Source organism: Aquabacterium sp. J223 (assembly GCF_024666615.1).
In the GTDB taxonomy this organism is placed as follows: domain Bacteria; phylum Pseudomonadota; class Gammaproteobacteria; order Burkholderiales; family Burkholderiaceae_C; genus J223.
The window spans coordinates 2,512,443-2,569,190 of the sequence record NZ_CP088297.1 but is presented as its reverse complement, the minus strand read 5'-3'; the positions used below and the strand labels follow the sequence as shown (position 1 = coordinate 2,569,190).

The window sequence follows — 56,748 nt, the reverse complement described above, 5'->3', positions numbered from 1 at the left end:
CACCTTGAGGCAGAAGTCCACGTCGTTGAAGGCCACCGCCAGGTGCTCGGCATCGAGGCCGCCGACCGACTGGTACAGCGCCTTGCGCACCAGCAGCGCCGCGCCGGTGACGGCGCTGACGTTGTGCGCGACGCGCAGCCGGCTGAAGTAGCCGTCGGCGCTGCGCGGGAAGTACTTGTGCGAATGCCCGGCCACGCCGCCGATGCCCAGCACCACGCCCGCGTGCTGCACGGTGTCGTCGGGGTAGTACAGCTTGGCGCCCACGCAGCCGACCTCGGGCCGCAGGGCATGACCGACCATCTCTTCCAGCCAGTCGGGGCTGATGACCTCGATGTCGTTGTTGATCAGGCCGACCACCTCGCCGGCGGCCTCGCGCACCGCGGCGTTGTTGATCGCGGAGTAGTTGAAGGGCGCGTCGTAGCGCAGCACGCGCAGGCGGCGTTCGGGGTCGGCATCGCCGCGCCGCCGCAGCTCGTCCAGGTAGGCCAGGGTCTGCGGCTGGCTGGACTGGTTGTCCACCACGATGACCTCGAAGGGGCGGTAGCGGGTGCGTTCCAGGATGGAGTCGATGCACTGGCGCAGCACGTCCAGCCCGTCGCGCGTGGGCACGATCAGGCTGACCAGCGGCGCCGGCTGCGGCAGCGGCCAAAGCTGGCGGTACAGGCCCGGCGCGAGCACGCTGACCTGAACGCCCCGGCCTTCAGCGTCGGCCGCGTCCTGCAGCGCGCGCAGCGCCGCCGCGGTGGCGTAGGGCTTGTGGTCGTGGTCGGCGGCCGAGGAGGCGGCCGACTTGCGCCAGTGGTACAGCACCTGGGGCAGGTGGACGATGTCATCGCGATCGGCCACCCGGGCCGCGCAGCGCAGCAGCAGGTCGTAGTCCTGGCTGCCCTCGTAGCCGAGGCGGAAGCCGCCCACTTGGTCGACCAGCTGGCGGCGGTAGGCGCCGAGGTGGCAGACGTAGTTCTGGCTGCGCAGCAGGTCGGGCGACCAGTCGGGCTTGAAGAAGGGTTCGCAGCGGTTGCCGTCGGCGTCCAGCTTGTCCTCGTCCGAGTACAAGATCTGCGCGCTCGGCCGGCGCTGCAGCGCCTCGGCCAGCGCGAACAGCGCCTGCGGCGCCAGCACGTCGTCGTGGTCGAGCAGCACCACGAAGTCGCCGTCGGCCAGGGCCAGCGCGTCGTTGCTCGCCGCGCAGATGTGGCCGTTGCGCTCGCGCCAGGCAATGCGCAGGCGCGGGTCGGCGGCGGCCTGCCGCGCCAGCAGCGTGCGGACCTCGGGGTCGGTGGAGGCGTCGTCGGCGATGCACAGCTGCCAGTGCGGGTAGTGCTGGGCGCGCACGCTGTCCAGGCAAGCCGCCAGCCAGCGCGGCTCGGGGTTGAACACCGGCAGCACGATGGAGAAGCGCGGCAGCTGCTTCCAGTCGCGCAGGCACTGTTCGCGCGTGGCCGCGGTCGGCAGGGCCGGCTGCTCCACCTTCGCAATCCAGTCTTCGTAGGCCACCGGGCCGGTCGAGTCGGGACGGAACAGGCTGCAGTAGTCGGCCCACAGGACCTCGGTCGTCGCATCGGCCAGCGCCGTCGGCGCCCGGCCGATGGCCGTGGCCAGCTTGCGCCGCATGCGATCCAGCGCGAAGTGCGCGGGCACCCGCTTGAGGCCGCAGCGCTGCAAGGCGAACTCTCCGGGATGGGCCAGCGGATCGAGGCGCAGGCGTGCCGCCATCGGCAGCCATACCAGCCGTTTGGCCAGGCGGCCACTGCGCAGGGGCAGGTCCCAGGCGTGCTGCTCGTTCCAGCCCTCGCCGAAGTCGGCGTAGAGCCGAGCCCTCGCCCGCGCGGCCGGCAGTTTCAGCGCCAGCTCCAGCATGTACCAGCCGCCATGCACCGGCCGGTCGAGGTGGAACTGAGGATCGACACCCAGCGAGCGGAAACGACGCCGCCCCAGCGGTAGCAACCCGACCGCAGGCTGCCAGCCGCCGCCCATCCCCCCACCACCGTGGCACATGGAGTTGGCGGCGCACCGCCTCGGCCCAGCGCTGCCAGAGCGGCGGCTCGCCACGCCTGGCTTCACAGCCGAGGGCCTCCAGCCGCAGCCGACCGGGCCGGTCGACGGGATCGAGCCGCCAGCGGCTGGCGCCGAGCGGGGCCTGCAGCCGGGCGCTCCAGCGGCGGCCCGACGCCGTCTCGTCGACGCAGGTGAACGACGTGGCGCGGCTGCAATGGTCGTAGCCGCGGCCGCGCGCCGGCACGTAGGCGACCGGCGGACCGGCGTCCGCCGCCTCCACGTCGAGCGACAGGTCCAGCCAGCGCTGCCGGCGCGGCGGCAGGGCGTTGAAGCGAAGCTGCGGGTCGTCGCCGGTGGCGAGCAGCGGCCACGCCGGGTCGTCGGTGAGCGACAGCTGGCGGGTCTCGTCAACCTGCCATTGATGCAGCCGCGCGGCGGTGACCTGCGAGACCGGCAACAGCGCGTCCCTGGCCGGCTGCTCGCCACTCCAGTAGCCGGCCACCCACACCCGCGACAGCAGCGGCTCGGGCCCGAGCAGGGCCACCTGTCCCGTCAGCGGCGCGAGGAAGAACCAGCTGCGCCCTTCGTCGTCGCCGCCGGCCTCCACGGGGACCAAGCCGCTCGGCCAGCGGCCGTCCTGCCCATCGACCTGCCAGCACAGCTGCGAGGACGCCCGCCCGCCCAGTTGCACGTGCAGCCAACGTCCGCGGGCATGGCGCAGCAGCGGCCCCTGCAGCAGGCGCACGGTGCGGCCCTCCTGCCACTGCACGTCTCCCAATGCCAGCAGCGCGGCCGCCGGCGACATCGGCAACGGGCCGCGGCCTGGCTCGGGATCTGGCCGATGAATGGAGGACGGCAGCGCGCTCATAAGCCCAGGAACACCCGCGCCGCGATGGCGATCTGGTAGACGATCTGGGTGATGCCGCGGGTGATCTCGATGCTCTTGGTCTCGATCTTGGGCAGCACCATGATCTCGTCGCCCGGCTTGAGCGCCGCGCTGCCGGCCTCGTCGACCGAGCCGTCGGGGTGGATGACCAGCACCCGCGCCCGCTCGGCGCCCTGGTTGAAGCCGCCGGCCAGGCGGATGTAGTCGTCGGCCCGGGCGCCGCCGTCCCACACCAGCGCGTTGGGGAACAGCACCTCGCCGCTGACCAGCACCAGGTTGCTGCGCTCGGGGATGCGGATGACGTCGCCGTCCTCCAGCAGGGTGTTGCGCGCCTCGGTGCGCTGGGCCAGCACCACCTGGCCACGCGGCTGCACGGCCTTGGCCCGCTCGACGAACTGCAGGATGAGTTCGGCCTCCCGGTGGCGCAGCGCGGCTTCCTCGCTGGTCGCGCTGCGCGCGGTCAGGGCGTAGGTCTCCAGGCCGCGCAGCGAGGCCAGCAGCATCTCCTTCTGCCGCAGGGCGACGGACCGTCGGAACAACTGGGCGGCCTGGGCGTCGGCCTGCGGCGCGGGCTTCAGCCGCGCCAGCGCGTCCTGCAGCGTGGCGCCATAGGGCATCACCAGCGCGCGCTCGCCGAGGTGCGCGCCCTCCAGCCGGACCAGGATGGTGCCGGGGTAGCGGTCGGAGGTGACGGTCACCTCGTCGCCGTCGGCGATCTCGACCGTGGCGGCGGCGGCGAGCGGCTGGTACTCGCTGCGCCGGTCGGCGCCGCGCATGCGCACGATGCTCAGGTGGGTGGCCGCCGGTTTGGGCCGGGCCAGCGCCAGCAGCTGCGCGCCGGTGATGCGGCCCTCGTGGAACTCGAACACGTAGGGGTTCTGGACCTCGCCGCCCACCTGCACCACCGGGCCGCGCGGCGCGGCGACGATGGTGTCGCCGTCCTGCAGCTGCACCTGCTCCAGCCGGCCTTCGAGCAGGAAGCGGTAGAGGTCCAGCCGCGCCCTCACCTGCCCGGCGCGCAGCACCGACACCTGCAGGTAGCTGCCGCGGTCGGGGTCGATGCCGCCGGCACGGTCGAGGTAGCTCAGCACCGAGTCGCTGTTGAGCCCGGCGTACAGGCCCGGTGCGCGCACGAAGCCGCTGACGTACACCTTCACCGGCTGCGACCCTTCCACCGTGGCGTAGACCCCGACGTTGGCGCGGAACACCTTCTTGGTCTGCGCTTCGACCTGCGCGTTGAGTTCGGCGTTGCGCACGCCCAGCACCTGCACCGGGCCGACGTTGGGCACGAAGAGGTTGCCCTGCGGGTCCACCGACTGCACCGCGTCGTGCTGGAAGGCGCCCCACAGGCGCACCGCGACGCGGTCGCCGACGGCGACGCGGTAGTCGGCGTTGAAGCCGCCGCCGCGTTCGCCGGCGAAGCGGCCGGTGAACATCTGGGAGCCGAACACCACCGGCTGTGCCGCCGTGACCGGGTTGGGCGGCAGCGGGGCGGCGCTGGGCGCCAGCACGACGGCCGGATCGGCCGCCGGCGCCGCGGGCGGCACGCGCAGCGGCGGCGGGCCGGACAGGCCGCGCGGGCCGCTGCCGGTGCCGGTGCCGTCGAGGGCCAGCGGCTGGGCGCCCGCGCCAGCCGCGCCCAGGCACAGCGCCAGGACCATCCGTCGGCCGAAGGTCGTCAGTCTCATGTCAATCCCGGTGCTCTCGGATGGTGGCCAGCAGCAGGCGCAGCGCGCCATACAGCAGCACGCAGACCACCGCCAGCGTGGCGAGCGTGTAGAGCCGGCGCGGGTACAGCGCGATCTCGGGGCGTGCGGGCGGCTCGACGATGGCCAGGCTCTTCAGCTTGCGCCCGGCCTCCACCCGCGCGGTCTCGACGGCGGACAGGGCCAGCTTGTAGGCGTCCTCGGCGATGCGGGCCTGCAGCGTCAGTTCCTGGAACTGCACCGCCAGCCGGCTGACGCGGCGGTCGTCGCCCGCGCCGGTGACGCGCAACTGCTCCACCGACAGCTGACGGCGCAGCGCGTCGAGCTGCTGGCGGGCCGCGCGCACCGGGTGGGCGTCGTCGTGCAGGTACGACTTCAAGGTGCGCAGCTCGGTCTCGAGCCGCGTCACCTGCGACTGCAGTTCGCCCTCGATGCGGTTGGCGTTCTGCGCCTGGGCCAGCGGGTCGAGCTGCGCATAGCGGGCCTGGAAGGCCAGCAGCGCCGACTGCGAGCCGCGCACCCGCTCGGTGGCGCGTGCCAGCTCGCCCTCGGCGAAGGCCATCTGCTCGCGCGCCACCTTCTGCGAGAAGGCGTTGACGAAGGTCTCGCACTCTTCCAGGATGGCCGCGTTCAGCGCCTGCGCCATCGTCGGGTCGAAGCCCTGCACCCGCACCGTCAGCAGCGAGGACAGGTCGTCGAACAGCAGCTCCACCCGCGCGCGGTAGTACTCGAGGAACCACTCCTGGCTGGTACCGGGGTAGAGCCGGTAGAAGGGGGTCGACCCGCTCGGACTCGAAGTGCGCGCGCAGCTGCAGCCGCTCGTCCAGCCGCTGCAGCAGCGCCAGCGAATGGATGAACTGCCGCAGGTACAGCGTGTCGTCGCGGGCCGGCGGGTTCACGCCGGGCAGCAGCGCGGCCAGGCCACTCAGGCCGCCGCCGTTGCCGGACGCCTGCCGCACGGTGACCACCGATTCGCTGACGTAGCGGTTGGCGGCGAGCACCGTCAGGTACAGCAGCGCCAGCAGCAGCGGCAGCGCGACCACCAGCGCGGCCAGGCGCCCGGCCCCACCGCGCAGCAGCCGGGTCATGCCGTCAGCCCCTCGGCCGCTCGGGTCGGCGCGGGCGCCGGCACGGCGGGCCTGCCCAGGGCCAGGTAGGCCTGGATGCCGGCCTCCCGGTCGTCGAACAGCTGCCACCGGCCGCCCGGCCCGAGCAGCAGCACCACGTCGCACAGGGCCCGGATGTCGGCCACCTGGTGCGACACCAGGATGGCGTGCGCCGAGGCCAGCCGCCGCTTGAAGGTGTCGTGGCTCTTGCGGCGGAACGCCGGGTCGCCGACGGCCATGACCTCGTCGATGAGGTAGTAGTCGAAATCGAAGGCCATGCTGAGGCCGAACGCCAGCCGCGACCGCATGCCCGACGAGTAGCCCTTGGTCGGCCGGTCGAAGGCCTCGCCGACCTCGGCGAACTCCTCCACCCAGCGCACCCGCTCGCGCGCCGCCGCGCCGTGCAGGCCCATCAGGTGGCAGACGAAGCGCACGTTGTCGCGCCCCGTCAGCGAGCCCTGGAAGCTGCCGGACAGGCCGACCGGCCACGAGATGCGGGCGTCGGTGACGATGCGCCCGCGGTTCGGCGCCTCGATGCCGCCGAGCAGGCGCAGCAGCGTGGACTTGCCGGCGCCGTTGGGGCCGAGCACGCCGACGCTGACGCCGTCGGGCAGGCGCAGGCTGACGTCCCGGAAGACGTACTTGCGCCCGGCCGGCGCGGGGTAGTACTTGGTGACGCCCTGCAGTTCGATCATGTCCGGTGCCGCCCGGCCGCCCGACGGCATGGGGCGCCCCCTCGGGGGCCGCCGGCGACAGTGAGCGGGTGGGGTTCATGTCAGATCGCCAGCAGCCGGTGGCGGTGCAGGTGGTACAGGCCGAGGCCACCGCTGACGGCCACCAGCATCCAGAACGACAGGTAGCCGGCGTCGATGCCCTCGACCAGCCGGTAGCCGGGGATGAAGAAGGCCCGCGACAGCTCGACCAGGTGCAGCAGCGGGTTGAGCAGCAGCCATGAGCGCCACGGCTGCGGGACCAGCTGGATCGGGGTCAGCGCGCCGGACACCAGGTAGAGCACCAGGAACACCACCCGGACCACGCTGCGCGTCTGCGGAAACGGGTGCGTCAACACCGCCAGCGCCAGGCCAAGGCCGAAGGCGCCGGCGCACAGCACGCCGCCCAGGCCCAGCAGTTCCAGCGGCCGCGCCGGCGCCCATGGCAGCCCGGTGATCGCGAAGCCGCCCAGCATGAGGGCCGACACCGCCAGGTACACCGCGGTCTCCAGCAGCATGCGGGCGGCCAGCGTGTCGATCGGCTTGACCTGCCGGTATCCGAACAGCGCCCGGTTCGCGTCGATGCCCTCCATCAGGCGCAGCGACACGTTCCGGAACAGGTAGAAGGGCAGGATGCCGGCGAACAGGAACACCGCCGGCTCCACGCCGGGCAGCGCCGATCGGTGCAGGCTTCCCAGCAGCACGGTCATCACCAGCACCTGGGCCAGCGGATCCAGCAGGGCCCAGTACACGCCCAGCCAGCGTCCGCCGAAGCGGGTCTTGGTCTCGCGCAGCAGGAGGGCGAACAGCACGTGGCGCTGCACTTCCCAGGGAGACCGACGTGCGCTGCCCGCCATGCCCGTCCTCAGGTCGCCAGCGCCACGGCCAGCACGCCGGAGGCCAGTGCACAGCAGGTGAAAGCGAAGACGAAGCTGCGCTGCAGCGCCGAGCGCAGGCCGAAGCGTGGCGCACGCACACGGGGCTCGTTCACCGCCGGCGGGCCGCCGAGCAGGTCGAACACCGGCGCGTCGCCATGGAAGCTGGCATTGAGCTGGCATTCGGAGACGACCAGGTTGCGGTAGCGGGCGAACAGCAGCGGATCGACCTCGCCGGGCTCGCGCCAGAAGGCGTGCAACGCGCCGCGACGCACCAGGCCGTCGACGGTGTAGAACGACTCGCCGAGGGTGAGCACCGGGCAGCCGTGGTGCAGGGCCTGCAGCGCCGAGGTGCTGTTGATGGTCACCATGCCGCGGGCGCGCTGCAGCAGGGTGGGCAGGTGGCCGTCGTGCAGGTAGACCACCCGGTCGCCGACGCCGCATTCGGTGGCCAGCCGGGCGAGCAGCCGCCGATAGTCCCGGTGCGACAGGTCCATCGGGTGGTGCTTGAAGACGAGCAGCGACCCGGGCGGCGCGTGGTCGGCGAAGGAGTCGATGACGTTGCCGACGAAGACCTCGATGGAGCCGAAGTCGGAGTGCACGACCTGGCTGTCGTTGTGCACCTGCAGCGGCACCAGGAACCAGTTGCCGCGCGACGCCTCGCCGTACAGCCGCTGCCGCAGCCCACGTTCGGTCAACCGGTAGCGCAGCTTGCGCAGGCCGCCGCGGGTCCATCGCAGGGCCTCCGCCACGCCCAGCTCGCGGTGGTGGCGGTAGTGCGGGTAGCGACCGCGGGCGGCGGCCGTGGCCACCGCATAGCGCACCGCATGCCACGCCGCCCGGCGAAAGCGCGAGCGGGTGTCCGCCGGCCGCGGCGGCTTGGGCGGTCGGGCCTGGCGCAGCGCCGCCAGGTCGCGCGGCAGCCGGCTGCGCGCGTTGACGCCGCCCTGCTCCAGCGTGACGTAGTGCGGCCGGAAGTAGCCCTCCTCCAGCACGAACACCTCGACGCCGAGCGATTCGGCGACGCCGCACGCCGCCTGGTGCAGCGGACGCATCTGGCCGAACAGGACGATCGCCGACTGGCCCTCGGTGCACAGCAGCCGCCGCAACCAGGCCTCCCACTCCGTCGCGCTGCCATCGAACGCCAGCGCACGGCCGGCGGAGAAGAACGTTTCGTCACCGCCATTGAAATGCACCTTCGTGACCGTCGTGCCGCGGCGCTGCAGCACGCCGGCCAGGCGGTCGAAGAAGGGCCCCATCGGTCCTTGCAGCAGCAGCACGTTCCGGTGCTGCAGCAGCAGGTTCAGTGAACGAGGCAATGCGGCCGTCGCCGCTGTCGGCACGGTGGCCAGTTCGGCATGCACCAGGGTGCGCCGTGGTTCGCCCATTTCGCGGGCACGCTGCCCGACAACACCGTCCCTCACGGATCCCCTCCCAAGGATTTTGTGAGTTACAGCATGTTTTTTGCCAGCCGCGGCGCTGCCCCTTCAGTTGGGGGAAGTCAAGCGGGAGTCATCCGAATGGCGGATGGCCGACTGGGGTGGTGCCCGCGGCCCCTGGAACGCCCGGCGCGGCAGGCGGGCGGTTGGCGTGACCTTCTACCGGGCAGCGGGTAAGTCCGGTCCACCGGCCGGCCGATAAGGACGTTCTACGGCCATCGTGCCGACTGCCAGGATTGCCATGCCCGCCGCCCGCCACCCCGCCCCCGTCCCCGCCACCCCGGCCCTTCCGCAGAAGGCGTCGCCCGCCGAGGTGCTGCCCGAGCCCATCCGCCAGCGGCTGGAGCGCCAGGGCCTGCTGCCGGCCGTCCCCCAGCCCGACGGCCGCTGACCGACCGCCACACGAAAAAGGCGGCCCGCAGGCCGCCTCGGATGTCGACGCACCGCCCGCCGGGCGGCGGTCACTTCAGCGCCTTGTAGCGCACCCGCTTCGGACGTGCGCCCTCTTCGCCCAGACGCTTCTTCTTGTCGGCCTCGTACTCCTGGTAGTTGCCGTCGTAGAAGAACCACTGGCTGTCCCCCTCGGCGGCCAGGATGTGGGTGCAGATGCGGTCGAGGAACCAGCGGTCGTGGCTGATCACCATCGCCGTGCCGGCGAACTCCAGCAGCGCTTCTTCCAGCGCGCGCAGGGTCTCGACGTCCAGGTCGTTCGACGGTTCGTCCAGCATCAGCACGTTGCCGCCCTGGGCCAGGGTCTTGGCCAGGTGCAGCCGGCCGCGTTCACCGCCTGAGAGGTTCTTCACCAGCTTCTGCTGGTCGTTGCCCTTGAAGTTGAAGCGGCCGATGTAGGCCCGGCTGGGCATGACGAACTTGCCGACGACGATGTTGTCCAGGCCGCCGGAGACGTCCTCCCACACCGTCTTCTCGCCGTCCAGGCTCTCCCGGCTCTGGTCGACGAAGGCCATCTTCACCGTCTTGCCGATGACCACCTCGCCGGCGTCCGGCGTCTCCTTGCCCTGGATCATGCGGAAGAGCGTGGACTTGCCCGCGCCGTTGGGACCGATGATGCCGACGATGGCGCCGGCCGGCACCTTGAAGCTCAGGTTGTCGATCAGCACCCGGTCGCCGAAGCTCTTGCTCACGCCCTTGAACTCGATGACCTCGTGGCCCAGCCGCTCGGCCACCGGGATGAAGATCTCGTTGGTCTCGTTGCGCTTCTGGTACTCGACGTCGGACAGCTCCTCGAAGCGCGCCAGTCGGGCCTTGCTCTTGGCCTGGCGGCCCTTCGGGTTCTTGCGCACCCACTCCAGTTCGCGCTTCATGGCGCGGGTGCGGGCGTCCTCGGTGCGCTGCTCCTGCTCCAGCCGCTTTTCCTTCTGGTCGAGCCAGGTGGTGTAGTTGCCCTGGTAGGGCAGGCCGCGGCCGCGGTCCAGTTCGAGGATCCACTCGGCCGCGTTGTCGAGGAAGTAGCGGTCGTGGGTGATGGCCACCACGGTGCCGGGGAAGCGCTTCAGGAACTGCTCCAGCCATTCCACCGATTCGGCGTCCAGGTGGTTGGTCGGCTCGTCGAGCAGCAGCATGTCCGGCTTGCTCAGCAGCAGCTGGCACAGCGCCACGCGCCGCTTCTCGCCGCCGGACAGCACGCCGATGTTGGCGTCCCAGGGCGGCAGGCGCAGCGCGTCGGCGGCGATCTCCAGCTGCAGGTCGGTGTTCTCGCTGCCCGCCGCGGCGATGATGGCCTCCAGCTCGGCCTGCTCGGCGGCCAGCTTGTCGAAGTCGGCATCGGGCTCGGCGTAGGCCGCGTAGACCTCGTCCAGCCGCTGCTTGGCGGCCATCACGCCGCCCAGGCCGGCCTCGACGCTCTCGCGCACGGACTTCTCGGGGTCGAGCTGCGGCTCCTGCGGCAGGTAGCCGATCTTCAGGCCGGGCATGGGCTGGGCTTCGCCCTCGATCTCCTTGTCGAGGCCGGCCATGATCTTGAGCAGCGTCGACTTGCCGGAGCCGTTGAGCCCCAGAACGCCGATCTTGGCGCCGGGGAAGAAGGACAGGCTGACGTCCTTCAGGATCTGCCGCTTCGGCGGCACGATCTTGCCGACGCGGTTCATGGTGAAGACGTATTGCGCCATGGTGGGGTGCTTCCGTGGTCTTGTGCAGGCGAAGCCGCTATTGTCGCCGCTGGCGCCTGCCGCCCGTCGGACGGCCTGCTCCCACAGCACCGCTTCCGCTTTCCTGACAGACGGGTGCGGCGCCGCCGGCATAGGCTTGGCGCCCGTGAACATCACCACCTTCGACAGCACCCTGCCCTTGTCCGACGACGCCGTGCCGCCCGACCGCCCGCCGGCGCCGGGCCTGCGCCCGCCCCGGCCGGCCGTGCTGCAGCGGCAGGAGGCGCTGTTCCTCGACTTCGACGGCACGCTGGCCGAGCTGGCGCCGCGACCCGAGCAGGTGCGCGTGCCGCCCGCCCTGCTGGCACTGCTGGCCGGCCTCCAGGAGGCACTTGGCGGCGCGCTGGCGGTGGTGTCCGGCCGCCCCATCGAGCAGCTCGACGCCCTGCTGGCGCCGCTGTCGCTGCCGTCGGCCGGCGTGCACGGGGCCGAGCGGCGCGACGCGGCCGGCCGGCGCCACGACGCCCCGCCCGCCGAGCCGCGGCTGCTGGACGACCTGATGGCCGCGGGCGAGTGCTTCGCCCGCAGCCACCCCGGCGTCTGGCTGGAGCGCAAGTCCGGGGCCTTCGCCCTGCACTGGCGCCAGGCGCCCGAGCACGGTCCGGCCTGCGTGTTCTGGATGGAGCAGGCGCTGGCCGGCGTGCAGTCGCTGCAGCCGCTGGCCGGCAAGGCGGTGGTCGAGGCCAAGCCGGCCGGCCGCGACAAGGGCCGTGCGCTGCAGGCCTTCCTGACCGAGGCGCCCTTCGCCGGCCGGCGGCCGGTCTTCGTCGGCGACGACGTGACCGACGAGGCCGGCGTCGTCGCCGCCCAGGCGGTGGGCGGTCGGGGCCTCAAGGTCGGCCCGGGCCCGAGCAGCGCGCGCGAACGGCTGGCCGATCCGGCCGCGGTGCACGACTGGCTGGCCGCGTCCTGGGGTGCGCTGTCCGGTCAGCGCCCATGGAGCTGAACCGGGCGGCGCCCCCAGCCGCGCACGGCAGCCGCTTCCACCCCGGTCCGCCGGCGGGCCCTGCCTCGCTGGACCTGGCCGTGATCGGCAACTGCAGCTACTCCGCCCTGGTCGACCGGCGGGGCCGCATCGTCTGGTGCTGCCTGCCGCGTTTCGACGGCGACCCGGTGTTCGACGCGCTGCTCGACGACGGCCCCGACGGCAGCCAGTGGACCATCGAGCTGGAGGACTTCGACCACAGCGAGCAGGCCTACGACGTGAACACCGCCATCGTGCGCACCCGGCTGCACGACCGGCACGGCCAGTCGCTGGAGATCGTCGACTTCGCGCCGCGCTTCCGGCAGTACGAGCGCATGTTCCGGCCGCAGACGCTGGTGCGCCGGCTGCGGCCCCTGCGCGGCACGCCGAGGATCCGGGTCCGGCTGGAACCCCGCTTCGACTGGGGACGCCTGGCGCCCACCATCACCCGCGGCAGCCACCACGCCCGCTACGTCGGCCCGACCACCACCCTGCGGCTGACCACCAACGCGCCGCTGGACCATGTGCTGCAGCAGCAGCCCTTCGTGCTGCAGGGGCCGATGGATTTCCTGCTCGGGCCGGACGAGACGCTGCCGGGCGCGGTGACACCCACCGCCGACCAGTTCGAGCGCGACACCGCCGGCTGGTGGCGCGCCTGGACGCGCGCGCTGGCGGTGCCGCTGGAATGGCAGGAGGCGGTGATCCGCGCCGCCATCACGCTGAAACTGTCGCTGTACGAGGACACCGGCGCCATCGTCGCCGCCATGACCACCAGCATCCCGGAGGCGCCCGGCAGCGGCCGCACCTGGGACTACCGCTACTGCTGGCTGCGCGACGCCTTCTTCACCGTGCGGGCGCTCAACAGCCTGGCCGAGGTGGCGACCATGGAGGACCACCTGCGCTGGCTGATCAACGTGGTGGCCAGCGAGCGCGACGGCCACATCCAGCCGCTGTACGGCGTCGGCCTCGAGGAGCGGCTGGACGAGCGCCTGGCCGAGCACCTGCCCGGTTACCGCGGCGACGGGCCGGTGCGCATCGGCAACCAGGCCTACGAGCACTTCCAGCACGACGTCTACGGCAACATCGTGCTCGGTGCGGCGCAGGCCTTCCACGACACCCGCCTGCTGCGCCCGGCCGGCCTGGCCGAGTTCGAGCGGCTGGAGACGGTGGGCCGCCAGGCGCTGAAGGTCTGCGAGCAGCCCGACGCCGGCATGTGGGAGCTGCGCACCCGCGCCCGGGTGCACACCACCTCGGCGTTGATGAGCTGGGCGGCCTTCGATCGGCTGGCCAAGATCGCCCGCCGCCTGGCGCTGCCCGACCGCGAGCGCCACTGGCGCGAGAACGCCGACCGGCTGCGGGCCAGCATCCTCGAGCGGTCGTGGTGCGAGCAGCGCCGGGTCTTCGCCGAGAGCTACGGTGGCCGCGACCTCGACGCCGGCGTGCTGCTGATGGCCGAGGTCGGCTTCCTGCCGGTGGACGACCCGCGCTTCGTCTCCACCGTGGCGGCGCTGGAGCAGCACCTGTGCGACGGCCCCTACATGAAGCGCTACGAGGCGCCGGACGACTTCGGCCGGCCGACCACCGCCTTCAACATCTGCAGCTTCTGGCGGCTGGAGACGCTGTGGCGGCTGGGCCGGCAGGACGAGGCGCGCGAGATCTTCGAGGCGCTGCTGGCCACCCGCAACCACGTCGGCCTGCTCAGCGAGGACACCGACCCCAGGACCGGCGAGCTGTGGGGCAACTTCCCGCAGACCTACTCGATGGTCGGGCTGATCAACGGCGCGGTGCGGTTGTCCGCGCGCTGGGAGAGCGTGATCTGATGGGCCGGCTCGTCGTCGTCTCCAATCGGCTCGCCGACCCACGCAAGGCCGCGGCCGGCGGCCTGGCCGTGGCGCTGGGCGAGAGCCTGCAGCGCACCGGCGGCCTGTGGTTCGGCTGGAGCGGCCACATCGCCGAGCCGGGCGAAGCGCTCACCGACGAACCGGAGGTCACCCGCTGGGGCAAGGTCAGCCTGGCCGGCCTGGCCCTCAGCCGCGAGGACCACGACGGCTACTACCTCGGCTACGCCAACAAGGTGCTGTGGCCGGTCTTCCACTACCGGCTCGACCTGGCCGACTTCGAGTCCGGCTTCCTCGACCGCTACAAGGCCGTCAACCAGCGCTTCGCCCGGGCGCTGAAGCCGCTGCTGAAGGACGACGACGTCCTCTGGATCCACGACTACCACCTGATCCCGCTGGGCGCCGAGCTGCGCGCGCTGGGCTGCAAGCAGCGCATCGGCTTCTTCCTGCACATCCCGCTGCCGCCGCCGCAGCTGCTGTCCGCCATGCCCGGCGCCGACTGGCTGCTGCGCATGCTGTTCGCGTACGACCTCGTCGGCTTCCAGGCGCAGGCCGACGTGCAGCACTTCGCCCGCTTCGGCCAGGCCGAGGGCGACGTGGTGCCGCTGCCGGGCGACCGCTACTCGGGCTTCGGCCGGGTGCTCAAGGCGCAGGCCTTCCCCATCGGCATGGACGTCGACGAGTTCCGCCGCCTCGGCGAGCAGCGCGAGGCGGTGGAGACCTTCGAGCAGATGCGCGACCAGTACTCGCACCGGCGGGTGCTCATCGGCGCCGACCGGCTGGACTACTCCAAGGGCCTGCCGCAGCGGTTCCGCGCCTTCAAGCGGCTGCTCGACGAGTACGAGGACACGCGTTCGTCGGCCACGCTGATCCAGATCGCCGCGCCGTCGCGCGAGGAGGTCGACGCCTACGCCGACATCCGCCGCGAGCTGGAGGGCCTGACCGGCGCCATCAACGGCCAGTACGGCACGCTGGACTGGGTGCCCATCCGCTATATCCACCGCGCGCTGGCGCGCAAGCGCATGCCGGGCCTGTGCCGCGCGGCCAAGGTCGCGCTGGTCACGCCGCTGCGCGACGGCATGAACCTGGTGGCCAAGGAGTTCGTCGCCGCCCAGGACCCCGAGGACCCGGGCGTGCTGGTGCTGTCTCGCTTCGCCGGCGCGGCCGAGCAGATGAAGCAGGCCATCTTGGTCAACCCGCACGACACGCAGGGCACCGCGGCGGCCATTCACCGCGCCCTGCAGATGCCGCTGGAAGAGCGCCGGCAGCGCCATGCGGCGCTGCTGGCGGGCATCACCGAGTTCGACATCCACTGGTGGCGGCGCAGCTACCTGGCGGCGCTGGAGGAAGCCGCGCCCTGAGCCGGCCTCACTTGCCGTCGCGCTCCTGGATCGCGCGCATCAGCAGCTTGGTCTGCTTGGCCCCGCGCTCGAGGTGCTCGTGGATGGCCAGCTCGGCCTCGCGCACCGCCTGCGGCACCAGCTTGCGCGCCAGTTCGTCGTGGTCGTCGCGGAAGGCGGCGGCCAGCTGTTCCTCGTCGGCCGGCAGCTCGCGGGCGATGGCGTTGACCAGCGCGCCCAGCACCGCACGCCGCATCTCGGCGACCGGCAGCAGCGAGGCGTCGGCGCGGCGCTGCCGCTCCTCGGCCGGCGGCACCAGCGAGCGCAGCGCCAGCGACAGGCTGGCCGGCGCCTGGGCCGCCTGCAGCAGGTCGTCGACCACCTCGCCGACCGCGCCGGCACCCCAGTGGCGGGCCAGCGCGTCCTCGGCCACGCGGCCGATCTGCTGCAGCGGGTCCCACGGGCAGGGATGCGGAATCGGCTCGCGCAGCGCCTCCAGCATCTCGAGGTCGAACCGCGCCAGCGCCGCCTGCAGGAAGGGCCAGCAGTTGCGCCGGTTGCGCGGTGCCAGCCAGCGGACGGTGTTGAGGAAGTAGCGCTGGATCTTCTGGTACTCCGGTGTCGGGTTGCCGTTGAAGTACAGCCCCTGGCGCGGGTTGTTCAGCGTGTCGGGCGTGGCGCCGGCGCCGTTCAGGTTGACGTTGACGAAATGGTGCCAGGTGGCGTCGCAGACGATGCGGCCGACGCGCGCCGCGTCGCCGTCGTAGGCCGAGATGGCGCCGAAGCTGTGCGGCCGCACCGGCGGCTTCAGCGTGTCGGTGATGAAGCGGCCGGCCGACATGGTCACGCCCACGACCACCGCCGGGATGCGCGCGCCGCCGCCCACCGGCGCCGGCCATTCCTCCACGCCGGCGAAGTTGCCGGCCACCGGCGTCGGCGCGAAGCATTCGCTCTCGTGCGGATGGTCGGGCAGCGCGTCCACCGCCCCCGACGGATGGCGCAGCACCGGATGGGGGCTCCAGCTCGTCGCGGCGTTGTCGGGACCGCCGTTGGAGAAGTACACCGGGTACAGCGGCTGCGCGATCGGGTCGGCCTGGTCGCTGAACTGCTTGATGGCGTCGGCACCGGCGTTGATCACGGTGTCGTGGCGCTCCGGGTTGACCATGGGCACCGACGACCAGTTGCGCATCGAGCGCACCCGCGGCAGCTGCGTGCCCATGCCCGAGCCGATGCTCTCGTGGTCGCCGGTGGCGAACACGCCGCCGCCGTTCTGCATGAACTGCGCAAGCGCCTGCTGCTCCTGCGCATTGATGTTGGCGCCGCTGAAGCCGAACAGCCACACCTGGTCGTAGTTGGCGGTGGTCACCGGCGTGGCGGCGGTGGCGAAGTTGAACGCCCCGGCGATGGACGCCCCGCCGCCGCCGCTGCGGTGCGCCGTGCTCACGGTGTGGCCACCGCCCTGCACGATGGACACGAACTCGGACAGGCCGAAGCCGCCGTTGCCGAAGTTGAGCGCGGCGTCGGTCACCATCAGGACGCGCTGCGGGCAGGGGTAACGCAGGATGAGTTCGGCGAAGGGGTTGCCCTTGAAGCGCGCAATGTCGAGTGCCAGCATGGCTGTCTCCCGGTTGAACGATGGGGTCGCCATTGAGCTCGTTCGCAACCCCGGCGCGAGCCCCTAACAGGGGCGGTGCGCTCCCCTAGCCCGGGACTTCAAAACGTAACCCGCGGCAGCCTCCCGCCGCCCCTGAAACGCGAAGAAGCGGGGCCTCGCCCTGCCTTCACCGGGTCTTCGGCGACGGGGCGTCGGCGAGCGGCCGGCTACAATCCCGCCATCAGCGCACTTCCCAGTCTTTTCGCGCTGCCGTCACCCCGACGACCGGTCTTCAGAGCCTTCACGGCTGCTCGACGAAGCCGGCTTTCCTCCCCGGTCCTGCGACTGGCGCCCTGTCGAAGATTCGACACGTGGCGGCCGGACCCTGGCGTCTTCAAGACGAGACCGCGACAACTCATGTCCTTTGATTCCCTCGGCCTGGCCGAGCCCCTCCTGCGTGCCGTTCAAGAGCAGGGCTACGACACCCCCCACCCCGATCCAGCTGCAGGCGATTCCCGCCGTGCTCAAGGGCGGCGACCTGCTCGCCGGCGCCCAGACCGGCACCGGCAAGACCGCCGGCTTCACCCTGCCCATGCTGCAGCGCCTGTCGGCCGAGCCGCCGCTGCGCGACGCGCGCGGCCGTGTCTGCATCCGCGCCCTCATCCTCACCCCGACGCGCGAACTCGCGGCGCAGGTGGAGGAGAGCGTGCGCACCTACGGCAAGTACCTCAAGCTGACCAGCATGGTGATGTTCGGCGGCGTCGGCATGCAGCCGCAGATCGACCGTCTGCGCCAGGGCGTGGACATCCTCGTCGCCACCCCCGGCCGCCTGCTGGACCACCTGGGCCAGGGCACGCTGGACCTCAAGCACGTGCAGATCTTCGTGCTCGACGAGGCCGACCGCATGCTCGACATGGGCTTCATCCACGACATCAAGAAGGTGCTGGCGGTGCTGCCGCAGAAGAAGCAGAGCCTGCTCTTCTCGGCCACCTTCAGCGACGAGATCAAGGGCCTGGCCGACCGGCTGCTCAACGCGCCGGCGCTGATCGAGGTGGCGCGCCGCAACGCCACCGCCGAGCTCATCGACCAGAAGATCCACCCGGTGAGCCGCGACCGCAAGAAGGAGCTGCTGGCGCACCTCATCCGCCAGGGCGACTGGCACCAGGTGCTGGTCTTCACCCGCATGAAGCACGGCGCCAACCGGCTGGCCGACTACCTGAACGAGAGCGGCATCACCGCCATGGCCATCCATGGCAACAAGAGCCAGGGCGCGCGCACCAAGGCGCTGTCCGAGTTCAAGGGCGGCAGCCTGCAGGTGCTGGTGGCCACCGACATCGCCGCCCGCGGCATCGACATCGACCAGCTGCCGCACGTCGTCAACTTCGAGCTGCCCAACGTGCCGGAGGACTACGTCCACCGCATCGGCCGCACCGGCCGCGCCGGCGCGGAGGGCCAGGCCATCTCGCTGGTCTGCGTCGACGAGCTCGGTTTCCTGCAGGACATCGAGCGGCTGATCAAGCGCAGCATCCCGCGCGCGGTCATCCCCGGCTTCGAGCCGGACCCGAGCGAGAAGCCCGAACCGATCGTGCTCGGCCGTCGCATGACCATCGGCGTCGGCGCCCCGTCGCGCGGCGGTCGGCCGGGCGGTGGCGGCGGCGGCGCGCCGCGGCAGGGTCGTGGCGGCGGTGGCGGCGGTGGTGGCGGTGGTGGCGGCGGACGCAACGGTGGTGGCGGCGGCGGCGGCCAGGGCCGCGGCGCCCCGGGCGGCCGCTCCTCCGGTCCCCGACGCTGACCTCGGCCCGCGTCCGGACGACAACACCAGGCGCCCTGCGGGGCGCCTTTTTCTTGGTCGGGCCGACGCGGCGTCATGCCGTGCACTCAAGCGGGCGCGGACACGGCCGATAACAGGACGTCGCGGCCACCCGGGCTGCCGTCTTCCTGCCATGCCGATGCTGCAGCCCCTCTACGACCCGTCCGTGGTCGTCCTGTCCGTCCTCATCGCGTCCTTCGCGTCCTACGTCGCGCTGGACCTCGCCCGTCGCATGCGGGCGGAGGACCGCAGCATGGCCCGGGCGTGGACGGTCGGCGGCGCGGTGGTCATGGGCACCGGCATCTGGTCGATGCACTTCGTCGGCATGCTGGCCATGTCGCTGCCCATCACCCTGGGCTACGACGCGCTGATGACGGCGGTGTCCTGGGGCGCGGCGGTGGCGGTGTCGGCGCTGGCGCTGCGCATCGCCGCGGCACCCCGCCTGACGGTGAAGAACCTGCTCGGCGGCTCGCTGTGCATGGCCGCCGGCATCTGCACCATGCACTACCTCGGCATGGCCGCGCTGCGCATGGCGCCGGGCATCGTCTGGGATGCACGCTGGGTCGCGGGGTCGGCGCTCATCGCCTGGGTGGCCTCCGGGGCCGCGCTGCTCATCTTCTTCGCCATGCGGCGCCTGAAGGGCCAACGCGCGCGCGTGGCGCAGTTCGCGGCCTCGCTGGTGATGGGCCTGGCCATCAGCGGCATGCACTACACCGGCATGGCGGCCGCCGGCTTCGCCGACGGCGCCGTGTGCCTCAGCGCCGACGGCCTGGGCGGCCAGAGCCTGGGCACCATGGTGGTCATCGGCTCGCTGCTGCTGCTGTCGGTGACGCTGTTCACGTCGGTGCTCGACGCCCGACTGCAGGCGCGCGCCACGCAGCTGGCCGCGTCGCTGCAGCAGGCCAACGACCGGCTGCGCGGCGCCAACGAAGAGCTGCAGCGCCGCGCCTACGCCGACCCGCTGACCGGGGTGGCCAACCGGGTGGTGTTCGACGACCGGCTGGCGCAGGCGGTGGCCCGCATCGAGCGGCTGAACCAGGTGCCCGGCCAGCGCGCCGCGGCGCGGCTGGCGGTGCTGTTCATCGACCTCGACGGCTTCAAGCCGGTCAACGACAGCTACGGCCATGCGGCCGGCGACACCCTGCTGCGCCGGGTGGCCGAGCGGCTGCAGGCCAACGTGCGGGCCACCGACACGGTGGCCCGGGTCGGTGGCGACGAGTTCGTGCTGCTGCTCGACGGCGTGGCCGACATCACCGAGGCGGTCGCCACCGCCGGCCGCATGCTCGACGCGCTGAACCAGTCCTTCGACCTCGGCGAGCGCACCGTCTCGCTGTCGTGCTCGCTGGGCGTGGTGGTCTACCCGGACCACGGCCACGCCGACAAGCTGGTCGGGCACGCCGACGCCGCCATGTACGCCGCCAAGCGCGCCGGCGGCGGCACCTACGCCGTCTTCGAGGCGCACATGCACCAGGCCGCGCAGGAGAGCCAGCTGGCGCTGCAGCAGGCGCTGCGACAGGCGCTGCAGCTGGGCCAGCTGCACCTGCACTACCAGCCGAAGATCGACACCAGCAGCGGCAAGCTGCGCGCGGTGGAGGCGCTGCTGCGCTGGCGCCATCCCGTGCTGGGCGCGGTCAGCCCCGGCGTGTTCATCCCGGTGGCCGAGCGCTTCGGCCTCATCGTGCCGATCGGCAACTGGGTCATCGACGAGGCCTGCCGGCAGATCGCCGCCTGGGCCGAGCAGGGCCTGCGCATGCGGGTGTCGGTCAACCTGTCGGGCTACCAGCTGCGCCAGCCGGAGGTGGTCGACCGCATCCGCGCCGCGCTGGACCGGCACGGCGTCGCCCCGGCCCAGCTGGTCTGCGAGATCACCGAATCGGTGGCGATGGAGAACACCGAGGCGACCCGGTCGGTGCTCGAGCGGCTGACCGCGATCGGCGTCAAGCTGTCCATCGACGACTTCGGCACCGGCTACTCCAGCCTCGCCTCGCTGCGGCAGTGGCGGGTGCACGAGCTGAAGATCGACCGCAGCTTCGTCAAGGACGTGGCCACCGACCCGGACGCCCGCGCGGTGGTCGACGCGGTCGTCCGCCTGGCCCATGCCATGGACCTGAAGGTGGTGGCCGAGGGCGTGGAGACGAAGGAGCAGCGGGCCGCACTGGTGGACCTGGGTTGCGACGAACTGCAGGGCTTCTACTTCGCGCGGCCGATGTCGGCCGAGGACATCCAGCATGCGGAGCTGGTCAACGACGACGGCGGTGCGGTGGCGTTCTCGCCGTCGGTGCTGTTCGAGGAGGAGGCGGAGGCGCGCTGACGGCCGGCGCGCGCGGTCAGTGCGCGCGCGAGACCGGCGGCCGCTGCGCCACCATCGTCGCCTCCTCGGGCCGGCTGACGATGACCGTGCGGGTGGGGAACGCGAACTCGACGCCCAGCGCGGCCAGTTCGCGCATCAGGGCCAGGTTGATGGCCTGCTGCTCGTCCATGTAGACGTTGTAGTCGGCGTCGAGCACGACGTAGACCACCTCGAAGTCGAGCGAGCTTTCGCCGAAGCCCTTGAAGTGCGCGCGGTCGAAGCGCAGCGTCTCGCGCCCGCGAACGATGCGCGCCACCACCGCGGGCACCTGCTCCACCTGCTCCGGCGTGGCGTCGTAGGTGATGCCGAAGCCGAACTGGATGCGCCGCTGCTGCAGGCGCTTGTAGTTGTGCACCGTCTGCTTGAGCAGGTCGGTGTTGGCCACCACCACCTGCTCGCCGCTCAGCGCCTTGATGCGGGTGGTCTTCAGGCCGACCTGCTCCACCGTGCCCGACACGTCGCCGAAGACGATGAAGTCGCCCACTTCGAAGGGCTTGTCCACCGCGATCGACAGCGAGGCGAACAGGTCGCCCAGCACGTTCTGCACCGCCAGCGCCACCGCGATGCCGCCCACGCCCAGGCTGGCGACGAAGGCGGTGATGTCGATGCCCAGGTTGGACAGGATGGCCAGCAGCGCCACCGACCACAGCACGGTGTGCGCCGCCCACGACGCCAGCGTGGCCGAGGCGCTGTGCTGCAGCACGCCGGCCGGGTCGTGCTGGCGCAGGTAGCGTCCCAGCGCCAGCCGCACCGCGCGGCTGCCCCAGATGCCGAACTGCAGCGCCAGGGCGATGAACCAGAGGTGGCCGATGCGCGTGCGCCAGACCTCGGGCAGGTCGAGCGCGTTGAGCCCGACCAGCAACGCGGCGAAGGCGATCAGCCAGCGCCGGGTGCCGCGCAGCACCTCGACCAGGCCGTCGTCGACGGCGGTGCGGCTGTGCGCCGCCAGCCGGCCCAGGCGCCTGAGCGTGAAGCGCAGCGCCAGCCAGACGACGGTGTAGGTGACCACCGCCAACGCCAGGGCGAGTCCCCAGCGGGCGATGTCGTGGTCGAGGATGAGGGCGGCCAGGCCGCCGAGGGTCAGTTCGTGGAGGTTCACGCCCGCTGCGTTGGCAGGCAATGTTCCTCCCGGCCGCCCGGGAATGCCGGCCTAGGCCGCGGACAGCCGCAGCGGCGCGCCGACGGCCACCGGCGCCGGCGTGGGCGCCGGCGCGGTGCCGGGCGCCGCCTCGGTGCCGTCGCCGCGGTTGACGCTGGTCAGCACGGCGTACTGGCCGCCGCCCGCGGGCAGCACGTAGCCGATCTTGTCGACGATCAGCTTCGTCACCGGGTGCATCGCGCGGAACTCCACCCAGTCGCCGCCGGACGCCGCGGCCTGCCAGACACGGCGGCACAGCTCGTCGACGTCGGTGCCGGGCGCGGCGACCGCCGGCTTGCCGGCCTTGTCGGGGGCGAGGCCGAAGGCGGCGAAGTGATTGCGCCGGTCCACCACCAGCACGAACAGGTCGCGGTCGAAGAAGCCGCCCTGGCGGTCGTGGAAGCGCTGCCGCGCGGCCGGCAGGCCGGCCTCGTCGATCAGCCGGACGGCGCGTTCGACCATGGAGCGCGCCTCGCCGGCGCAGCCCTGCCGCAGGCGGAAGTCGCTCACCGCCGCGCTCAGCACCATGGCCTGCTGGTGCAGCCGCTCGGCGCCGTGCACCGACCGGTCGACCATCTGGGCGTTGCGCTGGGTGATGTCGTCCAGGCTGGCGATGGCCGCGGCGATCTCGCGCAGGCTGGTGCTCTGCGCGCTGTTGGAACCGGCGATGTCGCGCACCTGGCCGGCCAGCTCGCGCATGCCCTGCACCGCGCGGCCGAGCGAGCCGCTGGCCTGGCGGATCGACGCCACGCCGTGCTGCACCTCGTCGCCCGAGGCCTGGATCAGCTTCTTGACCTCCGCGGCCGCCTGCGCGCTGCGTTGCGCCAGGCTGCGCACTTCGCCGGCCACCACCGCGAAACCGCGGCCCTGCTCACCGGCCCGTGCGGCCTCCACCGCGGCGTTGAGCGCCAGGATGTTGGTCTGGAAGGCGATGCCGTCGATCACCGAGATGATCTCGCCCATCTGGCGCGAGCGCTGCTCGATGCGCAGGATGGCGTCGACCGACTGCTCGACCACCGACAGGCCCTGCTCGGCCTCGCCGCGCACCTGGGCCGCCAGGCCGTCGGCGGCTTGCGCCTGCTCGGCGTTGCGCTGCACGCTGGACGTCAGCTCGGTCAGCGTGGCGTTGGTCTGCTCCAGGCTGCTGGCCTGCGACTCGGTGCGGTCGGACAGCTCGCGCGCCGAGCGGCCCAGGCGCTCGCCGCCCATCGCCACCATCTGCGCCTCGCTGCGCGTGCGCGCCACCATCTTCGAGAGCAGGCGGCTCATCGCCTCGACCTGCCGGCCGATGGCGGCCAGTTCGTCGTCGCCCGCCACGCTCAGCGTCTGCGTCAGGTCGCCCTTCTCGATCGCGGCCAGCATGGACCGCAGCTGCGCCATCGACTGCGACAGCGTCCAGGCGAGGCTGAGCGCCCACCAGGCGAAGAGCGCCCAGCACACCAGCGCGGCCGTGCGCCAGGTGCCGCCGTGGCCGGCGTCGAGCAGCGAGCAGGTGATGCCGATGAGCGCCACCGCGCCGCACAGGCCCAGCTTGGCGTGCAGGCGCAGCCGCCGCATCAGTCCGGGGCCTAGCGCCGCCGGTTGCATCCAACGGTATGTCATCTCGTGTCTCCTTGCTGCGCCGGCGCTTCACGGCCGGTGTCGACCCTTTTTCGGCCGGTCCGCGGGATGACTTGAGGGTGGAGGGGTGCGGCCGGCTTCTGGCACAGTGCCCGGCTTCGTCCCGCACCGCCCCCGTCACCATGGCCCTCAAGGCGACCATCTACAAAGCCCAGCTGCAGCTGGCCGACATGGACCGTGGCGTCTACGCCGACCATTCGCTGACGCTGGCGCGCCACCCGTCGGAGAACGACGAGCGGCTGATGCTGCGGCTGCTGGCCTTCGCCCTGCGCGTGCCCGCCGACGACCACCACGGCATGCTGGAGTTCACCAGGGGCCTGGACGAGCCCGACGAGCCGCCGCTGTGGCAGAAGGACCTGACCGGCGCCCTGGTGCAGTGGATCGACCTCGGCCAGCCGGACGAGCGGCGGCTGATCCGCGCCGCCGGCCGGGCCGAGCAGGTGGTGGTCTACGCCTCGGGCAGCAGCGTGCCGATCTGGTGGCAGCCGCTGGAGCAGCGCGTGGCGCGGGCCGCCAACCTCGAGGTCTGGCAGGTGCCCGCCGACCAGACCCAGGCGCTCGCCGCGCTGGCCGACCGCGGCATGCGGCTGGCCATCAATGTGCAGGACGGCACCGCCTGGGTGTCGCAGGGCGAGCGCAGCGTGGAGGTGACGCCCGTCCGGCTCAAGGCCGCGGGGCGACGTTGACCCCGCTTGCGCGGCGGCGCGGCCTGCTGGGCGCGGGCCTTGCCGCCTGGGGCTCGTCGTGGCCCCTGCTGTCCATGCTCCCTGCCCCTTCATCGATCGCCATGACCCCCAACGCCACTTCCGACGCCGATCCCCTGCTCTGGCTGGAGGACGTGGAGGGCGAACGCGCCCTGGCCTGGGTGCACGCCCGCAACGCCGAGTCGCGCCGGGTGCTCGAAGCCGAACCCGGCTTCGCCGACACCCGCGAGGCGCTGCGCCGCATCCTCGACTCCAAGGACCGCATCCCCGCCGTCACCCGCCGCGGCGACTGGTTCTACAACCTCTGGCAGGACGAAGCCCGGCCGCGCGGGCTGTGGCGCCGCACCACGCTGGCCGAGTACCGCAAGCCCGAGCCGGCCTGGGAACCGGTGCTGGACCTGGACGCGCTGGCACAGGCCGAAGGCGAGAACTGGGTCTGGCACGGCGCCGACGCCTTCGGCCCGGCCTACCGGCGGGCGCTGGTGTCGCTGTCGCGCGGCGGCGCCGACGCCACCGTCGTGCGCGAGTTCGACCTGGTCGACAAGCGCTTCGTGCCGGCCGCCGAGGGCGGTTTCGTGCTGCCCGAGGCCAAGTCGTCGGTGGACTGGGCCGACGCGGACACCGTCTACGTCGGCAGCGACTTCGGCCCCGGCGCGCTCACCGACAGCGGCTACCCGCGGGTGATCAAGCGCTGGCGCCGCGGCCAGCCGCTGGCCGAGGCGGTGACGGTGTTCGAGGGCGAGGCCGCCGACGTGTCGGCCTGGGTGTCGGTGGACCGGACACCGGGCTTCGAGCGCACGCTCTTCGGCCGCTCGCTGGACTTCTACACCACCCGGCACTGGCTGCTGCAGGCCGACGGCACCCTGGCCGAGGTGGACAAGCCGGCCGACGCCTCGCTGTGGTTCTGGCAGCGCTGGCTGCTGCTGGAATTGCGCAGCGACTGGACGCTGCCCTCACCGGACGGCGCCGCCGGCGGTGGCGAGCGCTTCGTGCGCGGCAGCCTGCTGGTCGCCGATGCCGAGGCCTACCTGCGTGGCGAGCGCCGGCTGACCGCGCTTTTCACGCCCACGCCCACGCGCTCGCTGGCCGGCACCACCACCACCCGCAGCCGGCTGCTGGTCGACGTGCTGGACAACGTGGCCAGCCGGCTGGAGGCCTGGCGGCACGACCCGGCGTCCGGCTGGCAGCGGCGCGAGGTGCCGGCGCCCTTCCCCGGCGCACTGGGCGTGGCCGGGCTGCACGATCCGCTGTTGCCGGACGATCCGCTGGCGGAGGCCTACCTCGTGAGCTACACCGACTTCCTGACGCCGGACACGTTGTCGCTGGCGCACACCGGCGCGGGCGGCGCCTCGGAGGACCGGGGGCCCGACCGCATGGAGCCGCTGAAGGCCCGGCCGGCCTTCTTCGACACCGCCGGCATGAAGGTCGAGCAGGCCTTCGCCACCAGCGCCGACGGCACCCGGGTGCCCTACTTCGTCGTCTGGCCCAAGGGCGCGACCGCCGACGGCACCAACCCCACGCTGCTCTACGGCTACGGCGGCTTCGAGGTGTCGCTGCAGCCCTGGTACTCGGCCGGCTTCGGCAGCGCCTGGTACTCCAAGGGCGGCGTGCTCGTCGTCGCCAACCTCCGCGGCGGCGGCGAGTACGGCCCGGCCTGGCACCAGGCCGCGGTGAAGGAGCACAAGGCGCGCAGCCACGACGACTTCATCGCGGTGGCCGAAGACCTGGTGCGCCGCCGCATCACCAGCCCGCGCCACCTCGGCATCCAGGGCGGCAGCAACGGCGGGCTGCTGGTGGGCAGCGTCTTCGTGCGGCGGCCGGACCTGTTCGGCGCGGTGGTCTGCCAGGTGCCGCTGCTGGACATGCGGCGTTATCACAAGCTGCTGGCCGGCGCCTCGTGGATGGCCGAGTACGGCGACCCGGACGACCCGGCGCAATGGGCCCACATCGCCCGCTACAGCCCCTACCAGAACGTCAAGCCCGGCGTGGCCTATCCCGAGGCGTTGTTCACCACCTCCACCCGCGACGACCGGGTGCACCCGGGCCATGCCCGCAAGATGGTCGAACGCCTGCGGCAACTGGGCCAGCCGGTGCTGTACTACGAGAACACCGAGGGCGGCCACGGCGGCGCCGCCGACAACCGCCAGCGCGCAGACCTGATGGCGCTCGAATTTGCCTACCTGTGGCGACGACTGGGAAGGACCCCCCGATGACTGGAACCCCCGTGCGGCACAACGCCGGCGCCTCGCGCTTCGAGGCCGAGGTCGATGGCGAACTGAGCATCGCCGAGTACCGGCTCGACGGCGACGTGATGTCGCTCACCCACACCGTGGTGCCGGAGGCGCAGGAAGGCCACGGCATCGCCTCCGCGCTGGCGCAGGCGGCGTTCGCCCATGCCCAGGCCGAAGGGCTGAAGGTGCGGCCGCTGTGCGCCTTCATGGCCGCCTATGTGCAGCGGCACCCCGAGCTGAAGGCGCAGCTCGCATGAAGCGGACGGGTTCAGCGCACCGGGCCGAGCGCCGGGCCGCTCCCAAGCCGGCCCGCATCCCCTGGGGGATCGGCCGACGTACCCGTCGGACGAGGGGCAGACATGACGCCGGACGAGGTCTTGGACTTCTGGTTCGGACCCGCCCACAGCGCCGCGTCCTTCGAAGCCAATCCGGCCTGGTTCCGCAAGGACCCGGCCTTCGACGCCGAGATCGCCCGGCGCTTCGGCGCGACGATCGAGCAGGCGCTGGCCGGCGGCCTGGCCGACTGGCAGCTGCACCCGGCGGCCGCGCTGGCGCGCATCCTGGTGCTCGACCAGTTCACCCGCAACGCCTTCCGCGACACGCCCCGCGCCTTCGCCGGCGACGCGCTGGCGCTGGCCGCCGCGCGGCAGTTGGTGGCCGCGGGCGACGACCGCCGCCTGCCGCCGCTGCGCCGGGTCTTCGCCTACCTGCCCTTCGAGCACGCCGAGGACCGGGCGATGCAGGCCGAGGCCCTGCGCCTGTACGGCGACCTGGCGGAGGAGGTGCCGGCACTGGCCGGTTACCTCGACTGGGCCCGCAAGCACGCCGAGGTGGTCGAGCGCTTCGGTCGCTTCCCCCATCGCAACGAGGTGCTCGGCCGACCGAGCAGCACGGAGGAGGAGGCCTTCCTGCGCCAGCCGGGGTCGCGGTTTTGACTTCCCATTGAGAACTATTCTCAATAAGATCGACGCCTCGTTCCCCTCCAACCCGGCACGCCAGCCCTTCGCCCGCCATGCCGCCGCTGCAGAGCGCATCGCATGGCGACCTCCTTCATCGCACCCGTGGCCGCGCCCGACGCGCGGCCCGCCACCGAACCGCTGGCCCTGCTGGGCCGGCGCCCATCGCCCGTCGCGGCCGCTGAGCCGGCCGGCTCCCGCCGCCGCCGGCTGTGGGAGCTCGACGGCCATGCGCACTGTCCGGTGGTGGGCATGTGCCTGCCGATGCCGGCGCTGCGCCGGCTCATGGGGCGGCTGAGCGCCAAGGCCCTGCCCATCGACGAGTACGAGCTGCACTGCATGGCGGTGCAGGAATGCAAGCGCCGCACGCCGCTGGCCGAGGCGCTGCAGCGCGACCTCGACCGCCGCTTCGCCGGCCCGCTGCGCGACGCCGCCGCCTGCAAGTCCACCGAGGCGCTCGCCGCCTGGTGGACCGGCGCCGCCGCCAGCGAGGCGGTGCCCGGCGCCTTCTGGGCCACGATCACCCATGCCCGCTGCGACGTCGCCCTGGCCGACCGGGTGCTCGGCGCGGTGCACATGCTGCAGCACCAGGTGGGCAGCGCGACGCGGGCCGACCTGCAGCGGCTGGCCGAGCTGGTGCACGAGAACGGCGTGCTCGGCCGCGAACTGGCGGCGGCGCAGCAGCGCTGCCAGCGCCAGGTCGAGCAGCACGCCCGGCGCGCCGAGGCCGACGCGCGGCTGCTCGGCCAGCTGCGCGGCGAACTGGCCGCCCGCGATGCCGAGCTGCTGCGGCTGCAGGCGCTGCACGCGGCCGCGCCCGACCTGCCGACCCGCTTCGAGCTGCAGCAGCGCAACGGCGCGCTGGCCGACGAGGTGCACGCGCTGCAGCGCGCGCTGCTGCTCGCCCGGCAGGACCACGACCGCCTGCAGCGGCGGCACGCGGCGCTGACCGACGAACTGCAGGCGCTGCAGCGGGCCACCGCGACCACCGACGGCGCGGCGGCCACGACGCCAGCGCCGGCGTCGCTGCACGACCGCGCGGTCCTGTGCGTCGGCGGCCGTCCGGCCATCGTGCCGGTGTACCGCCAGGTGGTCGAGGGCAGCGGCGGCCGCTTCCTGCACCACGACGGCGGCGACGAGGACCACATCGCGCAGCTGGAGGCGACCCTGGCCGCCGCCGACCTGGTGCTGTGCCAGACCGGCTGCGTCAGCCACGACGCCTACTGGCGGGTGAAGGACCACTGCAAGCGCACCGGCAAACGCTGCGTCTTCGTCGAGACGCCCAGCCGCACGGCGCTGCAGCGGGCACTGGACGAAGCCGCGAGGGCGCTTCAGCCCTGAGCCTGCTCCCGGTCCTGCAGCAGCCGCCACATCACCTTGCCGGCGCCGCTCTTGGGCAGCGCGTCGACGAACTCGACCAGCCGCGGCACCTTGTAGGCGGCCATGTGCTCCCGGGCCCAGGCGGTGATGTCCTCCGGCGCGGTGGTGGCCCGGGCCTCGGCGCGCAGCACGATCACCGCCTTCACCGTCTCGCCGCGGTAGGCGTCGCGGGCGGCGATGATGCAGGCCTCCTGCACGGCCGGATGCTGGTACAGCAGCGCCTCCACCTCGGCCGGCCAGACCTTGAATCCGCTGGCGTTGATCATCCGCTTCAGCCGGTCGGTGATGAAGAAGTAGCCCTCCTCGTCCATGCGGCCGAGGTCGCCGGTGCGGAAGAAGCGCTGGCCGTCGAGCTCGACGAAGGCGGCCTCGGTGGCCTCCGGGTGGTGCCAGTAGCCCTCAAACACCTGCGGCCCGTGCGAGACGATCTCGCCCACCTCGCCGGGCGGCAGTTCCCGCAGGGTCTGCGGGTCGACCACCCGCGAGTCGGTGCCGAAGAAGGGGATGCCCAGGCACTGCAGCTTGGCCCGCTCCGGCAGGTTGACGTGGGTCTGGGCGGCGGTCTCGGTCAGGCCGTAGCCCTCGCAGAAGGTGATGCCGAACTCGGCGCGCAGCCGCTCGGCCACGGCCTGCGGCATGGCGGCGCCACCGCCCGACATCGACTTCAGGCTGGACAGGTCGAAGCGGCGGTAGTTCGGGCTGCCGAACAGGTCGATCACCATGGTCGGGATGCACACCCAGTTCGTCACCCGGTGGCGCGAGATCAGCCGCCCGGCCAGCTCGCGGTCCCAGCGCGGCATCAGCACGGTGGTCGAGCCGTTGTAGACGGCGCCGGTGGCGAAGTTGATGAGCCCGGTGATGTGGAACATCGGCACCACGCCCAGGCCCACCGTCTCGCTGTTGGCGCCGGTCCACAGGCCGCCCACGGTGTTGGCCATGAGGGTGCGGTGCGGGTGCATGCAGCCCTTGGGCGCGCCGGTGGTGCCCGAGGTGTAGGGCAGCACCGCCAGGTCGTCGGGCCCGGCGGTGTGGGCGCCGGGGCCGAAGCCGCTGCCCAGCACCTCGGTCCAGCGCAGCGTGCCGGGCGGCAGCGGCGGGTCGGCCAGCAGCCAGTCGAGCATGGCCGGCGACGGCCGCTCGTCCTCCGTGATGTCGGCCGGCGCGGCCTCGGCCAGGCGGGTGGCCACCAGGTGCGTCAGGCGGCGGTTGGCCGGCAGCCCTTCGCTCGCGGCGTGCAGCAGCCCCGCCAGGTCGGCGCTGCAGATCGCCACCCGCGCCTCGGAGTCGGCGATGCAGTGGCGCAGTTCCTCGGCCCGGTTCATCGGGTTCACCGGCACCACCACCGCGTCGGCGCGCAGGATGCCGTAGAAGGCGACCAGGAACTGCGGGCAGTTCTGCAGGTCCAGCAGCACCCGGTCGCCCTTGCGCACGCCGGCGCTCTGCTGCAGCCAGCCGGCCAGCCATTCGGCCTGGCGGTGAAGGTCGGCGTAGGTCAGGACGCGGCCGAAGAACCGCGTTGCCGGCTTGTCGGGAAAGCGTCGGGCGCTGACCTCGAGGTTGAACCACAGAGAGGTGCGCGGCACGCTCAGCGCGCGCGGCAGGCGCGCCGGCCAGACGGCATGGTGGGGGCGCAGGCGGGGCTCGTTGGACAGGGCGTACATCGGGGATGGCGGCGCGGCGACGGCGGTGCCGACGATTGCAGCAGCGCCCCCGCGCCACCGCTGTCGCCTCGGCGACCGCTTAGGGCATGCACCGAGGCGGGCGCCCGGCGGCCGACGGCCGCCACCTAGAATTCGCGGTTCCGCGCCCGCCCACGGGCCGCGCCCAAGGTTTCCCTGATGGCACACATCCTCCAACAGCTTCCCGTCGGCCAGAAGGTCGGCATCGCGTTCTCCGGCGGCCTGGACACCAGCGCGGCGCTGCACTGGATGAAGCTGAAGGGCGCCAAGCCCTACGCCTACACCGCCAACCTCGGCCAGCCCGACGAGCCGGACTACGACGAGATCCCGCGCAAGGCCATGCAGTACGGCGCCGAGAAGGCACGGCTGGTCGACTGCCGCACCCAGCTGGTGGCCGAGGGCATCGCCGCGCTGCAGGCGGGCGCCTTCCACATCTCCACCGCCGGCATCACCTACTTCAACACCACGCCGCTGGGCCGGGCGGTGACCGGCACGATGCTGGTCTCGGCGATGAAGGAGGACGACGTCCACATCTGGGGCGACGGCTCGACCTTCAAGGGCAACGACATCGAGCGCTTCTACCGCTACGGCCTGCTGACCAACCCCTCCCTCAAGGTCTACAAGCCCTGGCTCGACCAGACCTTCATCGACGAACTCGGCGGGCGCGCCGAGATGTCGGCCTTCATGACCCGGGCCGGCTTCGGCTACAAGATGTCGGCCGAGAAGGCCTATTCCACCGACAGCAACCTGCTCGGCGCCACCCACGAGGCCAAGGACCTGGAGCACCTGAACTCCGGCATCCGCATCGTCAACCCCATCATGGGCGTGCCCTTCTGGCGCGACGACGTGGCGGTGAAGGCCGAGGAGGTGACGGTGCGCTTCGAGGAGGGCCAGCCGGTGGCGCTGAACGGCCGCACCTTCGCGTCCGCGGTCGAGCTGCTGCTGGAGGCCAACCGCATCGGCGGCCGCCACGGCCTGGGCATGAGCGACCAGATCGAGAACCGCATCATCGAGGCCAAGAGCCGCGGCATCTACGAGGCCCCGGGCCTGGCGCTGCTGTTCATCGCCTACGAGCGGCTGGTCACCGGCATCCACAACGAGGACACCATCGAGCAGTACCGCGACAACGGCCGCAAGCTGGGCCGGCTGCTCTACCAGGGCCGCTGGTTCGACCCGCAGGCCATCATGCTGCGCGAGACCGCCCAGCGCTGGGTGGCCCGTGCGGTCACCGGTGAGGTGACGCTGGAGCTGCGCCGCGGCAACGACTACTCCATCCTCGACACCGCGAGCCCCAACCTGACCTACGCGCCCGAGCGGCTGAGCATGGAGAAGGTGGAGAACGCGCCCTTCTCGCCGGCCGACCGCATCGGCCAGCTGACCATGCGCAACCTGGACATCGCCGACACCCGCGAGAAGCTGATGGTGTATGCCAAGGCCGGGCTGCTCAGCCTGGGCGCCGGCGCCTCGGTGCCGCGGCTGCAGGGCGACCCTTCTGCCTCGGACGACAAGTAACCCATTCCCTCACCATGACCACCGACACCCTGCAAGGCGCCGTCCAGACCAAGGCCAACGTCTACTTCGACGGCAAATGCGTCTCGCACACCGTGACGCTGGCCGACGGCAGCCGCAAGAGCGTGGGCGTGATCCTGCCCTCGACGCTGACCTTCAACACCGGCGCACCGGAGGTGATGCAGCTGGTCGAGGGCGAGTGCCGGGTGAGGCTCAAGGGCCAGGACGGCTGGACCGCCTACCGCGGCGGCCAGTCCTTCGACGTGCCGGGCGACTCGTCCTTCGACATCGAGGTGACGACCGCCCTGCACTACATCTGCCATTTTGGTTGACCACCCCCGTCGCGCCTGACGGCGCACCCCCTCAAGGGGGCGCAACCGACGGCCCGGCAGAGCCGGATCCGTGGTTGCCGCTTGGTCAATGCCGAACTACTTGAGCGCGTTGGCGACGGCCTGGTTGACGGTGGCCAGGCCCTGCAGCGCGAGCTTGGCGGTGGTGGGGCCGTCGAAGTCCATCGCCAGCTCGACCTTCTTGCTGTTGTTGCCGGCCACGCCCAGCGCCAGCCGTCCCAGCACGTTGACCGCGGTGACCACCGGGTCCTTGCTGCTGTCGTAGCCGCCCACCTCGCGCAGGGCCGCGAACTCGCCGGGCGGCACCACGTTGCGGGTCAGCGTCACGCCCTGGGCGTTGGCATGGCCCTGGGCCAGCACGCCGACGTTGGTCAGCTCCATCTGCGCCCGGGCGTTGGCGGTGGAGCCGCGGTTGAAGATCGACGAGCCGCTGCCCGAGCTCTCCTGCGCCGCGACGTTGATCACCGGGCTGACCGACAGGCCCTCCACCCCGGCCTTGCTGTAGGCGATGCGCTGGCCGATGTTGCCGGCGCCGATGCCGGCGAAGCCGCGCGGCACCGTCTTCATGCCGGTGGGCGCCAGCACCAGGTACTTGCGCTTGCCGTAGCCCAGGCTCACCTCCTCGTACACCGGTGCCCCGGGCGCGCTGGCGGCCTGGCTGGCCTCGTAGACCGCCGGGCCGTGCTCCTTGAACACCGCCTCCGCGTTCTCCAGCGCCACGCCGGCGTCGGCCATGCGCTTCTGGAAGTCGGCCCAGGCGCGGTCGACCACCGCCTGCAGGGTGGCGATGTCGGGCTCGCCGCTGTAGGCCACGTTGACGCTGGAGGCGCCGTAGTCGCGGCCCGGCAGGTAGCCGGCGCGGGTACTCGCGCGCACGTTGCCCGAGACCTCGAACAGCACCCGGTACTCGGCGACGTAGAGCTTCTTGCCCTTGTACGGCAGGCTGCCGTTGAGGAGGCCGGCGGTGTCCAGCGGCTGCGGCTCGGCCTGCAGCACCGGCTGCACGGCGGCCACGCTCATCGGCGTCACCGCCACCGCGGCGGCCTCCTGGGCGATGACCGGAACCGCCAGGCCACACCCCATCGCCACCAGCACCGCGGCCATCAACGGCCGCCGCGCGCCCCTCGTCCCGCCCACCCGCTGCGCCATGTCCCCTCCATGTGTCCGAACGTCGCGGACGGATTGGGCAGGGCCGGCAGGCGCCGGGCAACCGCACGAACCCGGGGGTTGCCTGGGGAGCGGACCGGCCTACACCACCACCGGCTCCGGCTCCAGCCGGATGCCGAAGCGGCCGTAGACGCTTTCCTGGATGGCGCGGGCCAGCGTCACCACCTCGGCGCCGGTGGCGCCGCCTCGGTTGACCAGCACCAGGGCCTGCTTCTCGTAGACGCCGGCACGGCCGATGGTCTTGCCCTTCCAGCCGCAGGCGTCGATCAGCCAGCCGGCGGCCAGCTTGAAGCGGCCGTCGGGCAGCGGGTAGTGCACGATGTGCGGGTCGCGGCCGATGATGTCGCGGCACTGCTCGGGCGTGACCACCGGGTTCTTGAAGAAGCTGCCGGCATTGCCCACCTGCAGCGGGTCGGGCAGCTTGCCCCGCCGCACCTCGCACACCCAGTCGAAGATCGTGCGGGCGTCGGGCTCGTGCAGGCCGGTCTCCTGCTGCTTCTTCTGCAGGTCCAGGTAGCCCAGCACCGGCTGCCACGGCCTCGGCAGCCACAGCCGCACCCGCATGATCACGCTGCGGTGCGCCAGCGCCTGCTTGAACACGCTGTCGCGGTAGCCGAAGTGGCACATCGCCTTGTCCAGCGTCACCGTGCGGCCGGTCACCAGGTCCACCGTGTCCAGCGAATGGAAGCGGTCGGCCAGTTCCAGCCCGTAGGCGCCGATGTTCTGCACCGGCGAGGCGCCCATGGTGCCGGGGATGAGCGCCAGGTTCTCCAGCCCCGGCAGCCCCTGGTCCAGGGTCCATGCCACCGCCTGGTGCCAGTTCTCGCCGGCGCCGAACTCGACCAGCGTGCCGCGCGGCCCGTCGTCGACGACGCGCCGGCCCATCACCTCGATCTTCAGCACCAGTTCGGTGACGTCGCGGGTGAGCACCAGGTTGCTGCCGCCGCCGAGCACCAGCTTCGGCGCCCGGCCGAAGCGGGCGTCGTCGACCACGCGGCGCACGTCGGCGTCGCCGCCGACGCGCACCAGGTTGCGCGCCACGGCCGGCAGGCCGAAGCTGTTGTACGGCCGCAGGTTGACGCCGTGTTCGACGGGGACGGTGGAGGGGGACGGCATGGCAGAATTTTCGCCGATCGCCCATTGACCTCATCCTTCGACGACGCCGCAGGCGCCGCACCTCCATGCCGAGCTTCGACACCGTCCTCGAACCCAACCTCGTCGAGCTGCGCAACGCGGTCGACCAGACGATGAAGGAGATCGGCACCCGCTTCGACTTCAAGGGCAGCGACGCCCGCGTCGAACTGGCCGACAAGGGCAAGGACAAGACGCTGGAGCTGTTCGCCGACAGCGACTTCCAGATCGGCCAGGTGCGCGACGTGCTGCTGGCCAAGCTGACCAAGCGCTCGGTGGACGTGCGATTCCTCGACCTGACGGCCAAGATCGAGAAGGCCGGCGGCGACAAGGTCAAGCAGAGCCTGCGCATCAAGTCCGGCATCGACGCGGAGACGGGCAAGAAGATCCAGGGCCTGCTCAAGGCGAGCAAGCTCAAGGTGCAGGGCGCCATCCAGGGCGACGCGGTGCGCGTCAGCGCCGCCAAGCGCGACGACCTGCAGACGGCGATCGCCCTGCTGCGCAAGGAAGTGGCCGACCTGCCGCTGGCCTTCAACAACTTCCGCGATTGACCGCCGCCCTGCGCCGCCGCACGGCCGCCCTGCTGCTGGGTGCGGTGGCCGCTTCGGCAGCGGCGCAGCCGGCACCGGCCGCCGGCCCCACCCTCACCTTCAACGGCCGCATGGGCGACCGGGCGCTGCTGGTCATCGACGGCCAGCCGCGCACGGTGGCCGTCGGCGCCGTGGTGCAGGGCGTGCGCCTGCTGGCGGTGGACGACGACGGCGCGCGCGTCGAGGTGGACGGCCGCAGCGTGCTGCTGCGCCAGGGCACGCCCACCCGGCTGGCCGGCGGCCCGACGGCGCCGAGCGGCGGCCGCGAGGTGGTGCTCAGCGCCGGCCCCGGCGGCCACTTCATGACCCAGGGCAGCATCAACGGCCGGCCGGTGCAGTTCATGGTCGACACCGGCGCCACCGTGGTGGCGATGGGCGAGGCCGACGCCTCCCGCATCGGGCTGGCCTGGCGCGACGCGCCACGGGCGCTGATCAACACCGCCAACGGTCCGTCGACCGCCCACGTGGTCGAACTGCGCAGCCTGCGCCTGGGCGACGTCGAGGTCTATGGCGTGCAGGCGGTGGTGATGCCGGCGGCCATGCCCTACGTGCTGCTGGGCAACAGCGTGCTGTCGCGCTTTCGCATGCAGCGCGAGGGGGACGTGATGCGACTGGAGAAACGGTAGCCCCTCGTTTGGCGGGTCCGCCAAACGATCCCCCGAGGGGATGGCGGGCCGGCTTGGTGAACCGAGGCCGGACGTGGACAGTCCCTGCGGACTGTCCGCGCCTGCCGAGGCCACCGGCCTCTGGCCGGTGGCGGGCCCGGCGCTCGGCCCGCCGGCGGCACCTACAGCTCGCGCACCAGCCGCAGCACCTCGTGGTCGTCGGGCGAGACCTCCACCGCCATCCCGCGTGAGCGGCCGAGGCCGATCATGCCGCGGTTCTCCCGCAGCACCCAGGCCACCAGCCGGCGCACGCCACGTTGCCGCAGGTGGTCGATCATCTTGTCCAGCAGCCGGCCGCCCAGCCCGCGGCCCTTGCAGTCGCTGCGCACCAGCAGCGCGAACTCGGCCTCCTGGCCGTCGGCGTCGGAGAGCGCGCGCACGACGGCCAGCGTCTCGCGGCCACCGCCCGGTGCGTCGGCTTCGGCGATGAGCGCCATCTCGCGCTCGTAGTCGATCTGGGTCAGCCGCGCCAGCTCGCTGCGCGGCAGGTGGCGGCGGCTGCTGAAGATGCGCAGGCGCATGTCCTCCGGGTCCACCGCTTCGAGGAAGCGCAGGTGCTGCGCCTCGTCCTCCGGCCGGATGGGCCGCAGCGTCACCGGCCGGCCGTGCCAGTCCCACGCCTCGACCAGCGACTTCGGATAGGGCCGGATGGCGAAGGCCGCCTCGCCGGCCGGCCGCTCCGGCGACAGCCGGGCGCGTGCATCGAGCGCCAGCACGCCCTGGTCGTCGGCCCACAGCGGGTTGATGTCGAGCTCGGCCAGCTCGGGCAGGTCGGCCAGCATGCGGGCGACGGCGATCAGCACGTCGTGCAGCGCGTCCGCCGCCGCCGGCGGCCGGTCGCCCCAGCCGGCGAGCAGGCGCGAGACCCGGGTGCGCGAGACCAGCTCGGCGGCCAGCGCCCGGTTCAGCGGCGGCAGCGCGACGGCGCGGTCGGCCAGCACCTCCACCGCGGTGCCGCCGGCGCCGAACAGCAGCACCGGGCCGAACACCGGGTCGACGCTGGCGCCGACGATGAGCTCCTGCGCCAGCGGCCGCCGGGCCATGCGCTGGACGGACAGGCCCTCCAGCCGCGCGGCGGGGCGCTCCTGTCGCAGGCGCGCCAGCATGGCGGCGACGCCGCTGCGCACCGCCGCCGCATCGGACAGGTTGAGCAGCACGCCGCCGGCCTCGCTCTTGTGCACGATGTCCTGCGAGATGATCTTCACCGCCACCGGATAGCCGAGGACGTCGGCCGCCTGCACGGCGGCCTCGGCGTCGACCGCGCAGGCGGTGGTGGCCACCACGGGAATGCCGTAGGCGGCCAGCAGCTGTTTGGACTCGGCCTCGCTCAGCCAGGCCCGTCCGGCCGACAGCACCGTGTCGATCAGGCCGCGCGCGGCCCGGGCGTCGGCGGCCGGCAGCGCGCTGGGCGATGGCGCCTCGCGCAGCGCCTCCTGGTTGCGTGCATGGGTGGCCAGCAGCGCGACGGCCTGCACCGCTTCCTCCGGCGTGGCGTAGCCGGCGATGCCGGCCTGCTCGAAGATGCGGCGTGCCTCGGCCACCGACGCCTCGCCCATGAAGCAGCCCATGACCCGCTGGCGGTGCGGCCTCAGCACGGGCAGCACCGACCGCGCCACCTCGGCGCTGGGCACGATGGCGGTCGGGGCCTGCACGAACAGCAGCGTGCCCTCCAGCGGCGTCGCCAGCACCGCCTGCAGGGCGGCGACGTACCGGTCGGCCGGCGCGTCGCCGACGATGTCGATCGGGTTGTCCCGCGACCAGTGCGGCGGCAGCAGGTCGTCCAGCCGCGCCCGCAGGGACGGAGACAGCGGCGCCAGCGGCACGCCCAGGCCGGCGGCCGCGTCGGCCGCCATCACGCCGGCGCCGCCGCCGTTGGTCAGCACCGTCAGCGCGCCGCCCGCCTGGCCCTTGAAGCGCGCCAGCGTCTCGGCGGCGAGGAAGAGCTGCTGCAGCGTGTCCACCCGCAGCATGCCGGCGCGGCGGATGGCGGCGTCGAAGACGATGTCGGCGCCGGTCAACGCGCCGGTGTGCGAGGCGGCAGCCGGCACGCCCTGCCCCGCGCGGCCGGCCTTGACCACGATCACCGGCTTGTTGCGCGCCGCCGCCCGCGCCGCGGACATGAACTTGCGCGGCGACTCGATGCTCTCGATGTAGAGCAGGATGCCGCGGGTGCGGCCGTCGTTGGCCAGGTGGTCCAGCAGGTCGCCGAAGTCCACGTCGGCGTGCTCGCCAAGCGACAGCAGGTGCGAGAACCCGATGCCGCGGCTGGTGGCCCAGTCCAGCACCGCCGTGACCAGCGCGCCGGACTGCGAGACGAAGGCCAGTTCGCCGGCCAGCGCCTGGGTGTGCGCGAAGCTGGCGTTGAGCTTCAGGTGCGGCGACATCAGGCCGACGCAGTCGGGCCCCAGCACCCGCAGCCGCGTCGGCCGGGCCGCGTGCAGCAGGGACTGGCGCTGCGCCGCGTCCAGCCCGGCGGTCATCACCACCACCGCCTTGCAGCCCGCGGCGGCCAGTTCGCCGACCAGGCCGGCAACGGTGTCCGCCGGTGTGCAGACCAGCGCCAGGTCCGGCGCCGACGGCAGCTGCGCCACCCGCCGGAACACCGGCTCGCCGTCGAGCGCCTGCCGCTTCAGGTTGACCGGCCACACCGGCCCTGCGAAGCCGCCCTGCCGCAGGTTGTGCCAGACCGTGGTGCCCACCGCGCCCGGCCGGTCGGACGCGCCGACGACGGCCACCGACGACGGCTCCAGCAGCTGATCCAGATGGCGCAGGCTCATCGCGCCATCCTAGACCGCTACCTCTCGATCACAGCGTACGCCGAGTGGTTGTGGATCGACTCGAAGTTCTCCACCTCGGCCACGTAGCGGCCGACGCGCGGCTCCGCGTTCAGCCGCAGCGCCACGTCGCGCACCAGGTCCTCGACGAACTTGGGGTTCTCGTAGGCGTGCTCGGTGATCCACTTCTCGTCGGTGCGCTTGAGCAGCGGCCAGATCTCGCTGGAGGCCGACTCCTCGGCCACCCGCACCAGCTCGGGCCAGCCGATGTCGCCCAGCAGTTCGGCCCGGATGGTGACCCGCGAGCGCTGGTTGTGGGCGCCGTAGTCCGAGATCTCCTTCGAGCACGGGCACAGGCTCTTCACCGGCACCGCCACCTCGGCCCACAACGTGGTCCGGCCGTCGCGGGTCTCGGCGATCCAGCGGGCCTGGTAGTCGAGCAGGCTCTGCACGCCGGACACCGGCGCGCGCTTGCGGATGAAGAAGGTGAAGGCGGCCTCGATGCGGCCGTCCTCGGCATGCAGCTTGTCGAGCATCACCGCGTGCTGCTGGCGCAGCAGCGCGGCATCCATCGGCGCCTCCAGCGCGCCCAGCCCTTCCAGCCAGGCGACGAAGCGCGACATGTGCGTGCCCTTCTGCTCGGCCGGCAGGCGCACGTCCAGCGTCCAGGTGGCGACCGTGGACTGCGCCTGCGAGCCGACCTTGACCTGCAGCGGGTAGCGCACGTCCTTGACACCCACGCGGTGGATCACCAGGTGGCGGTGGTCGCGTTCGCTCTGGGTGTCGGGGATGTGCAGCGCTGAGGTCAGGGAGTTCATGTCGGTCCGCGCGCGGGGGGCGAACGGGTGGATCAGGGCGGAAGCATCGCATCAACGCGCCGGCCTTGGCGCGCCTGGGCCCATTGTCGCCGCCGGGGCGACCGGGGCCGCCGCTCGCAGGGGCCCGCGCCTGCGCCGACCGCCGGCTACAGGTTGGCGGCCTTGATGAGCGACGGCCGGGCGCCGAAGCGCTTGAGGATGGCCTGCTCGATGCCCGCGGCGTCGAGGCCGCACATCGACAGCAGCTTGGCCGGGTCGCCATGCTCGATGTAGCGGTCGGGCAGGCCCAGCGCCAGCACCGGCGTGGTGAGCCCGGCGGCGTGCAGCGCCTCCATCACCGCGCTGCCGGCGCCGCCCATCGTGCAGCCTTCCTCGACGGTGACGATGGCCTCGTGCTCGCGGGCCAGCCGCTCGACCAGTGCGGTGTCCAGCGGCTTGATGAACCGCATGTTGGCGACCGTCGCGTCCAGCCGCTCGGCGGCCTCGAGCGCCGGGTACAGCAGCGTGCCGAAGGCCAGCACCGCGATGCGCTGGCCCTGCCGGCGCACTTCGCCCTGGCCCCAGGGCAGGGTCGACAGGTCGCGCGCCGGCACCGTGCCGACGCCGGCGCCGCGCGGGTAGCGCACCGCCACCGGGTGGTCGCGGCCGAAGGCGGTGGACAGCGCCTGCCGGCATTCGGCCTCGTCGGCGGGCGCGATCAGGCCCATGCCGGGGATGCAGCGCAGGTAGGCGATGTCGTAGGCGCCGGCGTGGGTGGCGCCGTCGGCACCGACCAGCCCCGCACGGTCCAGTGCGAACACCACCGGCAGGTTCTGCAGCGCCACGTCGTGGATCAGCTGGTCGTAGGCCCGCTGCAGGAAGGTCGAGTAGATGGCGACCACCGGCTTCAGCCCTTCGCAGGCGATGCCGGCGGCGAAGGTCACCGCGTGCTGCTCGGCGATGCCGACGTCGTGGTAGCGCTGCGGGAAGCGCTGGTGGAACTCCACCATGCCCGAGCCCTCGCGCATCGCCGGCGTGATGCCGACCAGCCGCTCGTCGGCGTCGGCCATGTCGCACAGCCACTGGCCGAAGACCTGGGTGAAGGTGGTCTTCGGCGGCGTGGCCGGCTTCTGCAGGCCGCGCGCCGGATCGAACTTGCCGGGGCCGTGGTAGGCCACCGGGTCGGCCTCGGCCAGCTTGTAGCCGTAGCCCTTCTTGGTCACCACGTGCAGGAACTGCGGGCCCTTCTTGTCGCGCAGGTTCTCCAGCGTGGGAATGAGCGCGTCGAGGTCGTGGCCGTCGATCGGGCCGACGTAGTTGAATCCCAGCTCCTCGAAGATGGTGCCGGGCACCACCATGCCCTTGGCGTGTTCCTCGAAGCGGCGCGCCAGCTCGTACAGCGGCGTGTGCTTGAGCACCTGCTTGGCGCCTTCACGCGCGGCGGTGTAGAAGTTGCCGCTCATCAGCCGGGCCAGGTACTTGTTCAGCGCGCCCACCGGCGGGCTGATCGACATGTCGTTGTCGTTGAGCACGACCAGCATGTCGGCCGGCAGGCCGGCGTGCGCCACGCCGGCGTTGTTCAGCGCCTCGAAGGCCATGCCCGCGGTCATCGCGCCGTCGCCGATGATGGCCACCGATCGCCGGTGCTCGCCCTTCTGCCGCGCCGCCACCGCCATGCCCAGCGCCGCCGAGATGGAGGTCGAGCTGTGGGCGGTGCCGAAAGTGTCGTAGGGACTCTCGTCGCGGCGCGGGAAGCCGGACAGCCCGCCGAGCTGGCGCAGCGAGGGCATGCGCTCGCGCCGACCGGTGAGGATCTTGTGCGGATAGGTCTGGTGGCCGACGTCCCAGACCAGCCGGTCGTGCGGCGTGTCGAAGACGAAGTGCAGCGCGATGGTCAGCTCCACCGTGCCCAGGTTGCTCGACAGGTGGCCGCCGGTGGTGCTGACCGAATTCAGCACGAAGTCGCGCAGTTCGGTGGCGAGCTGCTTGAGCTCGGCCCGCGACAGGCGCCTCAGATCGGCCGGGCTGGCGATGGCCGGCAGCAGCGTGGGGGTCATGCCCATCCTCTTCTAACGTTGCCGTTCTAGTGGTGCCGCTCGACCACCCGGTCGGCCAGCAGCGACAGCCGCGCGGCGTCGCGCAGGCCGCTGCGGGCGAGCGCCGCCTGGGCCTCGTCGCGCAACGCGTCGGCGTAGGCGCGGGCCGGTTCGAGCCCGAGCACCGACACGTACGTCGGCTTGTTGTGGTCCAGGTCCTTGCCGGCGGTCTTGCCCAGCGTCTCCGAGGCCTGGGTGCAGTCGAGGATGTCGTCGACCACCTGGAAGGCCAGACCGATGGCGGCGCCGTAATCGGACAGGCCGGCCAGCGCCCGGTCGTCGGGCTCGCCGCAGGCCGCGCCCATCATCACGCTGGCCTGCAGCAGCGCCCCGGTCTTGCGACGGTGCATGTCGCACAGCGCCGCCTCGTCCAGCGGCCGGCCGACGCTGGCCAGGTCGATCGCCTGGCCGCCGGCCATGCCGGCATGGCCGGCCGCGCGGGACAGCAGGCGGCACAGCCGGGCCTGCAGCCCGTCGGGCAACGGCGGCTCGCCGGCGCTGGCACTGGCCGCCGCGTCGGGCGTCAGCACCTCGAAGGCGAGCGCCTGCATGGCGTCGCCGGCCAGCATCGCCTGGGCCTCGCCGTGCTGCACGTGCACCGTCGGCTTGCCCCGCCGCAGCACGTCGTTGTCCATGCAGGGCATGTCGTCGTGGACCAGCGAATAGGCATGGATGAGCTCCACCGCCACCGCCGCGCGCAGCGCGGCGCACTTCAGGCCGGCCACCGCCTCGCAGGCGGCCAGCACCAGCAGCGGCCGCAGCCGCTTGCCGCCGTCCAGCACGCCGTAGCGCATGGCCTGGCCCAGCCCCGCCGGCGCCTCCAGCGGCACCCAGCGCTGCAGCGCCAGTTCGACGGTGTGCAGCTCCTGCCGCATCCAGAGATCGAAATCGTCGGCCTTCATCGGAAGTCGGCGCCTCCTGTCGCCGTCCAGGGCTTGAGTTGCCCGTCCTCCAGCAGCCGGACCTGGTCCTCCACCGCCTGCAGCCGGCCACGGCAGAACGCCAGCAGCTCGGCGCCGCGTCGGTAGCTGTCGAGCAGCCGGTCCAGCGGCAGCTGGCCGCCTTCCATCGCCGCGACCAGGCGCTCCAGCTCGACGAGGGCGTCCTCGTAGCTGGCCGGCGGCAGGGGGGAACTGCTCATTTCGGCAAGTGAAATTTCGAAGCCGACGATTGTAGACAGCCGGTCCCGGTCGCACCTCCATCGTGCAGATGAGGCCGCCTCGGCCGCCGAGGTCCGTCAAAGGCCGGACGGCCCGGACCGGCGGCACCCCCTGGCTACAATCCGCGTCCCCGATTTGCTCGGGGGTTCGAGCCCCCGGTCACGTGCCCCGCGTGTCCCGAGCATTGCCTCGTCGGAGGGCTGTCGTTCACCCTCACAGGAGGCCCTGGGGATCATGTCCGACCTGAGCATCACGGTCCAAGCGCTGGAGCGCTCAAGCGCCCAACTGTCGGTCAGCAGCTATTTCGACGAGGGTCTGTTCCGAGCGGAACAGAAGCTGATCTTCCAGTCCGCACCGCGCTACCTGGGCCACGAGCTCGCGGTGCCCGAGGTCGGCGACTTCCATGCCCTGCCCCAGGAAGGCGAAGGCCGCGCACTGGTGCGGACCGCCGACGGCGTGGGCGTCATCTCCAACGTCTGCCGCCACCGGCAGGCGGTGATGCTCAAGGGCAGCGGCCGCAGCAGCGGCAACATCGTCTGCCCGCTGCACCGCTGGACCTACGGCCTGGACGGCCGCCTCATCGGCGCGCCGCACTTCGCCGAGGACCCATGCCTGAACCTCAGGCGCTACCCGGTGCGGACCTGGAACGGGCTGGTCTTCGAGGACAACGGCCGCGACATTGCCGCCGACCTGGCGGCGCTGGGACCCGCGGCGGCGGACCTGGACTTCTCGGGCTACGTGCTCGACAAGGTCCACCTGCACGAGTGCGACTACAACTGGAAGACCTTCATCGAGGTCTACCTGGAGGACTACCACGTCGGGCCGTTCCACCCCGGGCTGGGCCAGTTCGTCAGCTGCGACGACCTGCGCTGGGAGCTGGGCGACGAGTTCTCGGTGCAGAGCGTGGGCATCAACGGTGCGCTGGGCAAGCCGGGCAGCGAGGTCTACCGCCGCTGGCACGACGCCCTGCTGCGCTTCCGCGGCGAGCGCTTCGCCGACCGGGTGCCGCGCCAGGGCGCGATCTGGCTGACCTACTACCCGACGGTGATGGTCGAGTGGTACCCGCACGTGCTGGTGGTCTCCACCCTGTACCCGAAGGGACCGCAGAAGACGCTCAACAAGGTGGAGTTCTTCTACCCGGAGGAGATCGCCGCCTTCGAACGCGAGTTCGTCGAGGCGCAGCAGGCCGCCTACCTGGAGACCTGCGTCGAGGACGACGAGATCGCGCTGCGCATGGACGCGGGCCGCCGGGCGCTGATGGAGCGCGGCGACGACGAGGTCGGGCCCTACCAGAGCCCGATGGAGGACGGCATGCAGCACTTCCACGAGTGGTACCGGCGGCGCATGCAGCGGTAGGCCGGCGCATGCCGGCCTCCCTGCTCATGGTGCTGGCCACCTTCCTGTTCGCGACGATGGGGGTCTGCGTCAAGCTGGCCTCCACCCGCTACGGCACCGCGGAGATCGTCTTCTACCGCGGCCTCATCGGGGCGGTGTTCATCCTGGTGCTGGCGCGGGCGCGCGGCGTGGGCCTGCGCACCGCCGTGCCGGCGATGCACGCCTGGCGGTCGGTGGTCGGCGTCTCGTCGCTGATGCTGTGGTTCTTCGCCATCGGCGGGCTGCCGCTGGCCACGGCGATGACGCTGAACTACATGTCCTCGGTGTGGATGGCGCTGTTCCTGATCGGCGGCGCGGTGCTGATGGGACGCGGCGGCATCGACGGCCGGCTGCTCGGCACGGTGCTCGCCGGCTTCGTCGGCGTGGCGCTGGTGCTCCAGCCGACGCTGGAGCGCGACCAGCTGCTGCACGGCGTCGTCGGGCTGGTGTCCGGGATGCTTTCGGCCCTGGCCTACCTGCAGGTCACCGCGCTGGGCCGGGCCGGCGAGCCCGAGCTGCGCATCGTCTTCTACTTCTCGCTCGGCGGCATGTTGGCCGGCCTGCTCGGCATGCTGGCCACCGGCGCCCACGGCCACTCCGTCGAGGGCGCGCTGCTGCTGCTGGCCGTCGGGCTGACGGCCACCACCGCGCAGGTGCTGATGACCCGCGCCTATGCCATCGGCCGGCCGCTGATCAACGCCAGCCTGCAGTACCTCGGCATCGTCTTCTCCTTCGTCTGGGGCCTGGTGTTGTTCGGCGATGCGGCCACCCCCAGCGCGGCGGCCGGCATGGCGCTCATCGTGGGGGCCGGGCTGGCCGCCACCCGCCTGCGCCAGCGCGCCGCACCGGCGACGCGCGATCCCACCGCCGACAGCTGAAGACCATGACGCACGACCTGCCCCAACCCCTGATCGACGCCGCTGCCTTGCGGCGGCGGCTCGACGCCGGCCGTCCCACCGTGCTGGTGGACTGCAGCTTCGACCTCGCCGACCGCGACGCCGGCCGCCGCGCCCATGCCGAGGCACGCCTGCCCGGTGCGCAATACCTGCACCTGGAGACCGACCTCTCCGGCCCCCAGCACGACGCCGAGGGCCGCTTCCGCGGCCGCCACCCGCTGCCCGACCGCGCCTCGCTGGCCGCGCGGCTGGCCGCCATCGGCGTGGCGCCGGGCATGGCGGTGGTGGCCTACGACCGCAGCGGCGGGCCCTTCGCCGCCCGCGCCTGGTGGCTGCTGCGCTGGCTGGGCCATGCGCCGGTGGCAGTGCTCGACGGCGGCCTCGCGGCCTGGACCGCCGCCGGTGGCGCGGTGGAAGCGGGCCCGGCGCCGGTGCCGGCGCCCGCCACCGCCTGGCCGCCCAGCCCCGAACCCGCCCTGCCGGTGATCGAGGCCGACGCCCTGCAGCGCGCGCTCGGCCGGGTCACCCTGGTCGACGCCCGCGCCGCCGAGCGCTGGCGCGGCGAGGTGGAGCCGCTGGACGCCGTGGCCGGCCACATCCCCGGCGCGCAGAACCGCTTCTACGGCCTCAACCTCGACGGCGACGGGCGCTTCCTGCCGCCGCAGGCGCTGCGCGCCGCCTGGCAGCCGCTGATGCAGCCCGGCGAACCGGTGGTGCACCAGTGCGGCTCCGGCGTCACCGCCTGCCACAACCTGCTGGCGCAGGCCGCCGCGGGGCTGGGCGACGGCGTCCTGTACCCCGGTTCCTGGAGCGAATGGTCGGCCGATCCGGCGCGGCCCGTCGCCCGCGGCCAGCCGTGCCGGCAACGCGGCGGTTGATCCACCGCAACCGACGGACTTGACCCGGGCCGGCGCTGCCGCTTACCTTGGGCGCAGCGGCGCCGTCCGGCGACGCGAAGGAGGCCCGCATGTTCCACTGCATCCTGGTGCCCACCGACGGTTCGGCCATCACCGCCAAGGCCGCCGACAAGGCCATCGAGCTGGCCCGCCTCACCGGCGCGACGCTGCATGCGCTGGCGGTGCGCGAGCCCTTCCCCTTCAGCGCCGTCTCGGAGATGCAGCCGGCCCCGCCGGCCGAGTTCTACGAGGCGCAGGAGCGCATCGCCAACCAGCGGGTGGCCGCCGTGTGCACCAAGGCCGCGGCCGCCGGCGTGCGCTGCGAAACCCACAGCGAGGAGGCGCTGCAGCCCTGGGAGGCCATCGTCAACGCGGCGAAGGCGCACGGCTGCGACCTGATCGTCATGGCCTCGCACGGCCGCCGCGGCGTCAGCGCGCTGTTGCTCGGCAGCGAGACCCAGCGCGTGCTGACCCACACCAGCGTGCCGGTGCTGGTGGTCCGCTAGTGGCTGCCTAGCCCGCGACTCACCGCGAGGATCAGGCCCAGGCCTGCCGCCAGCCAGGCCAGCTGCGCCCCGGTCTCGCGCAGCGGCAGCCGCCGCTGCAGCTGCGGGATCAGGTCGGCCACCGCCACGTAGATGAAGCTGCTGGCCGCCACCACCAGCAGGTAGGGGAACAGGTCCTCCCAGGGCCGCACGACGAAGTAGCCGATGACCCCGCCGGCCACCGAGGCCAGGCCTGAGATGGCGTTGTAGGCCAGCGCCCGCGCCCGCGACAGCCCGGCGTTGAGCAGCACGATGTAGTCGCCGACCTCCTGCGGGATCTCGTGCAGGATCACCGCCACGGCCGTGACCACGCCGAGCTGCACGTCGGTGAGGAAGGCGGCCGCGATCAGCACCCCGTCGCAGAAGTTGTGGATGCTGTCGCCCAGCAGCACCGCCATGCCGCCCCGCCCCGCCTGCTCGGCGTCGAAGTGGTGGTGGTGGTGGTGGCCGTCGCCCTCGTGGTGGTGGGCGTGGCGGTAGAGCTCGAACTTCTCCAGCAGGAAGAAGAAGAGCAGCCCGAGCAGCAGGGTGATGAACAGGGCCTGCGGCTCGGCATGGTGCTCGCCGTGGTCGTGGAAGGCTTCGGGCAGCACCTGCAGCAGCGCGGTGCCCAGCAGCACGCCGGCCGACAGGCTCACCAGGTGCTTGACCAGCCTGGCCAGCAGGCCGACCGTCAACGCGGCGGCGATGCACACCGAGAGCACGCCGCCGGCCAGCGTGGCCAGAACGATCAGCGTCAGGGTCATCGGAAGGAAGGGACAAAAAGAACCGCGCCCGGGGCACGGGCGCGGTCACTGCGGAAAGGCCGGTATTAGGCCACGGGTCCGGCGGTCACACCCCGTGTTCCTTGAACCAGGCCAGGCAGCGGCGCCAGCCATCCTCGGCCGCCTCCTTGCGGTAGGTCGGGCGGTAGTCGGCGTGGAAGGCATGCGGCGCGTCGGGGTAGACGACGAACTGCGAGGCCCGGGCGGGCTGGCCGCCGGCGGCCAGTGCGGCCTTCATCTGCTCGACCGTCGCCAGCGGGATGCCGCCGTCGGCGCCGCCGTACAGGCCGAGCACCGGCGCCTTCAGGCTGCCGGCCAGCTCCACCGGGTGGCGCGGCGTGTTGGGCGTGCTGTCGCCCACCAGCCGGCCGTACCAGGCCACGCCGGCCTTCAGCTGCGGGCTGCGCGCCGCGTACAGCCAGACGATGCGCCCGCCCCAGCAGAAGCCGGTGATGCCGAGCCTGTTCGTGTCGCCGCCCTGCGCGCGCGCCCAGGCCACCGTCGCGTCGAGGTCGCCCATCACCTGCTCGTCGGGCACCTTGCCGATGATCTCGGCCTGCAGCCGCGGGATGTCGGTGTAGGACTTGGCGTCGCCCTGGCGCACGAACAGCTCCGGCGCGACGGCGAAGTAGCCCTGCTTGGCCAGGCGACGCGCCACGTCGGCGATGTGCTCGTGCACGCCGAAGATCTCGCTGATGACCAGCACCACCGGTGCGTTGGTGCCGCCGGCCGGCGCCGCGCGGTAGGCCGGCAGGTTGAAGCCGCCCATCGGGATGCTGACCTCGCCGGCCGTGAGGCCGGCGGTGTCGGTGCGCACCACGGTCTGCGCGGTGACCGGCAGCACCGCCGCGGCGAAGCCGCTGCCCAGCGCCGTGCGCACGAAGCGGCGGCGGTCGTACGGGCCGGTGGTCGGCACCAGGCTGTCGAAATCCTCTTGCTGCATCGGTTCTCCTTGTGTTTCGGCTTGAGCGCCTCGGCGGTCCGGCGCGCGCCGGATGATGCAGTGGACTGAAATGAGGTGGGCGCCCAGGGTCTTGCCCGGGCGCGGGCGAGCCGCCGCTGCAACGCACAATGCGGCCTCCTCCCCCCGGCGACGGACGCCGGGTCACCCCACCCCGGCCGCATGTCTCCAGCCCCTCACCTGCCCGCCTCGGCGCCCCTGGCCGCCGTGGACATCGGCTCCAACAGCTTCCGGCTCGAGATCGGCCAGCTGCAGCACGACCGCTACCGCCGCATCGACTACCTCAAGGAGACGGTGCGGCTGGGCGCCGGCCTGGACGCCGACGGCCGGCTCGGCGAGGCCGCCACCCGGCGCGGGCTCGACACCCTCGCCCGCTTCGCCGAGCGGCTGGCCGGCTTCGCCCCCGAGCAGGTGCGCGCCGTGGCCACCCAGACGCTGCGCGAGGCGACCAACCGCGACGCCTTCCTCGAGCGCGCGCGCAGCGCGCTCGGGCACCCGATCGAGGTCATCTCCGGCCGCGAGGAGGCCCGCCTGATCTACGCCGGTGTCGCCCACCTGCAGCCGGCCGACGACCGCCGCCTGGTGATCGACATCGGCGGCCGGTCCACCGAGATGATCCTCGGCCGCGGGCGCCTGCCGCTGGCGGCCGAGTCGTTCCAGGTCGGCAGCGTCAGCCTGTCGATGCGCTGGTTCCCCGACGGCCGCCTGACCGCCGCCGCCTTCCGCGCCGCGCAGGTCGCCGCGGCGGCCGAGTTCGAGGAGGCCGCCGCCACCTTCTCGCCCAAGGGCTGGGACCGTGCGCTCGGTTCCTCCGGCACGGCGGGCGCGGTGTCGCAGCTGCTGCTGGCCGCCGGCCAGACCGACGGCCGCATCACGCCGCAGGCGCTGGCCTGGTGCATCGAACGCTGCATCGAGGCCGGCCATGTCGAGCGCATCGACTTCCCCGGCCTGAAGCCCGAGCGCCGGGCGGTGCTGCCGGGCGGCCTGGCCATCCTGTACACGCTGGCGGCGCAGTTCCGGGTCGAGGCGCTGTGGCCGGCCAAGGGCGCGCTGCGCCAGGGCGTCATCGTCGAGATGCACGACCGGCGCATGGCCGCCGGCCGCGCCTACGCCGGCGACGTGCGCGACGCCTCGGTGCGAGAGCTGCAGCAGCGCTTCGCGGTGGACCCCGCCCAGGCGCAGCGGGTGCACGAGGCGGCGCTGGCGCTGTACCGGCAGGTCGAGCCGCAGGCCGGGCCGGAGGCGCAGCGCGAGCTGGGCTGGGCGGCCGACCTGCACGAGATGGGCATGATGGTCTCGCACCACGACCACCACCGGCATGCCGCCTACCTGATGGGGCATGTCGACGCGCCGGGGTTCTCGCAGAGCCAGCAGCGCCGGCTGGCCGCGCTGGTGCTCGGCCACCGCGGCGGCCTGCGCAAGATGGAGGCGCAGCTGGCGCAGCCGGCCTTCGCCTGGCAGCTGCTCTGCCTGCGGCTGGCGGTCATCCGCTGCCACGGCCGCGGCCCGGCCCGCCCGCCGCGGCTGTCGCTGCGCCGCCAGGGCTCGAACGCCGGCCTGCACTGGGTGCCGCCGGACGCCGACCTCAACCCGCAGACGCTGCACCTGCTGCGCGAGGAGGCCGCCGCCTGGGAGCGCCAGGGCGGCCTGCGGCTGCAGATCGAGGAGCGCCGCTGAGGTGAGGAGCGGCCGCGAGACCCGGCGCTTCCTCGCCTTCGTGCTGGCCGCGGGCGCCTCGGTGCCGGTCAACCTGGCGGCGCGGGTGCTGGCCTCGCAGCGGGTGTCCTACGGACTGGCCATCGTCATCGCGCACGGCGCCGGCATGGTCACCGCCTGGGCGCTCAGCCGGCGCTTCGTCTTCGAGCGGTCGCAGCGGCCGGTGCACGACGAACTGGGCCGCTTCGCGCTGGTGAACGTGCTGTCGCTGGCCGTCACCTGGAGCGTGGCCCTGCTGCTGGTCGAGGGCCTGTTCCCGCGGGTGGGCTTCACGCTGCAGCCCGAGTTCGTCGGCCACGTCGCGGGACTGGCCACGTCCGCGGTGACCTCGTTCTTCGCGCACCGGGCGTTCTCGTTCCGGCCGCGCGGCGGCTGACGGTTCAGCGCCGCGGATCGATCAGCGAGCCGAGGTCGGTCTCGCGCGGCCGCGGCTCGGGAACGGTCAGCACGTCGCGCCAGTGGCGGTCGCAGGCCGGCAGAAAGGCCCACGGCATCGGCGTGATCGGGCCGCCCAGCCGCATCGACAGCCGCTCGGCGATGGGCAGCGGCGAGAACACCCGCATCGGCACCTGGAAGCGCTCGCTCGGGTAGATGAGCAGGGCCAGCAGCAGCGCACCCTCCAGCCGCAGCCGGACCGCCCGGCCTGCCGCGGCCGGGCCGCCGCCGGGCCGCAGCACGCCCACCAGCCAGGCGACGAAGCAGGACAGCAGCGTCCAGCGGGCGAAGTCGTTCGCCGCCGCCGCCAGGAAGGCGTAGGGCGGCAGCCCCGCCAGCAGCGGCGCCGCCCAGGCGCGACCGGGCCGCCCGGCCATCAGCCCGACGAACGCCGCGATGACGGCCAACCCGCTGACGAGGTGCAGCCCGTAGTTGCCGTCGGTGTGCAGGTTCTGGCAGATGGAGGTGAGCACCCCGCGCGAGCCGCTGAGGGCGTAGTACAGCGCCCAGTCCGCCATGTCGGTGTGCAGGGCGGTGTCCAGCGGCAGCCGCGCGCGGATCGCCTGCACCATCGTCAGGCGGTCGGCATGCGGCAGGCGGTCGATGAGCAGGTAGCCCAGCGCCACCGCGCCCAGCAGCGCGGCGCCGAGGGCCAGGCGCCGCCGCGGCGGACGCCGCGCGCCCGCCTGCCACGCCAGGGCCGCCAGCAGCGGCACGCCGTAGAGGAACCCGGTCTCGTGGAACGCCAGCCCGACCACCACGCAGCCCACCGCCACCAGCGGACGGCCGGCCGCCATGGCCATCGCCGCCAGCGCCAACGTGGCGGCCACGGCGAGGTCGGTGCGGCCGATGTCGGTGGACCACACCGCCGCCAGCGCGGCCAGCAGCAGCAGGAAGAGCAACTGCTCCCGCCAGGGCCCGCCGCGACGGCGTACCAGGCTCACGGCGAGTGCCGACACCACCGCACCGAAGCCGAGGTGGAAGGCCAACAGCCCCGGCAGCTGCGGCAGGCCGGTCGCCCGGATCAGCGTCCCGGCCAGGCCCCGGCGGACGGCGCCGAACTCGGTGTAGCTGAAGCTGGCGGTCGCCGCCTGGTACATCAGGTGGCGCAGGTCGACGTCGCCGGACCGGTGCTCGACCACGAGCAGTCCGCCGGTGGCGAACCACAGCACCACGAAGGCCAGGGCCAACGCGGCCGGTGGGAGGGGCCGGTCCGCCGCCGGCCCGGCAACGCCGGGCGCCCTCACCGGGCGGCAGCCGCAAGTCCCGCCAGCGCGGCGCCCACACGCAGGCTCTCCGACATCGACCGGTCCTCCGGGTAGTAGTGCGAGGTGTCGGCGAGGAACAGGCCGTGCAGGGCGCTGGCCATCGGCGGCAGCGCGTCGTAGAAGCCGGGGGTGCACACCGTCTGCGCGTAGCGGTAGCGGGAGACGGCGCAGGCCTTGACGTCGGCGCGCGAGAACCCCGGCTGGATGGCCTCCAGGCAGGCCACCGACTCGTCGAGGAACGCATGGTCGTCGCGGCCGAACTTGTCATGGTCCTGCGGCATGTAGAAGGGCACGTAGACGATGTGGCTGCCGTCCAGCGGGTTCAGGTTGGTGTACTCGATCAACCCCGGGATCTCGAAGCGCGGGTCGTTGACGTTGGTCCAGAAGTTGGGCGAGAAGCGGCGCTTCAGCTTGAGCAGCACGCAGACCACGCCGACGTTGACGATGGCCTCGATCTTGCGCCGCTCGTTGGCCGGCAGTTGCGGCACCAGGCGGGGCAGCAGCGGCAGCGGCACGGTGGTGACCACCTGGTCGAAGGACTCGGCGAAACCGCCCACCTGCACCCCCCTCACCCGGACGCCGTCGGCCAGCACCTCGTCCACCCCGCTGGACAGGCGGATCTTGCCGCCGGCCCCGCGCAGGCGGTCGGCCAGGGCCTGCAGCAGCACCATGGAGCCGCCTTCGAGGTAACCCAGCCGCTCCTCGAACCAGCTGGCCCGGGACCTCGCGACGCGCTGGATGCGCGCGCCCAGCCAGGCCGCCGACAGCCGGTCCTGGTGCTGGTAGAACTTGTGGTGGAAGAGGCTGCGCCAGAGCACGTCGTAGGCGCGCGGGCCGATCCAGCGCTGCAGCCACTCGGTGGAGGTGAAGCGGTCGTAGGGCCGCCAGTCGCGGATGCGGCCGGCCCACAGGACATGCGCGGCGTAGCGCGCCTTGTCGACCAGCCCCAGCCCGGGAAACCGCAGCAGCGCCATCGGGTGCCCCCAGTCGTGCAGCCGGCCCCCGCTGTAGAAGCCCATGCGGGTGGTGCGCCAGTGCAGCTTGTGCTGCAAGCCGAGGTCATTAAGGTAACGGAACGTCGTCAGGTCCGGCCGGCAGACGAAGTGGTAGTAGCGCTCGACCGCGGTGCCGTCGATCACCGTGTGCGCCGACATGCCGCCCAGGCGGTCGTCGCGCTCGAAAAAGGGTGACCGCATCTCCCGCCCGGGCCAGTTCGTCGGCCGCCGCCAGCCCCATGGGCCCGGCGCCGATGACCGCCACTTTCCGCCGCGTCCGACCGCCCATGCGCCCTCCGACTGGTGTTGTCGGGGCGCATGGCAATCCGTTCTCCCGGGTTTGGGAGCGGACGCCCAAAGCAGGTCCGGGGTTTGCCCGGAGCCCGTCCCGGGGCGACCGGAGGCTACAGCAGGTCGGGCGAACGAACGGTCACGAGCGTGAGCCGGGCCGGCGCGTCTTCGCGCGCCTGGTGACGCAGCCACCACAGGCCGCCCTTCTTGATGCGCCAGGGCTCCTCGGCGGACAGGGCCACCCCGGCGAGCAGGTACGCCGCGGCCAGCCCGAGGGTGGGCTGGTGGCCGACCACCAGCACCGGCTCCCGCGATTCGGGCCAGCGGGCGGCGGCCAGCAGGGCCTCGACCGTCCCGCCGGGCGCCACCGCGGGCACCGTCTTGAAGCGCCGCTCCAGCGGCTGCACGGTCTGCTGTGCGCGGCGCGCCGGGCTGACCAGCACCCGGGTGGTCGCCGGAAGCGCCTGGTTGAGCCACTGCGCCATGCGTGCCGCCTGGCGTTCGCCTTTGGGGGTCAGCGCGCGCTCGAGGTCGTCCTGCCCCTCCACGGCGTCGAAGGCCTCGGCATGCCGCCACAGGATGAGGTCCATGGTCCGGCGCTCCTTCTTCTTTCGCTTCAAGGGGAGGTGGCCATGTAGCGGCCCATCAACGCCTGCTGGGCCGACACCGCCGGCTGGCCGTCCGCCGGCTGTACGCGGCGGTAGCGGCCGTCGGGTTGCAGCAGCCAGGCGTCCTTGCTGTCGTGCAGGTAGGGCACCAGGCATTCGTCGATCACCCGCTGGCGCAGCGCGGCGTCGCGAACCGGCCAGGCGAGCTCGATGCGGCGCAGCATGTTGCGCGTCATCCAGTCGGCGCTGGACAGGTACAGCGCCTCGTCGCGTTCGCTGGGGCCCCAGCGGAAGTAGAGGACCCGCGAGTGTTCGAGGAAGCGGCCGATCACCGAACGCACCCGGATGCGCTCGGTGCGGCCCGGCACGCCGGGCGGCAGCATGCAGGCGCCGCGCACGATGAGGTCGATCTCGGCGCCCGCCTGGCCGGCCGCCTCCAGCGCTTCCATCAGCTGCGGATCCGTCAGCGCGTTGACCTTCACCACGATGCGGGCCGGCCGGCCCATACGCGCCGCCTCCGCGACCTGCCGGATGTGCTCCAGCATGCGCTGGTGCAGCACGAACGGCGCGGTGAGCAGCCGCTGGGTGGCGCGCAGCGCGGTCAGGCTGGCCAGCTGATGGAACACCGCGTCGGCGTCCGCGGTCAGCTCGGGGTCGGCGGTGAGGTAGCCGACGTCGGTGTACAGGCGGGCGGTGCGGATGTTGTAGTTGCCGGTGGACAGGTGCGCATAGCGCCGCAGCTGCCGGGCGCCGCGGCGGCCGCCGGCGCCTTCGCGGCGCGTGACCAGCAGCAGCTTGGCGTGCGTCTTCAGGCCGACGATGCCGTAGACCACCTGCGCGCCCACCGCCTCCAGCCGCTCGGCCCAGTTGATGTTGGCCTCCTCGTCGAAGCGGGCCTTCAGCTCGACCACGGCCATCACCTCCTTGCCGCGGCGCGCCGCCTCGATCAGCCAGTCCATCAGCGCGGACTCGGCGCCCGCACGGTAGATGGTCATCTTGATGGCCAGCACCTCGGGGTCCTCGACCGCCTCGCGCAGGAAGTGCACCACCGGCTCGAAGCTCTCGAACGGGTGGTGCAGCAGCAGGTCGCCGTCCTTCAGCCGCTCGAAGGTGGAACGCTGGCGCGGCATGCGCTTGGCCGGGTAGGTCGGGTCGTGCGGCGCGAAGCGCAGCAGCGGCGCATGCGACTGGTCGATGAGCTGGTTCAGCCGCACCAGGTTGACCGGTCCGTCGACCTTGTACAGCGCGCTTTCCGGCAGGCCGAACTGCTGCAGCAGGAACAGCGACAGCTCCGGCGGGCAGCTGGACACCACCTCCAGCCGGATGGCCTGACCGAAGTGGCGGGTGGTCAGGCCGCTGCGCAGCGCCTGGCGCAGGTTGGTGACGTCGTCCTCGTCGACTTCCAGGTCCGAGTCGCGGGTGACCCGGAACTGCGAGAAGGCCTCCACCGGCCGGTCGCCGAACAGCTCGTCCAGGTGGGCGCGGATGACGCTGGTCAGCAGCACGAAGGCCTGGCGGCCGTGGCCGAGGCGGTCGGGCAGACGGATCACCCGCGGCAGCACCCGCGGCACGCGGATGATGGCGATGGTGTTCTCGCGGCCGAAGGCGTCGCGGCCCGACAGCCGCACGATGAAGTTCAGCGACTTGTTGGCCACCTGCGGGAACGGGTGCGCCGGGTCCAGGCCCACCGGCACCAGCAGCGGCCGCACCTGCGACTGGAAGAAGTCGGCCACCCAGCGCCGTTGTGCGGCGTCCCGGTCGGCGTGGTTGAGGATGACGATGCCCTCGCGCTGCAGGGCCGGCATCACCTGCTCGTTGAACAGCCGGTACTGCTCGGCGATCAGCGCATGGGCCTGGGCGGCCACCGCCTCCACGTCGCCGGGCGACACGCCGGTGCCCGCGAGTCGCGAGGCCTCCAGCAGGTCGGCATAGCGCACCTCGAAGAACTCGTCCATGTTGGACGAGACGATGGTGATGTAGCGCAACCGTTCGAGCAGCGGCACGTCGTCGCGCAGGGCCTGCGCCAGCACCCGCTCGTTGAATCGGAGGATGGCGCTTTCGCGGTTCAGCCAGGTGGTGGCGGTCAGCGCCGCGGGGGCCGCGACCAGGGCGTCGTTCATCGGCCCAGTTTATGAAGGAACGATGTCGGCGCCGTGACAACGTGACCGGGTGTGAACGCCGACCAGGAACGACAGGAACTGGTCGCCCACCGCCCGCCAGTCGAACTCGTGCGCGCGGGCCAGCGCCGCCTCGCGCGGGCAGTCCAGCGCCGCCATGGCGGCGCGGCCCAGGTCGGCGTCCAGCACGCCGCCGCGGCTGGCGCCGATCACGTCCAGCGGGCCGGCCTCCGGGTAGGCCGCCACGGGGGTGCCGCAGGCCATGGCCTCCAGCATGACCAGGCCGAAGGTCTCGCTGCGGGAGGGCATGACGAAGACGTCGGCGCTGGCGTAGATGCGCGGCAGCTCGGTGCGCGGCACCACGCCGCGCCAGTGCACCTCGGGGTGCTGCGCCTTGAGCCTGTCCAGCAGGGGGCCGACCCCGTAGACCAGCTTGCTGCCCGGCAGCTTCAGGTCGAGGAAGGCCGACAGGTTCTTCTCCCACGACACCCGGCCGACGTAGAGGAAGAGCGGCCGCGGCAGGGTCAGGGGCAACGGCTCGCTGGGCTTGAAGAGCTCGAGGTCGACGCCGTGCGACCACTCCAGCAGGTGGTCGAAGCGGTGTTCGTCGCGCAGCAGCTTCAGCATCCCGCCGGTGGGCACCATCACCCCCGACGACGGGCGGTGGAAACGGCGGAACCAGGCATAGCCCCAACGCGCCGGCACCTTGAGCGACCGGGCCAGGATGTCGGGGAACCGGGTGTGGAAGGCGGTGGTGAAGGCCCAGCCGCGGCGCAGGCAGTGGGCCCGGGCGGCACCGCCCAGCGGTCCTTCGGTGGCGATGTGCACCGCGTCGGGCGCGAAGTCGTCGAGCCGGCGCGCCACCTCGCGCCTCGGCCGCCAGGCCAGCTCGATCTCCGGGTATCCGGGGCAGGGGAAGGTGCGGAAGCCGCCGGGCTCGATCAGTTCCACCCGGTGCCCCTTGGCCTGCAGGTGCGCCACCAGTTCGACCAGCGTGGTGACCACGCCGTTGACCTGCGGCGTCCAGGCATCCGTCACCAACACGATCCTCATGACGCCCCTCCCATCACGGGCGCAGGCGCCTCGTCGTCCTCGATCGCGGTCTCCGGCGCCGGCGCGGGCCGCCGGCCCACGCGCGGCGACCAGTCGACGAT

The 56,748-nt window shown here is 72.5% G+C and carries 46 protein-coding genes and 1 pseudogene (2 of these 47 running past the window's edge); 21 read left to right on the top strand and 26 right to left on the bottom strand.

The window, feature by feature from the left end; translation table 11 throughout:
• The 6 genes from LRS07_RS12325 to LRS07_RS12300 form a co-directional block, all read right to left on the bottom strand.
• Positions 1–1,977: the 5' portion of a glycosyltransferase family 2 protein gene (locus tag LRS07_RS12325; protein WP_260498330.1), read on the bottom strand. Its footprint begins 264 nt before the window's first position; only the first 1,977 of its 2,241 coding nucleotides appear in the window; its start codon is at positions 1,975–1,977; its stop codon lies beyond the left edge, outside the window.
• A gap of 885 nt (positions 1,978–2,862) precedes the next feature.
• Positions 2,863–4,572: a polysaccharide biosynthesis/export family protein gene (locus LRS07_RS12320; RefSeq protein WP_260498329.1), complete on the bottom strand. Its 1,710-nt coding sequence runs from the start codon at positions 4,570–4,572 to the stop codon at positions 2,863–2,865.
• 1 nt (position 4,573) lies between these two features.
• Positions 4,574–5,302, bottom strand: coding sequence for a KpsE/RkpR family capsule polysaccharide export protein (locus LRS07_RS12315; RefSeq protein WP_260498328.1), 729 nt, complete (start codon positions 5,300–5,302; stop codon positions 4,574–4,576).
• 372 nt (positions 5,303–5,674) lie between these two features.
• Positions 5,675–6,421, bottom strand: coding sequence for an ABC transporter ATP-binding protein (locus LRS07_RS12310; protein WP_260498327.1), 747 nt, complete (start codon positions 6,419–6,421; stop codon positions 5,675–5,677).
• A gap of 50 nt (positions 6,422–6,471) precedes the next feature.
• Positions 6,472–7,218 (bottom strand): ABC transporter permease, encoded by a 747-nt coding sequence (locus tag LRS07_RS12305; protein WP_260498326.1) that lies wholly within the window; start codon positions 7,216–7,218, stop codon positions 6,472–6,474.
• A gap of 53 nt (positions 7,219–7,271) precedes the next feature.
• Entirely contained in the window at positions 7,272–8,669 is a 1,398-nt protein-coding gene (locus LRS07_RS12300; protein ID WP_260498325.1) for a capsule polysaccharide biogenesis protein, read from the bottom strand.
• A gap of 292 nt (positions 8,670–8,961) precedes the next feature.
• Here LRS07_RS12300 and LRS07_RS12295 point away from each other — a divergent pair, with 292 nt between their 5' ends.
• A complete protein-coding gene (locus LRS07_RS12295) occupies positions 8,962–9,111 on the top strand; it encodes a hypothetical protein (RefSeq protein ID WP_260498324.1) in 150 nt (49 codons plus the stop codon).
• Between the two features lie 70 nt (positions 9,112–9,181).
• Here the strand turns inward: LRS07_RS12295 and ettA are convergent, their stop codons facing one another.
• Positions 9,182–10,846 (bottom strand): energy-dependent translational throttle protein EttA, encoded by a 1,665-nt coding sequence (ettA, locus tag LRS07_RS12290; RefSeq protein WP_260498323.1) that lies wholly within the window; start codon positions 10,844–10,846, stop codon positions 9,182–9,184.
• 145 nt (positions 10,847–10,991) lie between these two features.
• Between ettA and otsB the strand changes: the two genes are divergently transcribed.
• From otsB to LRS07_RS12275, 3 genes are read left to right on the top strand one after another with little or no spacing between them, the layout of a single operon-like run.
• Positions 10,992–11,831 carry a trehalose-phosphatase gene (otsB, locus tag LRS07_RS12285; protein ID WP_260498322.1) on the top strand — a complete coding sequence of 280 codons (840 nt, stop codon included), beginning with the start codon at positions 10,992–10,994 and terminating at the stop codon, positions 11,829–11,831.
• Positions 11,822–13,669 carry a glycoside hydrolase family 15 protein gene (locus LRS07_RS12280; RefSeq protein WP_260498321.1) on the top strand — a complete coding sequence of 616 codons (1,848 nt, stop codon included), beginning with the start codon at positions 11,822–11,824 and terminating at the stop codon, positions 13,667–13,669. Before otsB ends, LRS07_RS12280 begins: the two co-directional genes overlap by 10 nt.
• Positions 13,669–15,048, top strand: a complete 1,380-nt coding sequence (locus tag LRS07_RS12275; RefSeq protein ID WP_260498320.1) for an alpha,alpha-trehalose-phosphate synthase (UDP-forming) — start codon at positions 13,669–13,671, stop codon at positions 15,046–15,048. Before LRS07_RS12280 ends, LRS07_RS12275 begins: the two co-directional genes overlap by 1 nt.
• Before the next feature lie 7 nt (positions 15,049–15,055).
• Here the strand turns inward: LRS07_RS12275 and LRS07_RS12270 are convergent, their stop codons facing one another.
• Positions 15,056–16,642 carry a hypothetical protein gene (locus tag LRS07_RS12270; protein ID WP_260498319.1) on the bottom strand — a complete coding sequence of 529 codons (1,587 nt, stop codon included), beginning with the start codon at positions 16,640–16,642 and terminating at the stop codon, positions 15,056–15,058.
• A gap of 396 nt (positions 16,643–17,038) precedes the next feature.
• Between LRS07_RS12270 and LRS07_RS12265 the strand changes: the two are divergent.
• Together LRS07_RS12265 and LRS07_RS12260 are read left to right on the top strand one after the other, a co-directional pair.
• Positions 17,039–18,413, top strand: a pseudogene (locus tag LRS07_RS12265) (DEAD/DEAH box helicase).
• 157 nt (positions 18,414–18,570) lie between these two features.
• Positions 18,571–20,742 (top strand): putative bifunctional diguanylate cyclase/phosphodiesterase, encoded by a 2,172-nt coding sequence (locus tag LRS07_RS12260; RefSeq protein WP_260498318.1) that lies wholly within the window; start codon positions 18,571–18,573, stop codon positions 20,740–20,742.
• 16 nt (positions 20,743–20,758) lie between these two features.
• Here LRS07_RS12260 and LRS07_RS12255 read toward each other — a convergent pair whose 3' ends face one another.
• Complete coding sequence (locus LRS07_RS12255) at positions 20,759–21,865, bottom strand: mechanosensitive ion channel family protein (protein ID WP_409450643.1); 1,107 nt, start codon at positions 21,863–21,865, stop codon at positions 20,759–20,761.
• Between the two features lie 66 nt (positions 21,866–21,931).
• A complete protein-coding gene (locus LRS07_RS12250) occupies positions 21,932–23,521 on the bottom strand; it encodes a methyl-accepting chemotaxis protein (protein WP_260498316.1) in 1,590 nt (529 codons plus the stop codon).
• A gap of 140 nt (positions 23,522–23,661) precedes the next feature.
• Between LRS07_RS12250 and LRS07_RS12245 the strand changes: the two genes are divergently transcribed.
• The 5 genes from LRS07_RS12245 to LRS07_RS12225 all read left to right on the top strand — a co-directional run bounded on the left by LRS07_RS12245 (position 23,662) and on the right by LRS07_RS12225 (position 28,771).
• On the top strand, positions 23,662–24,225 hold the full coding sequence (locus tag LRS07_RS12245; RefSeq protein WP_260498315.1) for a YaeQ family protein: 564 nt from the start codon (positions 23,662–23,664) through the stop codon (positions 24,223–24,225).
• A gap of 101 nt (positions 24,226–24,326) precedes the next feature.
• Positions 24,327–26,456: a prolyl oligopeptidase family serine peptidase gene (locus LRS07_RS12240; RefSeq protein ID WP_260498314.1), complete on the top strand. Its 2,130-nt coding sequence runs from the start codon at positions 24,327–24,329 to the stop codon at positions 26,454–26,456.
• Complete coding sequence (locus tag LRS07_RS12235) at positions 26,453–26,731, top strand: GNAT family N-acetyltransferase (RefSeq protein ID WP_260498313.1); 279 nt, start codon at positions 26,453–26,455, stop codon at positions 26,729–26,731. Before LRS07_RS12240 ends, LRS07_RS12235 begins: the two co-directional genes overlap by 4 nt.
• 102 nt (positions 26,732–26,833) lie before the next feature.
• The gene (locus LRS07_RS12230) at positions 26,834–27,409 is read left to right on the top strand and encodes a DUF924 family protein (protein WP_260498312.1); all 576 of its coding nucleotides are present in this window, start codon (positions 26,834–26,836) and stop codon (positions 27,407–27,409) included.
• A 102-nt stretch (positions 27,410–27,511) separates the two neighbouring features.
• Positions 27,512–28,771: a DUF2325 domain-containing protein gene (locus tag LRS07_RS12225; protein WP_260498311.1), complete on the top strand. Its 1,260-nt coding sequence runs from the start codon at positions 27,512–27,514 to the stop codon at positions 28,769–28,771.
• On the opposite strand, the gene LRS07_RS12220 is transcribed toward LRS07_RS12225, so the two are convergent.
• Positions 28,762–30,471, bottom strand: a complete 1,710-nt coding sequence (locus tag LRS07_RS12220) for a long-chain fatty acid--CoA ligase (RefSeq protein WP_260498310.1) — start codon at positions 30,469–30,471, stop codon at positions 28,762–28,764. The genes LRS07_RS12225 and LRS07_RS12220 overlap by 10 nt on opposite strands.
• A gap of 177 nt (positions 30,472–30,648) precedes the next feature.
• On the opposite strand from LRS07_RS12220, the gene argG reads away from it, so the two are divergent.
• Together argG and ppnP are read left to right on the top strand one after the other, a co-directional pair.
• Positions 30,649–32,001, top strand: a complete 1,353-nt coding sequence (gene argG / locus LRS07_RS12215; protein WP_260498309.1) for an argininosuccinate synthase — start codon at positions 30,649–30,651, stop codon at positions 31,999–32,001.
• A 14-nt stretch (positions 32,002–32,015) separates the two neighbouring features.
• Entirely contained in the window at positions 32,016–32,330 is a 315-nt protein-coding gene (gene ppnP / locus LRS07_RS12210; RefSeq protein WP_260498308.1) for a pyrimidine/purine nucleoside phosphorylase, read from the top strand.
• Positions 32,331–32,426: 96 nt separating this feature from the next.
• Here the strand turns inward: ppnP and LRS07_RS12205 are convergent, their stop codons facing one another.
• Both LRS07_RS12205 and murB read right to left on the bottom strand, forming a co-directional pair.
• On the bottom strand, positions 32,427–33,497 hold the full coding sequence (locus tag LRS07_RS12205; protein WP_260498307.1) for a hypothetical protein: 1,071 nt from the start codon (positions 33,495–33,497) through the stop codon (positions 32,427–32,429).
• 99 nt (positions 33,498–33,596) lie between these two features.
• Positions 33,597–34,631: a UDP-N-acetylmuramate dehydrogenase gene (gene murB / locus LRS07_RS12200; protein WP_260498306.1), complete on the bottom strand. Its 1,035-nt coding sequence runs from the start codon at positions 34,629–34,631 to the stop codon at positions 33,597–33,599.
• A 65-nt stretch (positions 34,632–34,696) separates the two neighbouring features.
• Here murB and LRS07_RS12195 point away from each other — a divergent pair, with 65 nt between their 5' ends.
• Both LRS07_RS12195 and LRS07_RS12190 read left to right on the top strand, forming a co-directional pair.
• Positions 34,697–35,197: a YajQ family cyclic di-GMP-binding protein gene (locus LRS07_RS12195; protein ID WP_260498305.1), complete on the top strand. Its 501-nt coding sequence runs from the start codon at positions 34,697–34,699 to the stop codon at positions 35,195–35,197.
• Positions 35,194–35,862: a retropepsin-like aspartic protease family protein gene (locus LRS07_RS12190; RefSeq protein ID WP_260498304.1), complete on the top strand. Its 669-nt coding sequence runs from the start codon at positions 35,194–35,196 to the stop codon at positions 35,860–35,862. The genes LRS07_RS12195 and LRS07_RS12190 overlap by 4 nt, the downstream gene beginning before the upstream one ends.
• A 161-nt stretch (positions 35,863–36,023) precedes the next feature.
• Here the strand turns inward: LRS07_RS12190 and LRS07_RS12185 are convergent, their stop codons facing one another.
• From LRS07_RS12185 to xseB, 5 genes are all read right to left on the bottom strand, one after another.
• The gene (locus LRS07_RS12185) at positions 36,024–38,678 is read right to left on the bottom strand and encodes a bifunctional acetate--CoA ligase family protein/GNAT family N-acetyltransferase (RefSeq protein ID WP_260498303.1); all 2,655 of its coding nucleotides are present in this window, start codon (positions 38,676–38,678) and stop codon (positions 36,024–36,026) included.
• Between the two features lie 17 nt (positions 38,679–38,695).
• Positions 38,696–39,493, bottom strand: a complete 798-nt coding sequence (folE2, locus tag LRS07_RS12180) for a GTP cyclohydrolase FolE2 (RefSeq protein WP_260498302.1) — start codon at positions 39,491–39,493, stop codon at positions 38,696–38,698.
• A gap of 146 nt (positions 39,494–39,639) precedes the next feature.
• Positions 39,640–41,535 carry a 1-deoxy-D-xylulose-5-phosphate synthase gene (gene dxs / locus LRS07_RS12175; RefSeq protein WP_409450538.1) on the bottom strand — a complete coding sequence of 632 codons (1,896 nt, stop codon included), beginning with the start codon at positions 41,533–41,535 and terminating at the stop codon, positions 39,640–39,642.
• 20 nt (positions 41,536–41,555) lie between these two features.
• A complete protein-coding gene (locus tag LRS07_RS12170) occupies positions 41,556–42,470 on the bottom strand; it encodes a polyprenyl synthetase family protein (protein ID WP_260498300.1) in 915 nt (304 codons plus the stop codon).
• Positions 42,467–42,709 (bottom strand): exodeoxyribonuclease VII small subunit, encoded by a 243-nt coding sequence (xseB, locus tag LRS07_RS12165; protein ID WP_260498299.1) that lies wholly within the window; start codon positions 42,707–42,709, stop codon positions 42,467–42,469. The genes LRS07_RS12170 and xseB overlap by 4 nt, the downstream gene beginning before the upstream one ends.
• 253 nt (positions 42,710–42,962) lie before the next feature.
• Between xseB and LRS07_RS12160 the strand changes: the two genes are divergently transcribed.
• The 4 genes from LRS07_RS12160 to LRS07_RS12145 all read left to right on the top strand — a co-directional run bounded on the left by LRS07_RS12160 (position 42,963) and on the right by LRS07_RS12145 (position 46,400).
• Positions 42,963–44,084 carry an aromatic ring-hydroxylating oxygenase subunit alpha gene (locus tag LRS07_RS12160; RefSeq protein WP_260498298.1) on the top strand — a complete coding sequence of 374 codons (1,122 nt, stop codon included), beginning with the start codon at positions 42,963–42,965 and terminating at the stop codon, positions 44,082–44,084.
• 8 nt (positions 44,085–44,092) lie between these two features.
• A complete protein-coding gene (locus LRS07_RS12155) occupies positions 44,093–44,980 on the top strand; it encodes a DMT family transporter (protein WP_260498297.1) in 888 nt (295 codons plus the stop codon).
• A gap of 5 nt (positions 44,981–44,985) precedes the next feature.
• A complete protein-coding gene (locus tag LRS07_RS12150; RefSeq protein ID WP_260498296.1) occupies positions 44,986–45,876 on the top strand; it encodes a sulfurtransferase in 891 nt (296 codons plus the stop codon).
• An 89-nt stretch (positions 45,877–45,965) separates the two neighbouring features.
• Complete coding sequence (locus tag LRS07_RS12145) at positions 45,966–46,400, top strand: universal stress protein (protein WP_260498295.1); 435 nt, start codon at positions 45,966–45,968, stop codon at positions 46,398–46,400.
• Here LRS07_RS12145 and LRS07_RS12140 read toward each other — a convergent pair.
• Positions 46,397–47,185: a ZIP family metal transporter gene (locus LRS07_RS12140; RefSeq protein WP_260498294.1), complete on the bottom strand. Its 789-nt coding sequence runs from the start codon at positions 47,183–47,185 to the stop codon at positions 46,397–46,399. The two genes, LRS07_RS12145 and LRS07_RS12140, sit on opposite strands and share 4 nt — an antisense overlap.
• A gap of 85 nt (positions 47,186–47,270) precedes the next feature.
• Positions 47,271–48,146, bottom strand: coding sequence for a dienelactone hydrolase family protein (locus tag LRS07_RS12135; RefSeq protein WP_260498293.1), 876 nt, complete (start codon positions 48,144–48,146; stop codon positions 47,271–47,273).
• 180 nt (positions 48,147–48,326) lie between these two features.
• On the opposite strand from LRS07_RS12135, the gene ppx reads away from it, so the two are divergent.
• Positions 48,327–49,841, top strand: coding sequence for an exopolyphosphatase (gene ppx, locus LRS07_RS12130; protein WP_260498292.1), 1,515 nt, complete (start codon positions 48,327–48,329; stop codon positions 49,839–49,841).
• 1 nt (position 49,842) lies between these two features.
• Positions 49,843–50,256, top strand: a complete 414-nt coding sequence (locus LRS07_RS12125) for a GtrA family protein (protein WP_260498291.1) — start codon at positions 49,843–49,845, stop codon at positions 50,254–50,256.
• A gap of 4 nt (positions 50,257–50,260) precedes the next feature.
• On the opposite strand, the gene LRS07_RS12120 is transcribed toward LRS07_RS12125, so the two are convergent.
• From LRS07_RS12120 to LRS07_RS12095, 6 genes are all read right to left on the bottom strand, one after another.
• Positions 50,261–51,505 (bottom strand): hypothetical protein, encoded by a 1,245-nt coding sequence (locus LRS07_RS12120; protein WP_260498290.1) that lies wholly within the window; start codon positions 51,503–51,505, stop codon positions 50,261–50,263.
• 53 nt (positions 51,506–51,558) lie between these two features.
• Positions 51,559–52,779: an NAD(P)/FAD-dependent oxidoreductase gene (locus LRS07_RS12115; protein WP_312028295.1), complete on the bottom strand. Its 1,221-nt coding sequence runs from the start codon at positions 52,777–52,779 to the stop codon at positions 51,559–51,561.
• Between the two features lie 203 nt (positions 52,780–52,982).
• Positions 52,983–53,459: a phosphohistidine phosphatase SixA gene (gene sixA, locus LRS07_RS12110; protein WP_260498289.1), complete on the bottom strand. Its 477-nt coding sequence runs from the start codon at positions 53,457–53,459 to the stop codon at positions 52,983–52,985.
• A gap of 26 nt (positions 53,460–53,485) precedes the next feature.
• Positions 53,486–55,597: a polyphosphate kinase 1 gene (gene ppk1, locus LRS07_RS12105; protein ID WP_260498288.1), complete on the bottom strand. Its 2,112-nt coding sequence runs from the start codon at positions 55,595–55,597 to the stop codon at positions 53,486–53,488.
• 9 nt (positions 55,598–55,606) lie between these two features.
• Positions 55,607–56,647 carry a glycosyltransferase family 4 protein gene (locus LRS07_RS12100; RefSeq protein ID WP_260498287.1) on the bottom strand — a complete coding sequence of 347 codons (1,041 nt, stop codon included), beginning with the start codon at positions 56,645–56,647 and terminating at the stop codon, positions 55,607–55,609.
• Positions 56,644–56,748, bottom strand: the final stretch of a protein-coding gene (locus LRS07_RS12095) for a UDP-2,3-diacylglucosamine diphosphatase (RefSeq protein ID WP_260498286.1). It continues 816 nt past the right edge of the window; 105 of the gene's 921 nt are visible here — the last part of the coding sequence; its start codon lies off the right edge, out of view — the gene reads right to left on this strand; the stop codon is at positions 56,644–56,646. Before LRS07_RS12095 ends, LRS07_RS12100 begins: the two co-directional genes overlap by 4 nt.

Bases quoted from the DNA above. Each gene is read 5' to 3' on its own strand.
- LRS07_RS12320 (WP_260498329.1), bottom strand. From the start codon at position 4,572: ATGAGACTGACGACCTTCGGCCGACGGATGGTCCTGGCGCTGTGCCTG.
- LRS07_RS12270 (WP_260498319.1), bottom strand. From the start codon at position 16,642: ATGCTGGCACTCGACATTGCGCGCTTCAAGGGCAACCCCTTCGCCGAA.
- LRS07_RS12240 (WP_260498314.1), top strand. From the start codon at position 24,327: ATGACCCCCAACGCCACTTCCGACGCCGATCCCCTGCTCTGGCTGGAG.
- LRS07_RS12220 (WP_260498310.1), bottom strand. From the start codon at position 30,471: ATGTACGCCCTGTCCAACGAGCCCCGCCTGCGCCCCCACCATGCCGTC.
- LRS07_RS12300 (WP_260498325.1), bottom strand. From the start codon at position 8,669: ATGGGCGAACCACGGCGCACCCTGGTGCATGCCGAACTGGCCACCGTG.
- ppnP (WP_260498308.1), top strand. From the start codon at position 32,016: ATGACCACCGACACCCTGCAAGGCGCCGTCCAGACCAAGGCCAACGTC.
- LRS07_RS12260 (WP_260498318.1), top strand. From the start codon at position 18,571: ATGCTGCAGCCCCTCTACGACCCGTCCGTGGTCGTCCTGTCCGTCCTC.
- LRS07_RS12155 (WP_260498297.1), top strand. From the start codon at position 44,093: ATGCCGGCCTCCCTGCTCATGGTGCTGGCCACCTTCCTGTTCGCGACG.
- LRS07_RS12150 (WP_260498296.1), top strand. From the start codon at position 44,986: ATGACGCACGACCTGCCCCAACCCCTGATCGACGCCGCTGCCTTGCGG.
- LRS07_RS12280 (WP_260498321.1), top strand. From the start codon at position 11,822: ATGGAGCTGAACCGGGCGGCGCCCCCAGCCGCGCACGGCAGCCGCTTC.
- folE2 (WP_260498302.1), bottom strand. From the start codon at position 39,493: ATGAACTCCCTGACCTCAGCGCTGCACATCCCCGACACCCAGAGCGAA.
- ppx (WP_260498292.1), top strand. From the start codon at position 48,327: ATGTCTCCAGCCCCTCACCTGCCCGCCTCGGCGCCCCTGGCCGCCGTG.
- LRS07_RS12100 (WP_260498287.1), bottom strand. From the start codon at position 56,647: ATGAGGATCGTGTTGGTGACGGATGCCTGGACGCCGCAGGTCAACGGC.
- LRS07_RS12230 (WP_260498312.1), top strand. From the start codon at position 26,834: ATGACGCCGGACGAGGTCTTGGACTTCTGGTTCGGACCCGCCCACAGC.
- murB (WP_260498306.1), bottom strand. From the start codon at position 34,631: ATGCCGTCCCCCTCCACCGTCCCCGTCGAACACGGCGTCAACCTGCGG.
- LRS07_RS12140 (WP_260498294.1), bottom strand. From the start codon at position 47,185: ATGACCCTGACGCTGATCGTTCTGGCCACGCTGGCCGGCGGCGTGCTC.
- LRS07_RS12310 (WP_260498327.1), bottom strand. From the start codon at position 6,421: ATGCCGTCGGGCGGCCGGGCGGCACCGGACATGATCGAACTGCAGGGC.
- LRS07_RS12225 (WP_260498311.1), top strand. From the start codon at position 27,512: ATGGCGACCTCCTTCATCGCACCCGTGGCCGCGCCCGACGCGCGGCCC.
- LRS07_RS12160 (WP_260498298.1), top strand. From the start codon at position 42,963: ATGTCCGACCTGAGCATCACGGTCCAAGCGCTGGAGCGCTCAAGCGCC.
- dxs (WP_409450538.1), bottom strand. From the start codon at position 41,535: ATGGGCATGACCCCCACGCTGCTGCCGGCCATCGCCAGCCCGGCCGAT.
- argG (WP_260498309.1), top strand. From the start codon at position 30,649: ATGGCACACATCCTCCAACAGCTTCCCGTCGGCCAGAAGGTCGGCATC.
- xseB (WP_260498299.1), bottom strand. From the start codon at position 42,709: ATGAGCAGTTCCCCCCTGCCGCCGGCCAGCTACGAGGACGCCCTCGTC.
- LRS07_RS12195 (WP_260498305.1), top strand. From the start codon at position 34,697: ATGCCGAGCTTCGACACCGTCCTCGAACCCAACCTCGTCGAGCTGCGC.
- LRS07_RS12245 (WP_260498315.1), top strand. From the start codon at position 23,662: ATGGCCCTCAAGGCGACCATCTACAAAGCCCAGCTGCAGCTGGCCGAC.
- LRS07_RS12145 (WP_260498295.1), top strand. From the start codon at position 45,966: ATGTTCCACTGCATCCTGGTGCCCACCGACGGTTCGGCCATCACCGCC.
- LRS07_RS12135 (WP_260498293.1), bottom strand. From the start codon at position 48,146: ATGCAGCAAGAGGATTTCGACAGCCTGGTGCCGACCACCGGCCCGTAC.
- LRS07_RS12295 (WP_260498324.1), top strand. From the start codon at position 8,962: ATGCCCGCCGCCCGCCACCCCGCCCCCGTCCCCGCCACCCCGGCCCTT.
- ppk1 (WP_260498288.1), bottom strand. From the start codon at position 55,597: ATGAACGACGCCCTGGTCGCGGCCCCCGCGGCGCTGACCGCCACCACC.
- LRS07_RS12185 (WP_260498303.1), bottom strand. From the start codon at position 38,678: ATGAGCCTGCGCCATCTGGATCAGCTGCTGGAGCCGTCGTCGGTGGCC.
- LRS07_RS12170 (WP_260498300.1), bottom strand. From the start codon at position 42,470: ATGAAGGCCGACGATTTCGATCTCTGGATGCGGCAGGAGCTGCACACC.
- LRS07_RS12275 (WP_260498320.1), top strand. From the start codon at position 13,669: ATGGGCCGGCTCGTCGTCGTCTCCAATCGGCTCGCCGACCCACGCAAG.
- LRS07_RS12250 (WP_260498316.1), bottom strand. From the start codon at position 23,521: ATGACATACCGTTGGATGCAACCGGCGGCGCTAGGCCCCGGACTGATG.
- ettA (WP_260498323.1), bottom strand. From the start codon at position 10,846: ATGGCGCAATACGTCTTCACCATGAACCGCGTCGGCAAGATCGTGCCG.
- LRS07_RS12205 (WP_260498307.1), bottom strand. From the start codon at position 33,497: ATGGCGCAGCGGGTGGGCGGGACGAGGGGCGCGCGGCGGCCGTTGATG.
- sixA (WP_260498289.1), bottom strand. From the start codon at position 53,459: ATGGACCTCATCCTGTGGCGGCATGCCGAGGCCTTCGACGCCGTGGAG.
- LRS07_RS12235 (WP_260498313.1), top strand. From the start codon at position 26,453: ATGACTGGAACCCCCGTGCGGCACAACGCCGGCGCCTCGCGCTTCGAG.
- LRS07_RS12115 (WP_312028295.1), bottom strand. From the start codon at position 52,779: ATGCGGTCACCCTTTTTCGAGCGCGACGACCGCCTGGGCGGCATGTCG.